Raw genomic sequence first — 57,671 nt, forward strand, 5'->3', positions numbered from 1 at the left:
TGCTTTTAGCTATCGAACTCAATTCGAAAGTCAAGTTGCTGTAGATTTAGCAGATCAACTTGTCAATATAACTGAAGGTGACTTGGATAAAGTTTTCTTTGTTGGTAGTGGTTCAGAAGCTGTCGAAAGCGCAATAAAGCTAGCAGTACAGTATTTTGTCGCTAGTAGCCAACCAAAACGCTGCAAGTTTATATCCTTAAGTCCTTCGTATCACGGTAGCACTCTTGGAGCCTTAGGTTTAACTGGGTACGAACCATTAGAGGCACCATATCGCTCAATTTCTATTAGTTCTATAAAAGTGCCCTCTCCAGATTTATACCGCTACAAAGAAGCCAACATTGAAGAACACATCACAACAGTACTGATACAGACTGAGAACGCTATTTTAACAGCAGGTGCAGACACAATAGCTGGCATTGTCTTAGAGCCAGTTGGCGGAGCCAGTACTGGTGGACGCATGGTCACCAAACGTTATATGGAAGGGTTGCGTGCTTTGTGTGATCGATATGGTTGTCTATTAATTATGGACGAAGTACTCAGTGGTATGGGACGCACAGGAAAATGGTTTGCTTATCAACATTTCGGCATAGCACCTGATATTTTAACATTGGCCAAAGGCTTAGGTTCTGGTTATTACCCTATAGCGGCTATGATGGCGCGAAAAGAGTTAGTCGATGTTGTAGACCTTAGTGGTGGTTTCATGCATGGTCATACATACGCAGGAAACCCTCTAGCATGCGCCACCGGCCTTGCTGTTATTGATGTAATGAATACTGAACAACTGATCAGTAATTCTTCAAAACAAGGCACCTATCTTCATCAGCAACTTGAACTACTGGCCCTTAAGCATAATTGTATTGGTGATATACGTGGCATTGGCTTGCTTCAAGGTCTAGAACTCGTACAAAACAAGATAACCAAAGAACCTTATCCACCATCGTTTAATGCCTTTGAAAAAATCACAACTCTAGCCAAGAAACGCGGCTTACTTATTTACCCAAGACGTTGTTTAAATGGTTTAGCAGGAGACCATGTATTAATTACACCGCCACTAACCGTAACCAGTGAAGATATTGATGAAATAATTACCTTATTGGACGAAAGTTTTACTGCTTTCGAGCAAATAAAATAGAATAAATAATACTCCATATAAGAGCAGGTATTGATATTAGAAATATTAAAAACGAATAAAAAGAGAGTTAAAAGATAAAATAATAATAAATCAGTATAAAAATTGCGATGCACAATAATGTGCGCCGTCTATCATAATAAACTGAAAAGAAAGGAACAAAATATGAAAAAATTCACAAAAAAAATATCACAAACTTTTATGCTTGCAGCCGTCATCTCTGGTGCTACCGCTATGGTTTCCACGTCAACATACGCACGTGACCTAGATGAAATCCGTGGTGATGTACTTCAAGTGGTCAATTCAGGTGCTTATCCTCCGTTTAGTTTTGTCAATACTCAAGGTGAGTTAGTCGGCTTTGATGTAGATATTGCCGAGGCTCTAGCTGAAAAGATGGGAGTTAAAGTTAATGTTCAGTCATCTCCTTGGAATGGCATTATTGCAGCTCTAGCCGGTGGTCGTTTTGACGCCTGTATTTGTAGTATGAGTGATACCGAAGAACGTAGAAAAGCCGTCGCTTTCACAGACTCTTACTATAGTGCTGGCTTAGCAGTCTGGGTAAAAAGTAATACTAATGATGTGAGTAGTCTTGCAGATTTTTCTGGTAAGCGTGTTGGCTCTACTTTAGGTGAAACAGGTAACCAGTGGGCAGTAGAAAAAGCCGATGGTAAATGGCGTAACCAAACCTTTCAAGGCTTACCTGATATGATGAATGCTCTTAATACAGGCCGCATTGATATAATGATTGCTGATGACGTACCTGTCATGGTGGCCATTAGAGAAAACAAAAGCGATATTAAAATAGTCGATGTAGGTCCTTTACCTCGCTTTCCAGCCGCAATTTCTATTCAAAAAAATAAGCCTCAGTTACTTGCTGCTTTAAATTCTGCTTTAAAAGAGATCAAGTCCGATGGTACTTACCAGGCAATTGTAGATCAATGGATTGGTAAAGGTGCCAATATCCAGTAAAGACCATGGGAAAGATCATCGCATTTAATGCGCTGATCTTTTTTCACGCTAATACTTCTCATTAAGAAGTTACATTGTACGTAGCAGCTTAATAACGAAAAACAAAGGTAAGCTCATGGATTTCAATTTGATGATCGAGGTTACTCCGTTGCTAGTCAAAGCAGCGTGGATCACGATCGATATTTCTATCCGCTCATTATTTTTTGGCTTCTTTATTGCGTGCGGACTGGTTTTTTTACAGTCTTTTCAATTTGCACCTATACGCTGGTTTGCTCGTGGCTATATTAGTGTCATCCGAGGAACGCCATATTTCGTGCAGCTATTATTAGTGTTTTATGGTGGACCAAGTATTGGCTTAAGGCTTGACCCCATTACGTGCGGAGTTGTCGTCGGTGCATTCAATATTGCGGCCTATATGAGCGAAGCTATTAGGGGCTCTATTGAGTCTGTTGATAGCGGCCAAGTAGAAGCCTCAAGGTCTCTAGGTTTTGGGAAAGTTCAAACTTTAGTATCTATTATACTACCGCAATCAGCTGCACTGATGATCCGCTCTATCGGGATATTAGCCATCGTGTTGATCAAAAACTCTTCATTGGTTTCTATAATATCGGTGGTTGAATTAACTTATCAAGCACAACGTTTGATTGGTTCTACCTATAAACCCTTAGAGATATTTACGCTTAGTGCGTTTATGTATGTCATCATAATTTATGCGGTAATGGGAATTATTGAATTAGCCTATCGTCGTGCAATGCGTTATACAACCCTATAGGAGGTTCCAGAAATGGAATTTGATTTCACTCCGGTAATAACTTATTTTCCTACCTTATTAAAAGGGGTTGGAGTGGGTTCTCTTGTTGCTGTTATCGTTGCTTTTATGTCAATTGTAGGTGGTTTATTAGTAGCGGTGATATCTATTTATATTAATAAAATAGTGAGTTGGCCCCTACGCTTTTTTATCTGGCTATTCATGACAACGCCCTTATTACTCCAGCTCTATTTTTTATATTTTGGTCTTGGCGAATGGATTCTGATTCCCGCCATATTAGTTGGCATACTCGGACTAGGTTTTCATTATATGGCATATAATGCTGACATCTTCGTAGCGACTATAAAGTCAGTATCAAATGGACAATATGAAGCATCACGATCTCTCGGATTCGGACATGCAGCTACTATTTTTTATATTATCGTCCCACAAGCTTTTATTCGCTCTATCCCTCAATTAGGAAACAATATGATCTTGATGGTAAAAGACACGTCGGTTTTATCAGCAATTGGGGTTGCTGAATTAGTGTATGCCTCTCAGTATGCAATAAGTGTGTCTTTCAGACCATTTGAATTCTTTATTGTCATCGCTGCAATGTATTATCTAATCAATATATTTATGGAACTAGGACAAGTTTGGCTTGAACGTGAAACAGCGTATCGTCGTTAAAACTTCACCAATTTTATAATTAAGGTAGAACGGAAATGAATACAGAACGAAATAAAGACGAACCGATGATTGAAATTCGTGATGTTCACAAAAGTTTTGGCGACTTGGAAGTTCTAAAAGGCATCAACTTAACGGTTAATAGAGGAAAAATAGTCTCTATTATTGGCCCTTCTGGATCTGGTAAAAGTACATTATTGCGCTCTGTGAATCACCTTGAAGTAATTGATCAAGGTAATATTCTTCTTGATGGAGTGCAAGTTAATCGGCCCGATATGAAAGGTTTGCAATTTGAGCGGCATATTAACCATATACGCCAGAATATGGGTATGGTTTTCCAACACTTTAACCTTTTCCCCCATTTATCTACAATTGATAACATCACTTTAGCACCTAGAAAACTTAAAAAAATGCCCCCAAAAATAGCTAGAGAACTTGGTATGGAGTTGCTTAATAGAGTAGGTCTTGCCAGTAAAGCTGATGTATTTCCAAATTGGTTATCAGGTGGTCAAAAGCAACGAGTCGCTATTGCTCGAGCTTTAGCAATGGAGCCTAAAGTAATGCTATTTGATGAAGCGACTTCTGCTTTAGACCCAGAGCTTGTTGAAGAAGTTAATCAGGTAATGCAAAGCCTAGCTGAAGAGCAAATGACCATGTTGATCGTGACACACGAAATGGGATTTGCACGTGATGTTTCAGATTGGGCTATGTTCATGGATGGTGGTGTCGTTGTTGAAGAATGCGCTCCTCAGAAGTTATTTAGTAACCCTGATCAGGAACGGACTCAAAATTTTCTGCGTAAGCATCTTAACTCCTGATTATCCTAAAACATTTTTTAAAATTTTTATTAATAAAAAACCGTATAAAAAATACGGTTTTCTATTTTATTAGATATGCAAAGGATATGAAAACATGAGAACTAAAAAAATATGGCGCAGATCAAATTTAGAGAAACCTTAGAGGCTTATTGTTTTTCGACTGATTTTTTCTGTCATGATGGCCATGTGAGTATCACATTAGGTGTTACACTTAGTTTAACATAAAGACCTAAAATTCGCATAAAGACCTAAAATGGCCGTGCCATTTTGTTATTTTAATCGGCAGGAAAAACAGGTTTTGGTGCTGAATTACTGTTAGAAATAATTGATTAAACACTTGTTCATCATATTGAATAGCAAAGCTTTTAAATAATGTCATCTGCCCTATTATCAATAATAAACTTTATGGAGAAATACTCTGAAAGCCTTCTATCATAAAAACCAAAAAAAACACAGCCCTAAATTTTATATTAAACATGGCAAACCAACACCTGCAAAAGAAATCCCAGAGCGAGAAGACGTTTTTATAAAGGTAATAAATGAGCTTAATATCCCCTTGGAAGAAGCTAATGATTTTGGCATGTCATTTATCTCTGCAGTTCATACACCAAATTATTTATTTTTTTTAAAAACTATCTATCCTAAATGGGCTTTATTATCTGAGCCTAGCTCCGAGATTTTTCCTGAAAGTCACCCAGTAAAACACACTCCTTCATATCCCAAAGATACTATTGGTCAAATCGGATGGCATATTATGGATTTATCTTGTCCAATTGGGGAAGAAAGCTGGTTGGGAGCTTACGCATCAGCACAAACAGCCATTAGTGCTGCAGACTGCATAGCAACAGGAAAATCCAGTACTGCGTATGCTGCTTGCCGCCCACCTGGCCATCATGCCCATTCGGATGGTGCCGCAGGTTTTTGCATATTAAACAATTCTGCTATTGCCGCTGAAAGATTATTAAAAGACTTTGATAGAGTTGCCATTTTAGATGTGGATCTACATCACGGAAATGGAACCCAGGCAATATTTTGGAATCGTCGCGATGTTATGACAATCTCAATACATGCTGACCCTGCTATTTGCTATCCACATTATTGGGGATATGAGCATGAAAAGGGTGAAGGCCAAGGTTATGGTTTCAATATCAACTTTCCGATTCCAGAGGGTACATCAGATAATGATTATATGTCTGTCCTTGAAAAAGCAATTGACCAACTTAAAACCTACTCTCCAGATGTCATCATCCTAGCCTTAGGCCTCGATGCCTCTGAACAAGATCCAATTGACATGTTAGGTTTAACAACCGCAGGCTTTTCAGAAATTGGACAGCGCGTGAAAGCACTTAATCTACCAACATTAATCGTACAAGAAGGTGGTTATATTTCTCCAATTCTAGGAGATAATTTAGCGGCTTTATTGAAGGCTTTTATTAATGAATAATTTAATCTGAACAATAAGTATAGGCACCTATTTGGTGCCTGACTCTAACGGTAGTAAATGTCTGGAAAAACATGCTGCATTGCCCAATAAAACTACCTTCCTAACGTTTCGAAAAATAAGAGAGTTTTAAGAAGCAGTATAAAAATTTTATACTTTACAGATCGTTTTAAATCACAAAAAGCCCCGACTCTTTGAATGATTACTAACAGTAAAGGCTTTTTATTGTTACTTTGGATAAGTAAAAAATATCGACTATTTTTAATCATATCCCCCCTAACTAAATAATCCAACTTTATGATTACTTACTAAGAAACGACATGTATTTTTCATTAGATATGACTTCTATCTGAGAGTTATTCAGCCATGTTTCAATTTCAATTGAATTAAGCGCCTTAGAAAACAAAAAACCTTGTGCAATACCGTAGCCTAGCTCTTTTAAAATGCTGCATTGCTCTTGACTTTCAACACCTTCAGCCACGACATCTAACTTTAAGCTATGCCCTATATGCAGCACTGCCAGGCTTAAGGCTCGACTAATATCATCTGTTTCAAGTTCAGAAACAAAACTCTTGTCTAATTTTAACTCTTTAAAAGGAATTTTTCTTAAGTAGCTGAGACTAGAGTATCCTGTTCCAAAATCATCAATTGAAAGACTAATGCCTTTATTATGAATATCATTTAGAACTTGGATTGTTCTTGGATTTGTATCAAGTAAGACACTTTCTGTTATCTCTAGAGTAAGATCTAATACTTTTAGGTTATGATATTCCAATTCACTTATTATTAAATTGCAAAGATCAACGTCATGAAAGTTAAGTGGGGATAAATTCACAGAGATAGTAGGAATAAATATACCTTTTTTTCGCCAAACTGACATTTGACGGCATGCCTCTCTCAATACCCAACGACTAAGATCAGTAATCAATCCGCATTCTTCTGCAATTTTTATAAAACGTGTAGGTGGAACAGCACCAAACTTAGGATGATTCCATCTAGCCAGCGCTTCAACTCCATACAAACTGCCTGTATTCATTTTAATTTGAGGCTGATAATTTAGCTCTAACTGGTTATTTGATATTGCTTTTTGAAGTTCAACTTCGAGCTCTTGCCTTTCGATTGCCAATTGATTTAATTCATGACTAAAAAAAGAAAATCGTCCTTTCCCCTGTTTTTTAGCTTGATACATTGCCATATCTGCACGATGAATTAGAGTACTAATATCATGACCATCTTCAGGAAAAATGCTTATACCGATGCTAGCAGAGGGTATGATTTTAGAACCATTAATCTCTATTGGATGAGAAAATGACAACCTTAAATCTTCAATAAAATAATTTAGATCACTGGAGCTTTTCCCCAAAACAACTAATAAAAATTCATCTCCTGCTAAACGTCCACAAATATCTGAGTTTAAACATTTTTTATTTATTCTTGCAGCGATCTCAATAAGTAATTTATCGCCTACATGATGCCCAAAAGAATCATTAACTAACTTAAAACGATCTAAATCTATAAAGAGCACAGCAAGAACATCATTATTTTTTTCAACATTCTTTAGAGCCTGTTCTGCACGAGCATGCAAAACACTTCTATTTGGCAACTTTGTTAAACTATCATAATAGGCAAGATGTCTTATATTTTCACGCTGTTTCTCCCTATCGAAAGCTAAAGAACATAACGGAGCAAGTACCTTTACTAGTTGCCGTTCAAATAATGATGGAGGATGATTGTCTTTTCTATAAAAAGCAATTACACCTACAGATTCATCTTGACTACCTATAATGGGAGAGGACCAACAACCTTTATAACCGCAAGGTAAGGGTAAGATAGGTCCCCTAAAATTATCCCATAATGGAGCGCTTTCACTATCAGTAACAAGTACTGGCAGACTGAGATATGCCTCAGTGCCTGAAGAAGCAACATCACTACCCAATGGAGTTTTTTGTAAAAACTTCTTGTATTCACTCGGTAATTTTGGAGAGGATAAAAGTTGCAGATAATTACCATTGACTAATAAAATTGCAGGAGTAATGTCGTCGACTAACCGACTAATTTCATGACAAACAGATTCCATAATCATCTCTAAAGGCTCATCTCTAGCTAGAGAGCCAACAATTTTGGAGTGCAATACTTCATGAATTTTTGTTTGAGTAATATCGGATAAAATTGCGACAATGTTAGTGAGCTCTCCAGCTTCATTAAAAGCAGGATCAATCATCACAGAACACCAGATTTTTTTTCCACATTTACTCTTAATAAGTTCATCAATCTTAACCTCAACGCCGTTTACCAATGTCTCTCTTAATTCTATAATTCGGTCTTCACTAAAGTGCGGAGCAATAACAGAAGTGGGCGTATGACCCAAAAGATCGTCATTTTCATATCCTAAAAGAGTCGAAAAGCCCTCATTAATGTAAACAACTTTCCAAGAAGCGTCAGTAATCAATATTGCGTTACCAGTTTTATCCGTTACTAAAGAAAGCATTTCAACACGCTTACGTTCAATAACAGAAGATGTTACATCTTGAATAAAAGCAGTGTACAAAAAAACACCGTCAACATTAACTTTTGATATGGACATTGATCCCCATTTTTTCGAACCATCTTTGCAAACTATCTCAACATCTCGGTTGGTACCGACAATTTTATTCGCACCGGCATTTCGATTAGCATTAACATAATTATCATGATTAGGTTTAATGCTATCAGGGACAAGAATTTTTACATTTTTTCCGATGACTTCTTTTCTTTTGTACCCCCAAAATTTTTCTGCTGAATAATTGTAAAAAACGATATCATTTTCAGGATTAATTACAACCACACTATCTATTGCTTGCTCAAGTGTTTCTACAAACAAATCAGATAACAAATTTTTAGCCGGCATCAAAAAATCCTTAAAAACTATAAATTTAAATAATATATAGACTTACAATCATCTATAAATACTTCAAAATAAATATTGTTTAACATTAAAACAATAAAATATAAATAATAAACCGAAATTTCAGAATAATTACATAAATACACCATAAAAATACATAAACACACAATTATAAATAGATTTTATATTTAATAAATAATTAAATATAAACATTAAAACTTACATTTAAAACACATACAAATTTATAAATATAATTTATTTTTTTAACACCTTTCTTAATATAAAAAAACACATATTCAACTCTATTTAAATCATCTCAACCGGAAATTTAAGACTAATTAAAAAAACTGACTTACATGGTGATATTACCTATAAAAATTATAATTTTGTTAAAACCCTTGGCTAAAAAAATATAATTTAATGGGTCAAAATAACAATCTTATTTGAATTTTAGATATAAAAAAACAGGCGTTTGATAATTTATTGTAAAAGAAAAAATATGGAAAACTTTGAAGAGGAATGGTCAAAAAATGTAAGGGGGGTTCATTTTATTTGGTTGATTTCTACATAACTCTAATTTTTTATCACAGTGGAAAAATGATTGAGCACTAATCCGTTTATAGCTTACCTTAGGTCGAATAAAAAACGAAAAAGACCACAATGCGAGCTAAAAAACCATTAGTTTCGCGAGAAAATCTTCTTTTTATTCCAATAGATTTTTACAGCTCGAATCTAGCAAGTGACGGAGTATTTAAAACCTGTCTGACATTTAGTATGGTTAGTATTATTTAAGCAAAGGCATGCTCATCACCTTTAAGAAAGCTAATAATAGAAAATAATTCAAAATCTAGATATTTAATTTCAACTTATCTTTTAACAGGAAGGAATGATGAGTTGGGTAAAATAGATACGATGTTAACTAGTCAACAAGCTGAAGTGCAAGCAATTATAGCGAGGTTAGATAACACTTGCCTTTATATAAGGGGAGCTAAAAATCGCTCTAATTCTTGTGTTAGCGATGCAAATTTAGCGGTGTAACGTCAAAGTAGAAACGTCACTAACAGTGAAAAAATGACTGATACCCAGTAAACTCTGGGAGAATCCACGCAGCGTTTACTTCATATATATTTTCAGAGATCTTTACGAATTCAATTCGATCACCAAGCTCAAAATACAAATCATTTCGTACACTGTCATGAATTACAGTTTAGTGTTTAAACAACACTTTCCTCCTAGCCTTGCGAAGACAAAAGCATGGTACGATGTCTCATATAAACACTTTGAGTAATGGACAACTATAACTAACATTTCATCGCAAGCAATAAAACCGCATTTGGATGATATTATGAAAAAAGCCGAAGGTTTTTCGGTCTGATATCTTTGGCCACTCTCCAATGAATGAAGAGTATAAGCACCAACCGAGAGAACATTGACTAAGGCTTAGAAGTGTCTAGAAAAGTCCAGTTAAGTCACTACATTCGAACTTACCCAAAATTCGATCCAAAATGGAATAGAGGTCTATAGAGTAAATATATGACTAATAAATCAACAAACCCACGCCGACTTACTCCATCTATGCCTTGGCTATTAGCTTTTGAATCTGCAGCAAGAAATCTTAGCTTTACATTAGCAGCTAAAGAGCTTTCTCTCACACAAAGCGTTATAAGCAGACACATACAATCTTTGGAAGACTTACTGGAAGTTGAACTCTTTCACCGAAATGGCAAGCAGTTACAATTGAACGAAGCTGGCGCGATGTACATGAGAGAAGTAAGCAGCGGACTTCAACGAATACGTAATGCATCACAAAATTTAAACACATATAAATCCACAGCAACATCAATTAACCTCGCCTGCTTACCAACTTTCGCAGCAAAATGGTTAATGCCGCGTTTGGCAGATTTCTATGTTAAACATCCCAACATTCTTGTACACATACATGCAAAAATCCGCCAATTTAATATGGAATTAGAGGGAATGGACTGCGCTATAAGTGGTGGTGGACGAGCTTGGCCTGGAATGGCATCCTATCCTCTAGTCAAGGGCTATCTAGTTCCAGTAATTAGCCCAGCATTGCATGAAAGAGTTCCTTTCAACACGCCATCTGATGCCGGATTACATACGCTTTTACAAGTATCTACAAGGCCTGACGATTGGTTCCAATGGTTTTCTGTCCATGATCTTTCAACAACTAATATACGTCTTGGCCCTCAATTCGAAATGACTTCTCATGTACTCCAAGCCGCTATCGCTGGAATTGGAATTGCATTGGTGCCTTCTTGTCTCGTTGAAGATGAACTTACAAACGGATCATTAATTATGCCTTTCAGTCCGTCAAAAGTAGATGCACTGAAATATGACTACTCTCTACACATCACTCCTCATCAAGACCAATCTCCTACTGTTTCGGCTTTACGGGAGTGGCTTCTAGAACTGTCAACCCAATAATTAATCCCATCAGTTGTACTGGCCAACAAAATTAAAAGCGCCTCCGAGAATCGGTCCGAATTTATGCATCGATGCTCCAAAATTGCGGGAGCGAAACAGTTCATCATAAGCCCAACTAGACTTAAATTTGTCACTGAAGCTATTCAGTACAGAGCCGCTTTCATTCCCCTCAGCGATTGCTTCAAACATAGCTTCACCAGCCAACATGCCCGATTTCATGGCTGTGTGAGTCTCTTTAATCTTACTGAAATTGAGAATGCCGGCGTTGCAACCGATCAATACCCCACCAGGAAATGTCATCTTTGGCAGAGAATTAAACCCATCCCTAGTAATAGCTCGAGCACCGTATGCCACATTTGATCCTAAAGCGTGTGATTAGAAATTCTGACGGCAGTTTTAGAGCTTTGCTTCCAGTTCAGGTAGAATCTCAAACAAATCACCTACCAAGCCATAATCAGCCACTTGGAAAATTGGCGCTTCTCCATCCTTATTGATAGCTACAATCACTTTAGATTCTTTCATTCCAGCTAAATGCTGAATCGCACCAGAAATCCCCACTGCAATATATAACTCTGGTGCCACAATTTTTCCGGTCTGACCAACTTGCAGATCATTGCTTACAAAACCCGCATCCACCGCTGCACGGGATGCACCGACCGCGGCTCCTAGTTTGTCAGCAACCTTTTCAAGCAAGCTAAAGTTCTCAGCAGAGCCCAGCCCCCTTCCACCGGAAATTACTGCACTTGCTGCGGTCAACTCTGGGCGGCCTGATTTAACCAACTCTTCACTAACGAAACGCGAGCCCCCTATATCGAAGACAACATCTACAACCTCAGTATTTGCATTTCCACCTTCCGCCTTAGCCTTCTCAAAAGCTGAAGCCCGAACGGTTATAACCTTGACCGCATCTAGAGATTGCACTGTTGCGATAGCATTACCAGCGTAAATCGGGCGCTTAAATGTATCTGCAGATTCCACAGCAACAATCTCTGAGAGCTGACCAACATCAAGTAGGGCTGCAACGCGTGGCATCGTATCCTTAATGGTACTGCTCGCTGCTGCAATAATATGGTTATAGTCAGCCGCCAGCTCAACAATCAAGACACTTAGATTTTCAGCTAGCCCCTTCTCATAACAAGCATTATCAGCCAACAAAACCTTACTAATACCCATAACTTTTGCAGCTTCATCAGCAACACTCTGGCAACCGCTACCTGCGACCAGTATTGAAATATCACAGCCAAGCTGACTCGCGGCCGTCACAGCACTAAGAGTTGCTGGATTGAGTGTGCTATTATCGTGTTCAGCAATAAGTAAAATACTCATCCCATTCTCCTTAAATGACTTTGGCTTCGTTTTTCAACTTGTCGATCAACGCGTCTACACTGTCCAGCATAATACCTGCTTGTCGCTGAGCTGGCGTTTCCACTTTTAATTGTGAAATATGCTGCTTGAGCTCCACACCATAATCGGCTGGAGTCTTTAATTCTAGAGGCTTTCGCTTAGCTTTCATGATGTCTGGTAATTTGGCATAACGTGGTTCATTCAGACGCAGGTCTGTCGTAACAATCGCTGGTAGTGTCAATGATAAGGTACGTAAACCACCATCAACTTCTCGAGTAACCAGAACATCGCCTCCTTCAACCGTTACTTTCGAGGCAAAAGTGCCCTGAGGACGACGAGTTAAAGCGGCAAGCATCTGGCCAACTTGATTATTATCGGAATCGATCGATTGCTTGCCTAGTATCACCAATCCTGGCGCCTCAACTTCCATTACTTTGGCAAGCAGCTTAGCGACATTTAATGGCTCAGGTTGGCTGTCAGTTTCGATATGAATAGCGCGATCCGCACCAAGCGCCATGGCAGTACGTAGCTGTTCCTGAACGGCATTAGGACCAATTGAAACCACCACTATTTCAGAAGCTATGCCAGCTTCTTTTAGACGTATTGCCTCTTCAACGGCAATTTCACAAAAGGGATTAAGAGCCATTTTTACATTGCTCAAATCTACGTCTGAATTATCAGACTTCACGCGTACTTTTACGTTGTAATCAATAACACGCTTGACGCTAACAATTATTTTCATAAATAGGTCTCGATATTATTTATTAAGTAATTTAGTTTTTATTCGGCAAAACTTTTCCACGATTCAATAAACCTTTTGGGTCCATCGCTTCTTTTAGCCTCATCATTAGTGCTAATTCACCAGGGTTTCTAGATATGCTTAGGTGATCTTTTTTCTTTAATCCTATTCCATGTTCAGCTGAAATGGATCCACCTATTTCCTGCAGTGGCTTATAAACTAAACTCTCAATTTTAATACGCGTTTCTTCATTGGAATCCCCTGTCGAAATTGAGACATGCAAATTACCATCACCTAAATGCCCAAATACAACGACTTTGGCATCTGGCCAGATTTCTCTCACTGACACCTCTAGTTCATTAACATAAGTATCCATGTCTACAATCGGTAGGCTAATATCAAAAACAAAGCGTGGAGCAATTAATTCAGAAAGCCCTTCGATATCCTCCCGAATAGCCCAAAGACGGTCACGTTGTGTATCGGAGTTTGCAACTACGGCGTCGCTTAAAAGCTCTTTTTCAAAAGCCAATGTAATAGCCTGCTCAAATCGTTGAGCTGTCTCAGATTGGTCATTCCCCAAACTCTCTATCAACACATAAAAAGGCGCATCCGTATCTAGAGGGGCATTATGACGACCGCTTTCTTTCGTCAATAATGCATAATAACTGCGCCACATCACTTCAAATGCACCGAGCTCTCCTCCTAATGTTTGTCTCATGTGCTGCAGTAACCCAACAAGACTTTCAAAGCTGTCGCAAGCGACTAGCGCCGTTTGTGACGCAGACTGCTGTGGTTGCAATTTGAGAACCGCACGGGTAACAATTCCAAGTGTTCCCTCACTTCCGATGAACATATGTTTTAAGTCATAACCAGCGTTATTCTTCAGCATGTTGTTCATTGAACTGACCACTGAACCGTCAGCCAGTACCACTTCAAGACCTAGCACTTGATCACGCATCATGCCGTAACGAATAACTCTTATACCACCTGCATTCGTCGCAATATTGCCACCGATAGTACAAGACCCTCGTGCCCCTAAATCCAAAGCAAATTGCATCCCGATTTGCTCCGCAGCCTCTTGAACGATTTGAAGTGGCACCCCAGCCTGAACGGTCAAAGTGCCGCCCACAGGGTCGACCGATTCAATTTCAGTCATACGCTCAAGCGAGATAACTAACTCATTCGATGCAGCTACAGCACCGCGCACCAACCCAGTCAAACCACCATGTGTTACAACTGGCTGATCCGCTTCGTAACACAAAGCCATTACTTGCGATAACTGCTCAGCATTAGCGGGTCTAACAAGCGCTAACGCCAAACACGGCTCTTTTGTAATCCAATCTGCAGGTCGAGCACGGACATCCTCACCACGAAGGATATTTTTTGCTCCCACCACTTTTTCTATGAAATCCAACAAAGTATCCATACGAACCCTCAACCTTATAATAAGTTTGAATATAAAAATCTTTATAAACAGGCAGGGTTAACCCTTACCTAAAAAAGGAAATAAATAATTTTTCAATTTAGAATTAAGTCTTTAAATAAGAATAATGGCTTTCTATTTATTCCTATAAGCAAGCCATCGTTTAAAAGAAAAGAAAATTGACCCAAGTGTCAGCACGATAAAGAACCATGTAATCGGTCCTCTAAAGAAAATAGACATATCATAGTTACCAATTAACAATGATCTCCTAAGGTTATCTTCGAACATGGGGCCTAATATGAATCCAATTAAAAAAGGTGCAGAAGCAATCCCTGTTTTATTGAATATATAACCTAGAACACCAAAGCCCATCATTAACCAAATATCAAACGTATTGTTATTGACGGCATAAGCACCATAGACACAAAACATCACAATGATTGGGAATAATATTTCCTTTGGAACATCTGCGATTTTTGAGAAATATTTTATAGCGCCAAGCCCAACTACTAATAAAAATAAGGAACTGACCATGATTCCTATGAAGAGCGCGTAGATGAGCGAGAGATTATCTTGGAACATTAAAGGACCCGGCGTCAGTCCATGAATCATGAATGCCCCCAGAATAATAGCCGTCACCACATCGCCAGGAATACCAAGAGAAAGCAAAGGAATCATAGTCGCCCCTGCTACACCGTTGTTTCCAGCTTCGGCTGCTGCAACGCCCTCTATTTCACCTTTACCAAAATTTTCTCTATTAGGAGATTTTCTTCTCGCCTCACTGTAAGAAATAAAGGCTGCTGCGGTCGCACCACTACCTGGAATAGCACCAATGATGACGCCAATGAAACTGCCTCGAACAATCGTTTTAAGACATCTTTTGAACTCACTCCAAGAAACCTCTTTGCCATTTGCATTGATAACAATTTTTGATGCGACTTTTCGTTGGTAAAAACCAATCACCTCAGGGATAGCGAAAAGGCCAATTAGCAAGGGAATAAACGAAATCCCATCCATCAAATTGTAGTCATCAAAAGTAAGTCGTTGAGATCCATAAACAGGGTCTAAACCTACTAAGGAAATCATGAGCCCTAATGCAGCCGCTAAAAAGCCTTTGAGAACGGAAGCCCCTGATAAAGACACGATGATGGTCAGGGAGAAACAGATAAGCCAAAAGAATTCCGGAGCACCAAAATTTAAAGCTATTTTCGCAAGGTACGCAGCAAAAAATATCAGTGAAATATTAGATATGATATCGGCTATCACTGAAGAATATAGGGACATTTTTAGTGCTTTCTTCGCCTCGCCATTTTGCGCCATAGGATAGCCATCCAATAGCGTACAAGCTGAAGCAGGTGTGCCTGGTGTACGGATCAATATTGCTGTTATCGACCCACCATACATACCACCTTTATATATCCCCACTAGTAGAAGTATCGCTGAGACAGGCTCCATAGAGAATGTAAAAGGCAATGCTAACGCCACAGCCATGGTTGTTGTAAGCCCAGGAATAGCACCAATTACAACACCTAAAAAGACACCGATAGCAATTGCAATGAAGTTATCCCACACAAAAAAGAGCGATAAAACTTCTGAAAAATTTTCCATAAAACAATCCTAAATATACTCAAGAATCTTATTTAATAAGGCATTACAGGTAATGGCACACCTAGAACCTTGGTAAACAATAAAGTGATAACAACAGGAATAATAAATGCGAGGCTATATACCCATTTTTTTCGAATTGGGTGAGCAGCAAAGAGTATAAGAGTGGCTAGGACGCCACTAAATATGGCGCCAATTAACTCAAAAAAAGACAAATAGACTACCAACGCCAGAGCCATTAACAAAAACCGTAAAACGGGGCCTCGTTCAGAACCAGCGGATTCCTTATTGTCTTTATCATTACGGAATAAACCTTGGATAATGAGCAAAATCGCTATTAGAAAAATCAACCACCCCATATAACGAGGTAGCCAGCTTGGAGACATCATAGGATTCTGAACCAGTGCAGGCTCAGTCACATATTGAGGGATAAGATAAAACAATAACAGGCAAGCGAAGGCCAGCATCACACCGCCAACCAAGACTGTCGAAATATCAGCAGATGATTGCTTAAAACCTTTGAACATTTTAGGTACCTTATTAAGCTTACTAGTATTGAGAGAGGTAAGAAAAAACCTACCTCTCTCGCTCGGTAACCACATTAGTTCTGACGAACACCAGCTTCTTCAGCAACCATTTTCCAACGCTCAACTTCTGAGGCAATAAACGACTTAAAGTCCTCACCAGAAACAGAGCTCTTCTCAGCGCCCATTTTGTCGATGAATTCAGTAAACTCTTTTCTTTCTTTCACACGTTGCAATGCTGCTTGTAATACCTCAACGCCTTCATCCGGGAAGCCATTTCCTGCAATTACGCCATTCCACACGGTTGTCACAAATCCACCCAAATCATAACCTTCAGTTTCTATAACCGTTGGCACATTAGGTAATGCCTTGAAACGAGTTTTTGAAGTGACGGCAAGAGCTTTCAACCCACCAGACTGAATATGAGGAAGAACGGTAGAAGCGTTTTCAAATGAAACATCAACATCACCACTTAAAAGAGCAGGAAGTGCTGCACCACTACCAGGGAATGGAACAGCAGTGAGTTTTGTTTTAGTCAGTGTTTTAAATAACTCCCCAGACATATGTATGGAGCTGCCAACGCCTGGATGACTGAAGGTCATAGGCTTAGATTTAGCCGCTGTAATAAATTCAGCAACGGTGTTGTACGGACTACTAGAAGGCACAACCATAATATTTGGAGCATCAAGCAGCTTTTCTATAAATTTAAAATCGTTTACAGCGTCATAAGGAAGGTTAGGATAGATGGAGGCTCCAATTACATGCCCAGGTGATGCCATCAAAATAGTGTGATCAGCATCGCGACCACCACGAGCAAGTCGCCCCGTCGCTACTGTTGAACCGGCACCAGGTCGGTTCTCTACTATGATGTTTACGTCCAGTTCTTTTTGCAGTAAATCCGCCACTTGACGCGACAGTACATCCGTATTGCCGCCCGCAGAATACGGCACTACTAAGTGGATGTCCTTGGTTGGCCAATCAGCATAAGCAGAACTTGCCCCCAATCCCATCACAACACTTGAAGTAACAAGAGAAATCGCGATAACTGCATTTTTAATCTTCATTTTTTGCCTCTTTTATTTTTATTTCGGCTTTGGGTTTTTATTTGTATGTTCAATACGCATACACATACTCTTAAAAAGAAAAGCACAAGACAACATCAAAATATGAACACCTTTCATTCATTTTATGAATGCATAATTTTTTATGCTTTACTCTCCTCTAAAAAAATACATTTAGAAAAATTAAAAAAAACCAACCAAAACAAAAACCTCATCAAAAAATCCCCTTCCCAAACCTTAAACAACTTCAGGATCAATGCCCTTATCGTGCTAAAAAATTTTGAACTCCAAGTCTTCCATTCAAATTTGGAATGATGTTATGCATATAAATCGCTTTATGTTTTAAGCTAACCTAAACCAAACTGATTCGTGTTAAAGGTATAAATGAGCGTACTAGTCCGCAGATTAAAAAAATCCAATTAAATAATTCCAAAAGGTTTTTAACCATGCAGCCAAAGAATGAGAATTTTGTTAACCCATCTGAAATCCGCGCGCAGTTTTCTAAGCACATGTCTGATATGTATCGAGAAGAAGTACCTCTTTATGGTGACCTACTCTCTTTGGTGGAGGACATCAATCAAGAAGTACTAGAAAAATCACCAAATACTAAAGCTCATTTAGAACGAACTGGCGAGTTGAAACGCCTATCCATGGAACGTCATGGAGCTATTCGTGTAGGCACACCATCTGAGCTTTCAACGATTCGTCGTCTTTTTGCCGTCATGGGAATGGAACCAGTTGGATACTACGATTTAACACCAGCGGGTGTACCAGTGCACTCCACAGCGTTTCGCGCAGTACATGAGGAAGACTTACAAATCAGTCCTTTTCGAGTTTTCACATCGTTACTTAGACTCGAATTGATAGATAACGGAGAGACACAGCAACTCGCAGCAAACACGCTGGCTAAACGACAAATATTCACTTCGAGAGTATTAGAACTAATCGAGCAGTGTGAACTCAACGGTGGACTGAGCCAAGTTGATTCTGAGACTTTCATTAATGAAGCGTTAGAGACGTTTCGCTGGCACAAGACTGCAACCGTCACAAGTGACGAATATAAAAAGCTACATGATCAGCACAGATTAATTGCGGATGTGGTTGCCTTCAAGGGACCTCACATCAACCACCTGACTCCCCGCACACTAGATATCGACCAAGTTCAAACTCAAATGCCAACTCGAAACATTACGCCAAAAGCCGTTGTTGAAGGCCCACCACGTCGTAATTGTCCTATTTTACTACGTCAAACTAGCTTCAAAGCCTTACAAGAAAAAGTGGCGTTCAGCGATCAAGACAGTGAAGCAGGCAGTCACACTGCTCGTTTCGGTGAGATTGAACAACGCGGTGCGGCTTTAACTCCAAAGGGTAGAACACTATATGATGAATTGCTGAATGCTAGTCGGTCTGAATTGAAAGAGTTTCCTAATGAGGAAAACGCACAACGCTACACAGAAATACTAGAAAAACACTTCTCTCAGTTCCCCGATAATCATAAGGAAATGCACGATCAGAACCTCGCCTACTTCCGCTATTTTGTAACGGATAAAGGCTATGAAGCATTAAACAATACGACTATTCCAACTAACTTAAAGGACTTAATTGATGCCGGCTACATCGAGTATGAACCGTTAGTATATGAAGACTTCTTACCAGTTAGTGCTGCCGGAATCTTCCAGTCAAATCTCGGAGATAACGCTCAAACAGACTACAAAATTTCATCCAATCAGACAGAATTTCAAAATTTTCTTGGAGCAGAAGTACTTAACGAGCTAGCTCTTTACGCTAATACGCAAAAGCGATCAATAATCAAATGTGGCGAAGCACTCAATATTGCACAGCTTAAAGCTTAATATCAAATAGTGAAGCCAACTCCAAACAAGCTGTTTGCAATGCGCTTGTGAACATTGCAAACAGTCTAACGGCATGTAAGTACACCACTAACTAAGTGATATATTTCGCTCATTGGCGATAAAAATTGGCTAGAAAATCTGACTAAAAAAGTATCTTTAGGATTAATCGCAACTCAGCACTAATCGACGAAGAAGAGAGCTAACTGCTCTCTTTTTTATGCCTGTACGAAAATGACAGCAATATAGGCAACTTTTCAATTACACCAAACAAGCCAAACAGCCCGTAAACACCAAGAAAAAACAGAGATGTTTGGAAAATTTAAGGAAAATAGACCTCTACCATGTCAAGGTTACTCTGAACATTCCCTTACATGACAATGAACTACTTTATATAACGTATTCAACGCCTTAGTAAACACACATCCTTTGAATCAAAGCAATATAAGGCAATAAAGCTCTATATCAGGGGATTTTGGCCCATTTTGGCTCATGACCTCTACCCTTCGAATCAAAGCATCTCAAATTACCCCATACTTTAAAGGCAAAAATACCCATAAATGCATGGTTTAAATTGCTTTGAATCAAAGCATAATTTTGGACATATTTGTTACTTTGATTCGTAATAAAATTGAATTTCAGTGGGATTAAAGCCTTCTCAGCACTATAAAAGGTCTACAAAAAATAACCTATAACGTATTATTTTGTAGACCAATTCATAAAATAATTTGCTCAAGACCACCCTGCTTTCACGCTCAATTTTCCTCTATAGCAACTTTCACCAACTTAGTCTTCATAAAGGTGATGATGAGATTATCCGCAATATTCAAATCACACCATGATTTGAATAGGTAGGCTATTTGAATTATCAACGGCTATCTCTATGCCACTTACACTAATCATTAAGCCCGAAAAAAGAAACTCTTTAGTTGCCTTAAACCAAAATAGCAACTAATATGTTTCTATACATTAAAAAGCAACTTATTAGTTTCCTTATGATAAATCTACTACAGCAAATCAAAAATCGCCGTTTAGCACTGAAACTCAAGCAGAATGACATGCTAATGCGTATTGGTATTTCTAGGCAGCAATACCAGCGGCTTGAAGCAAAAGGCAACCCAAGACTCGATACGCTTGAACTGATTGCCCAAGGTCTAAATAGCGACGTCATGCTGATTCCAAAAGAAAAGCTCACAGCCGTTTTAACCGTACTTGAAAGTGATGACCACAACGCATCTTTACCAAATAAACAGCCAACTCATGCTGACGAACAAAAAAAACTATCGGATGATCCATGGAAAGGACTATTAGAAGATGGAGACGAATATGACAACGGAAATTAGTGTTCTTAAGTTGACGTTACATGGCCATCTAGTGGGATATTTGGCGGGGGCAAAAAATGGACGTAATCTTCTTTATTTTGCTGAAAGCTATCAATCAAGCACAACACGCCCTACTTTTAGCTTAACCACCCATCCAAATTTTCCACGTGCCAACAAAATGCTATCTGAGCCATGGGCGACAAACCAACGCCTGCACCCTATTTTGTCTAATCTATTGCCTGAAGGCTCATTACGAGAACTGATCGCTCAAGGGCTCAAAACTCATGTTGATAATGAGTTCCATATTTTGTCTTATCTGGGTATGGATTTACCGGGTGCATTAGTCGCTGAACCGATGGAGCCTGAAGATGTTCCTGTCCATTTATTCTCATCTCATGGTCAAGTAAAAGCGGTTAAATTCGACAAACTCAGCCAAGAGAACAAGTTCTCCTTGGCAGGCGTTCAGATGAAGTTTTCCATGAAAGAAAAAGACGGTCGATATAATCTTTCGAAAGACAATGTGCTTGGCGATTGGATTGTGAAAACACCCTCTACTAAACACAAAGAAGTGCCCGCAAACGAGTTCACAGCCATGACTCTCGCCTCTCTCATTGGCGTTGATATTCCTGAAATAAAATTGGTCGAGATAGACCAATTAGACAACCTTCCTCAAATCAATCTTCCTGATGAAAAATTAGCTTTCGCCATAAAACGATTTGATCGACGTGACGATCAACGCATTCATATGGAAGACTTTGCTCAAGTTCTTGTGAAGTACCCACATGAAAAATACAGTTCAGGCAACTACGAACAAATAGCAAAAATCTTGTATCAGTTTTCTGGTGATGGTCTAAATGACGCCCAACAACTTGCCCGTCGTTTACTCGCCAACATCCTATTAGCAAACGGCGACGCCCATTTGAAAAACTGGAGCTTACTGTATTTAGATCAAGTAACTCCCAGACTCTCGCCTGCTTACGACATAGTCACCACCAGTGTTTATATTGAAAACGAACAACACTTCGCTCTTAACCTTGCAAAGACGAAGGCTTGGTATGATGTCTCATATAAACACTTTGAACATTGGGCAATTAAATCAGATATTCCATGGCGAGCGATCAAACCACATTTAGACGATACGATGGAAAAAGCCAGAAGCCTTTGGCCTGAGGCTTTAAAAAACCTACCGATGAATGAAGAGCATAAAAAACGACTGAAAGAACATTTGCAGAGACTTCATGAGGATTTTCGAGTTTGATGGTGTCTAGTAAAGTCTGATAAGTCCATTACTCTTAGGTTAGTTGATCTCTGATAGCTTCTCAACCACTTCAGCAACCTCTTCATAGCTACTTACAACCCAATGGGCTCCAGCCTCAATAAGTCGTTGTTTGTGATTTGGATGCTTTGCATGAGAGCCAGCAGTCAGGCCTATACAAAGCATCCCGGCACGTCGAGCGGCTTCGACACCAGCAGGACTGTCTTCAATAACTAGAGCACAGTCCGCAGGAACAGACATATTTTTTGCTGCAAATAAAAACAAATCCGGTGCTGGCTTGCCACTTTGAACCATAGTGGAAGAGAAAATATTGCCAGCAAAATACGACTTAAGCTTTGTAGCAGTTAGACTCACATCAATTCGTTCTGGATGAGAGGATGAAGCAACGCAAACAGGCAAATCGAGTGATTCAATGAAGCTCCTTACACCTTGAACGGGCTGTAGCTCTTCTTTAAAACACGTAAACAACTGTTTGTTCATTTCATCCAACGATTCCTGCGATAGCATTACGCCTTGTTTAGCAAACAATTCATCCCGTGCCGATTTCATACTGCGACCTTGGAATTGTTGAATTACCTCTTCTTCACTCAGTATTCCACCTTGTTTAAGAATCACATCATGCAAAGCCGCAATAGACAAATTTTCACTGTCAACTAACACGCCATCGCAATCAAAGATAATTAACTTGAGCTTTCCAAGTTCAGATGCCACTGCTATTTCAGTATCGAATGTCACGGTTACAACTCCCTAGCAACAGATTGAAGTCTACAAAACGCTAAGAATCGAGCATCATGCTGTTTGCAGATATCAGTCTCGGCCGGTAAATACTTTTTCCCAAAAGAAGACATGGCTTTCATCGCACTTTCTAAGTTGGAATATCTGCCAGCAGCAACCGCGGCTAGCATAGCGGTTCCAAGCATGACGGGTTCATCCGAGCTTGGCGCAATAACCTCTTTACCAGTTGCGTCAGAAATGAGCTGACGCACCAATGGGTCTTGTCCAGCACCGCCACTGATAATAACCCTTGAGATGGTCAACCCTTGTTCTGCCTGAGCTTCGATAATTTGTCGCAACCCATAAGCAAGTCCGCAAATACCAGCGATATAAAGTGTTACTAGGCTATCAATAGATTTATCCATATTTAGCCCCGCTATGATTGCTCTGGCTTTTGGATCAGCAAAAGGTGCCCTATTACCCAAAAACTCAGGGACAACGTGAACACCCTTGGCTAGATTGATCGCTTCACTCAAATTATGAATGTTTGATTTAGCACGATTAGACAGCCATACACTCAAAGGAAGTTTGGCTTCCTTTGCTAACTGCTGCGCTTCGGCCGAAGAAGGATGCATCATTACCAAGTGATCAATTGCTGCCCCTGCCGCAGACTGGCCAGCTTCGTTAAGCCACATTTCTGGGAGCATTGCTGAGAAATAAGGCCCCCAAACACCGGGAACTTTTATCTCAATTGATGAGGTCGTTAAGGTACAAGCCGAGGTGCCAAAAACATAAGCCATACATTCAGAGGGCGCAGAAATTCCGTCTTCTGTTAGCGCTCCAACAGATCCAATAGCGCCAGCATGAGCGTCAATTAACCCAGCCGCCACAGCGGTTCCTGCGTTTAACCCAAGTTGCATTGCAGCACTATCCGTTAAGCCTTGAGCTAACGATATTCCTGGAGAAACAACCTCAGAGCCGATTTTTGAAAACTGAGTATGAGATAAATCTTCTAACCCAATGGCTTCGAAATAAGAGGCGTCCCAACGGCTTTCATGGGCAAGATAAGTCCATTTGCACACAAGCGTACAAATAGACCGTGCCAATGAACCTGAAGCCCTAAAGGTAAGGTAATCCGTTAGATCAAAGAAATGCGCAGCTTTGTGATAAGTCTCTGGCAAGTATTTTTTAAGCCACAATAATTTCGGTGTTTGCATCTCTGGTGAGATGCGATTCCCAACGTAGTTTAAAACACTATGACCGAGTGCATTAATATCATGAGCTTGGTCCGTTGCTCGTTGATCCATCCAAACAATAACATTGCGTTCCGCAATGTTATGCTCGCCAACGGGTAAAGGGGCAAAGCTCTCATCTACGACCACTAAAGAGCAGGTGGCGTCGAATGATAAGCCAACAATAGCATCAGCAGACAATTTCGATGCACTGACGACGGACTTCACACAGGCACAGATGACTTGCCAAATATTGTCGGACGATTGTTCGTATCGAGCATCGACATCTTGAAACGTTGTGATCTCATGCTTCGCAACATGTAGCATATTACCTTGTAGATCAAATAAGCCAGCTCTAGCGCTTCCTGTTCCAACATCGACCCCAATCACATAAGACTTGGAGGTTTTATTCATTAAGCTGTTCATTTATAAATCCACACTATTGGGTAAAATCACGAGGTCACGAATCGTAATATTGGCAGGTCTTGTGAGCATAAAGACAACACCATCAGCGACTGCCTCTGGTTGCATTAAGCTACCATTAGCAAGCGCCTCTTCCATTTTGGCTTTTGGCCAATCGTCTAATAAAGCAGTTACTACAGGGCCTGGAGCGATAGCGCCAACACGAATGGAATGCACGCTTAGCTGGCGACGTAGTGTGTGAACAAACGCCTGAATCGCATGCTTAGATGCAGTATAAATTGGCTCCCAAACCACAGGAACAATCCCCGCGATAGAGCTAGTAACAATAATGTCGCCACTTTTTTGAGCGATCATATGTGGCAAGACAGCATGAACGGACCTAAAGACAGAATTAATGTTTAAATTCAGCATACGGTCCCACTCATTAGGGTTCCCTTCAGCAAAAACACCACCGACATAGCCCCCCGCGTTTGCATGGAAAGCATCTAAACGACCATCTGTTAAAGACAAAATACCTTCTAACATATGATCCACTTCTTCGTTTTTCAAAAGATCGATAACTAAAGGCAGCGCTTTACTGCCAAGCTCCTTACACGCTTTTTCTAGTGCGGTTGCGGAACGGTCAATTAACACAACGCTAGCACCTTGTTCTATAAAGGCTTTTGTACACGCCAAACCAATACCGGATGCCGCGCCAGTTATCGCAATTACTTTTCCATTTAAATTTGTAGTCATACACTTTACTCCTTAACGATAGCGTTACGCTTTACCATGAGAAACACGACTTTGACGGGCTAAACTGTCTACAATTACGGCAATGGCTAATACTGCGCCAGTAATCATGTAACGATGAGAAGAAGACAGGTTTAGAAGAGTTAATCCATTTGCAATGGACTGGATAACAATAATTCCTAACAGTGCAGACCACGCGGAACCTCGGCCACCGAATAGACTTGTACCACCAATAACGGCAGCGGCAATTGCATTCAAGTTTACATCGCCTGTGCCTGCTTGCTGACTTGCTGAGGCCAAACGAGAGGCAGCTAATACGCCTCCTAAGGTCGCTAACGAAGAGCACAGTACAAAGGCACTGATATAAATTGCTTTAACATTAATACCGGCACGGCGAGCGGCTTCAGCGTTGCCGCCAACAGCAAACATGGAACGTCCCCATTTAGTTCGAGTTAACGCATAGTCCATACTGATAACCAATAAAACAAACAGGGCAAACATCCATGGCACGCCACGGGATTGATTTAAGTACATTACTACTGCTTCTAGGGCAAAAGTAACGATCAGCGCTTTGAAGACAATACTGTTCACACTCTTGGCAGATAGGTTTACAGCCTGACGTTTAATGCGAACACGCAACCCCATAACCACAATTACAACCCCTGGAATAAAGGCAAAAGTATAGGCCGCCCAAGCAGGCATAATCATCAATTGTCCAAAGTCCACCATTGACGAACCATACGGAAGGTTAATGGAGCCTGTAGAGCCCAATACGAAAAGTTGGAACCCCAGTAGCGCTAACAATCCAGCCAACGTAGAAACAAAGCTTGGCATGCCGAATTTAGTGCGTAGGAAGGCGTACCCAAAGCCCATCATGGCACCCATACAAAGACTTGCACCAATAGCCAAAGGCAGTGGCCATCCTTGATTTATCCACAACATGCCCAACAGCGCAGAACCAACACCACTCATAGAACCAACGGATAAATCAATTTCCCCAAGCATCAAGACGCAGACAATCCCCAGTGCGATAACGCCCACCGTTGAACAATCAAACAGCAGATTTACAAGGTTGTTTGCAGACAAGAAAATAGGATTAATCGCAGTAAAAATACCCCAAATTAGCACAAGCCCGATGACAACAGGCAAAGACCCTAAATCACCTGATTTAACACGATCAATAAAGGCGCTAAGGCCGCCGGAAAAATCATTTGCATGGGTTACTCGTTCATCGCTGCGATCTAGAAGACCTACGTTGTTAATGTTTTCTTTTGTTTGATCACTCATAGTACTTCTCCAACGTTTTTATCCGCTTCAGCTAAACGTTTTGCTCTTCGAGAAACGGCATTGTCTGTTGCTCCAGTGATGGCACCTATTAGCTCTTCGTTGGAGGCATCAGCGCTAAACACTCCGTTATTTTTACCTAATCGTAATACCACCACACGATCAGCAACCGCTCGTACATCTTGCATATTGTGGGAAATCATAATGACGCCAAGACCTTTTGCTTTGACGCGTTCGACTAGGTTCAATACCTCAGCGGTTTGAGCCACACCAAGTGCAGCAGTAGGCTCATCAAGCATGATTATTTTTGGATTGGTTAATAGCGAACGTGCAATCGCCACTGTTTGTCGCTGTCCGCCCGAAAGTGATGCCACAACATCACGAACGCTAGGAATACGGGCAGCAAGCTCGTTTAATAATTTCCAAGACGTCACCTCCATTTGCGTTTCATCAAGGTGCAAAGGGTTTTGTTCTTGCCCAAGGAAAATGTTCGCAACAACATCTAGGTTTTCACACAATGCTAAATCTTGAAAAACTGTGGCAATGCCAAGACTCAAAGCATCGCTTGGCCCATCCATTACCACTTCTTTGCCTTCAAAATGAATCGTTCCAGACGAAGGTGAATGCGCGCCTGCTAAGGTTTTAATGAGTGTTGATTTGCCTGCGCCATTGTCTCCAACTAAAGCAACCACTTCGCCAGGATAGACATCAAGATCGATGTCAGTAAGGGCTGCTACGGCACCGAAATTTTTAGACACTTTGCGCAAACTCAGGATAGGCTGAAGCCCTTCCGAGCGTGCAGAAGTATTGGAAGACATGGTCTGCTCCACTAAATATAAGTTAGGAAAGACGCCACTCAGAGGAGCTGAGTGGCGGAGCGTATAATAATCAATGCTAAATTAGCGCCAGATACCAAGCTCAATACAGCCAGCCAAATATCGGCCAGTACACACATCACCAGCGAAGGTAACGCCACTATCAAAGACAATTTCTTTGATATTTTCACGAGTCACAACCTCTGGAACAAACAACTCAGATGGTGTGTTATACAGCGTTGTTTTTGCCATTGGCTTAACACCATTTAACATTTGCACGGCCACGTTCGCCGCAGCGGCAGCAACGATTTCAGAAGGCTTCGAAATAGTATTATATTGGTCGCCCGCAATAATCAGCTGTAATGCTGCGATAGTGGCATCATTCCCAGTAACAGGAGGAAGAGGGTTCACACCTGCCGCCTTCAATGCGGCAATAGCACCACCGCCAGTACCGTCATTAGCAGCAACAACACCTAAAATATTCGAACCAAATCGTGCGATTTGTCCATTTGCCCATGTTTGAGCCTTTGGTGGCGCCCAATCTGGCGTATCGTATTCTGCTATTGTGGTGTATCCGCTATTATCCAAACCTTCGTCAATACCATCTCGGATCAAACCAGCTGCTGCATCAGTCGGAGAGCCATTAATCTGTAGAATGCCACCTTTATCCTTTGGCACCCCCATCTTCTCTAAATGCTTAACTAGGCTTTCTGCAATGGCTTTGCCTATACCTTTGTTGTCAAAAGACACATAAAAATCAGCAGCTTTACCTGGAATAGGACGGTCATAGGCAATGACTTTCACGCCTTGGCTTTGTGCTAAATTCACTAGAGAAGCAGCTGCACTGGAATCTACTGGGTCCAACACAATAACTTTTGCGCCTTGTGTAATGACTGAGTTAAATTGTTGCTGTTGCAAAGACACGTCACCATTTGCATTTTGATAGATCAATTTACAATCAGCACATAGCTTATTCATTGCGGCCTTAAAGCCCGGGAAGTCATGTTCTTCGTATCGAGTAGATGCCTGATCTGGCATCAAAAACGCTACTGTCGATGCCGCTTGAGATTGCGCTGCAAACGTTCCGAAAGTAACGGCAAGCGTAGTAAAACCGATTATTTTTGTTGCTATAGATTTCATTACTTACACTCCGATCAATAATTTTAGGCGAAAATCACCCACATCAGCCAAATAGTGGCTAATGCTTTGCTCCTCACTCTTACTCTATTGGTTAAACAAACTCAGATGTAATACACTAAACCCGTCTTGCATCACTGCTCCAACAGTCATGTAAGTCGGTTAGACATCGTAATTGATCGCTAACCTTAGCTAAGATGTAGGGTTAATTTGTTTTGGTAAAACGTCAGTATTACCGGCTCTATTTCTCTCAGATTAATTCTGCATCTTGGCCTCCTCATTCAAGTTTCAGTGGTTATATTTAAAATGATCGGAACCCGATCACTCTCTTTCTTTAGATATCTTAAATCTGCTTCATAATGCTTTTTACTGAATGACGCTCAATCAGGGTTGCATCAAGAACAGTAGCATTTGGATCAATGTTTTTTCTGTCCGAATCAATGCGCTCGAGTAATTTACTCCAAGCACTTGCAGCGACTTCTTCTACAGGCTGACGTATTGCCGTAAGGCTAGTGCTTCGTGCAGACATCCAAGCGTAATCATCGAAAGCCACCAACGATATGTCTTGACCTACTTTAATATTGCATTCAGCAAGGGCTGTGAGCGTGCTAAGCGTGGTCACGTTGGTTAATGCAAATATTGCGGTAGGTTGAGGATTATGTTTTAACCAATTGGTAATCTTTACTGCTCCTTCTTCTAATTCAGACCCTAATTCAATCACGTTAGGCTTTGTTAGCTGGGATCTTCCCATTGCTAAAAAAGCGCCTTCGACACGTTCACGGATCGGCGGAAAGGATAAATTGGAAGCAGCAATAAGGATGTTTTCATGTCCAGCATTTGCCAAATGTTGACAAGCTAGATCGCCAGCGGCTCGATTATCAATCGTTACTGTATCGAAAGGCGTGGCATGGACAGAAACACGGTCAATTAATACGGTTGGACAAATATTCTTTAGGTTTAGTAGTGATTCGGACAACTGCCCAGAACATGGAATAGCGATCATGCCAGCAGGCCGCCAGCTCATCAGCGCTTTAATGCGTGATGTTTCTACATCGATACGGTCGTGGGAACTCGCAACAATAACGTCGTAACCATGTTCAAAAGCAAGGTTTTCAAGGTGGGAGACAATGGTAGCAAAAAACGTATCTGTGATATTTGGCACCAAAACCGTTACAACTTTATTTCGTTGTGAACGTAATTGGGAAGCAGCGCGGTCGACTTCATAGCCAAGCTGAGTCGCGGCTAAGCGCACTCTCTTTTTAAGGTCGTCATTAACTGGTTTCTTGCCTGAAAAGACATTAGAAACGGTAGCTGTCGACACTTCAGCTAATTTAGCGACTTCACGGATGGAAGGCTTTCTCATTGCAAACGTACCTTTTTTGTATTTATAGTTAAACGTTTAACAGCAATAAGACTAGCAAAGAAATATAATAATAGGCAAGTATTTTGTTAAACGTTTAACAGTGGAAAATTTTATCCATATTAAACAAGATAAAACCAAGTTTTTACGGGGATTTTTTGTGTTCGAAATACAGTTGAAAATTGCTTTCTGACATTTTTAACAGAAAAATCTCAATGATTAGTTTGCTCTGAGCATACGAGATAAAATTATTCTAACCTGTCGATTGGGGCTAAGCGTGAGACGACTGTTGATAAAAGATGAAGAAAAATATAAAACGCACATTAAAGGCATTAGGGTTTAACGTAGAGGTTACTGCAGTTGCTCTAGATGAGCTATGTAATGGATAAAAGCTATGTTGAAATAGTCAAAACCATTATAGATAAAAGAAATTCTGCGAGTAAGCTTTCTAGTGCTAAGATTGCAGAATGGGCGAAAACATCTAACGTTGAATGCCATGAACACATTCGGGCATAGGGACTACCGAGCGATAAAAAAAGATTGGTTTATCAAACACGTCACCAATAGGTATTGCCAACCTATCTATGAAAGCCTCGACTTAAATAGAAAGTCTAAGCTGTTTAAATAATGATCGAGGTGCATTCTTATGGATCGTAAAGCTCAACAAGATATTTTAGTGGAATTAAAAATGCTAAATTATACAGAAGAAACTGGCAATATATCGAAGACATGTCGTCATTTTGGGATTTGCAGAGAAACCGTTTATACATGGCGAAGAGCGTATATAGTTCTACTTTAAATCCGGTTATCCAAAAAATACATCATGGCACTGGCTGGCCATGCTACCGAAGACATGACAAACCACTACATAGACGGCCACGAACAAAAAGAAGCCCTACAAGTGGCCGCAGGGTTAGATGTGACTAAAATAGACATGACAAACATCAACTGGAAAGACCAACGAATACCGCGAGAACTCGCCAAACTAATCGACGAAGAAGAGAGCTAACCGCTCTCTTTTTTTATGCCTGCACGAAAATGACAGCAATAACGACAACTTTTCAAGCACACAAAACAAGCCAAAAGCCCCATAAAAGCCAAGAAAAAAAGAAAGGTTTAGAAAATTTAAGGAAAATATACGGAAAAAGAATACAAAAAAAGGGCTTACGAATTAACGTAAGCCCTTGATTTTTTTTACTAAATTAGGTGGTAGGACTAAGCAGATTCGAACTGCTGACCTCTACCATGTCAAGGTAGCGCTCTAACCAACTGAGCTATAGTCCTAAAAAGTGTTGGCTATTATACGCAGAGGTTTGCTTTTGACAAGCCCTCGTTGGTATTTTTTGAAGTCTTTGTTTTAAAACTATTATTCACTGACAGGAACAAGCAGTTCGTGGCCAATCACTTCGTCAATTAAGCCATAAGGCACTTTGTATTTTTTGTCTTTAAATCGCACAAGCGCATAGTCGTAGCACATCTCAATTACGGTGCAGTTGACTATGACGCCGTTGTCGATAACGCGGATAATATTGTAATTTCTAAGAGTTATGGCCATTTAAGACTCCTCTGTTATTTTATGATTCGCCAACGTCTTTTAATTTTCGTTGAAGCTGGCGAATCTGATCCCGGTAACCCGCCGCTAATTCGAATTTCAACTCTTCCGAAGCTAGCATCATTTCTTTTTGCAGTTGGATCATAGCTTTACGCACTTGTGCCACGTCTTCCATGCTTTCCACTTGATAATCTTTTGCTGTCTCAGCCACTTTCTTGGTTTTGTTGCCACGTTTACCAGCACCAGGGTTATAAGCACCTTCCATGATGTCTTCCACGGATTTGGTAATACCTACAGGCGTAATGCCATGCTCTTCGTTATGGGCTTTTTGCTTTTCACGGCGACGATCCGTTTCGCTGATCGCCCTCTCCATGGATCCAGTAATACGATCGGCGTACAAAATCGCTTTGCCATTAACGTTACGAGCAGCACGACCAATAGTTTGAATAAGCGATTTTTCCGAGCGCAAGAAGCCTTCTTTATCGGCGTCAAGAATCGCCACAAGGCTAACTTCTGGAATGTCCAAACCTTCTCGCAGCAAGTTGATCCCAACTAACACATCAAACTCACCCAAACGTAAATCTCGAATGATCTCTACTCGTTCGACGGTGTCGATATCAGAATGCAGATAACGCACACGGACACCATGATCACTTAAATAGTCACTTAAATCTTCCGCCATCCGCTTGGTTAAAGTGGTTACCAAAATACGCTCACCAATCGGCGTTCTTAGATTAATTTCAGACAACAAATCGTCCACCTGAGTTGCCACAGGTCGAACTTCTAGAATAGGGTCTATCAAGCCTGTAGGGCGAACAATTTGCTCTACCACCCAGTCTTGATGCTCTGCTTCGTATTTTCCCGGTGTTGCTGACACAAAAATAGTCTGCGGTTTAATCTGTTCCCATTCTTCAAATCTCATAGGACGATTATCAAGAGCAGAAGGCAAACGGAAGCCATACTCGACAAGGTTCTCTTTACGAGACCTATCGCCTTTGTACATGGCGCCGATCTGCGACACTGTAACGTGAGATTCGTCGATAACTAACAAAGCATTGGCTGGCAGGTAATCGAATAAAGTTGGCGGTGGTGAGCCCTCTTCACGACCAGACAAATAACGCGAGTAGTTTTCTATGCCGTTGCAGTAGCCCAGCTCCTGCATCATTTCTAAATCATATCGCGTACGCTGATCAAGGCGTTGCATTTCTACCAACTTATTAAGCGATTTAAGCTGCTCAAGACGCTGATCCAATTCCACTTTAATACGTTCAATTGCTGCTTGTACGGTTTCTTTTGGTGTCACATAGTGAGTTTTCGGATAAATCGTCACACGGGGAACTTTGCGAATGGTTTTGTTAGTTAACGGGTCAATCATCGATAAGGTTTCGACTTCGTCATCAAATAGTTCGATGCGAATCGCGGTGTCTTCAGAGTCCGCAGGAAACACTTCGATAACATCGCCACGAACACGGAAATTACCGCGCTCTAATACCAAATCGTTGCGGCTATATTGCAGCTCAGCCAAACGACGCAACACATCACGCTGATCAATGCGATCACCACGATCAAGGTGCAACATCATTTTTAAATAAGATTGCGGATCGCCCAGACCATATATCGCCGAAACCGTAGCAACAATAATAACGTCTTCACGCTCTAGCAAGGCTTTAGTCGCCGACAGTCGCATTTGCTCTATGTGTTCGTTGACTGATGCGTCTTTCTCAATAAAGGTATCAGACGCAGCCACATACGCTTCTGGCTGGTAATAATCGTAGTAAGAAACAAAATATTCAACGGCGTTATTGGGAAAGAATTCTTTGAATTCGCCGTAAAGCTGTGCCGCCAAGGTCTTGTTGTGAGCCATGACAATGGTTGGGCGTTTCACTTGTGAGATGACATTGGCAATAGTGTACGTTTTACCTGAGCCTGTTACCCCAAGTAATGTTTGGTGAGCCAAGCCCGCTTCGACACCACGAACAAGTTTCTCTATGGCTTTTGGCTGATCGCCTGCGGGTGAATAAGATGAAACAACCTGAAACTCTTGCGACACGGATATTTTCCCTTAGCTTTACAATCGACTTAATAGATTACCAAATTTTGCTAGAGACGTCTGGTATTTCAATCACTCATAACAGTTTGATTCCAGCAATATCTATCTCAAAGAAGAAAACTATCAAGATTAGACTTTACCAATTTCGCCACCATATATAACATAATGAAATATTCTTATAACCTAAACCAATTCATTCAAAAATATTAGCACTAGGGAATTAGGCATGCATTTTTATGTGTCATGATTACAAAGCACTCAACCAAAATATTTTTAAGCGAGTAAAATGACTAAATTGGAAAAATACTTTCCAGCAATGGCTTGGCTTAAAGGCTATTCACGAGAAGACATGCAAACAGATGCGATGGCCAGTTTGATAGCCACCATTTTGTTAATTCCACAAAGCATGGGTTACGCCTTGCTTGCAGGGCTACCCGCCGTGGTTGGCCTCTACGCAGGAATCATTCCTGCTATTTTGTACTCCCTTTTTGGAACTAGCCGCACACTTGCTGTTGGCCCAGTCGCCATTACCTCAATGATGACCGCGACCATCGCAATGCCATTCGCACTACCTGGAAGTGAAAATTATGCAGCTATCGCAATGATGTTGGCGTTTCTATCCGGTGTTTTTTTGATTTTGATGAGCCTGTTAAAAATGGGCTTTCTATCTAACTTATTAAGTCATCCGGTTATTTCCGGTTTTATTAGTGCTTCTGCAATTTTAATTGCTGTTGGCCAGTTCAAGCACTTAATTGGTGTTCAAGCCCATGGCAACAATCTAATCGAGCTAGCGAAAAGTATGATGCTGCATAGCAAAGACATCAATCTACCCACTGTCATTTTAAGTGCGATTTCCATCACTCTTTTAATACTACTAAAACGCTATTTAACACCTGTTCTTAGCAAACTTGGGTTAGCGAAAAATACCGCTAGCATGTTGGGCAAAGCAGGCCCTGTAATCGTTGTCCTTGCAACAACAAGCTGCGTTGCAGTATTTTCTCTAGACTCAATCGGTATCAAAATCGTTGGCGATATAAGCAATAGTTTACCCACGATACCTTTTGAAAATTTTACTTTAGATACCATGATTGATCTGTTACCGGGGGCTTTTCTAATCAGCATTGTGGGCTTCGTTGGGTCTGTTTCTGTTGCTCAATCTTTTGCGGCAAAGCGTAAACAAGATATTAATCCAAACCAAGAGCTGGTCGGATTGGGGTTGGCGAACTTAGCCGCAGCATTTAGTGCCTCTTTCCCAGTAACAGGTGGGTTTTCAAGGTCGGTGGTCAATGTCAGTGCCGGAGCGAAAACCCCAATGACAGGCATATTAACCGGATTATTAATGCTTATAACTTTGCTATTTTTTACACCGCTTTTTTACTATCTTCCAACAGCGGTATTAGCAAGCAGCATTACTATCTCTATTTTGCAGCTTATCGATTTTAAAGACTTCTTAAGACTCTATCGTTTCTCTAAACAAGAAGCACTCGGCTTGTTAGCAACCTTCTTTGTCGTACTATTTATTGGTATGGAAACAGGAATAATCGTTGGGGTTTCGTTATCACTCTTGTTCTTTCTTTGGCACACTAGCCATCCACATATTGCCGTGGTTGGTCGCCTTCCAGGAACAGAACACTTTCGTAATGTGAATCGCTTTGATGTCGAAACAGACCCAGAAATAGTCACCATTCGAATTGATGAAAACCTCTTCTTTGCCAACGCCCGAGTGCTAGAAGATTACGTGTTGACGCTAATATCAAGACATAAAGACACCAAACATCTCATTCTGATGTGCAACGCAGTCAATATGATAGATGCCAGTGCATTAGATAGTTTAGAAACCATTGACGATAGATTGAAATCCGCTGGCGTCATGCTGCATTTTTCAGAAATTAAAGGCCCCGTAATGGATAAGCTAACGGACTCTAGCCTAATAGAAAACCTGAGTGGACAAGTCTTTTTAACCCAACATCAAGCCATTAAAGCCTTAACAATAAAACAAGCGGACGCATAATCCGCTTGTTTTCAGTTATCTAAATAAAGCTAATTTTTCGAATTTTCACCGGTTGCCACGACTTGAAGTAAATCCCTATTGCGGGCCAAAAGCGCATCACCAATACCTTTAACCTGAGCTAATTGATCAACGGAATCAAAGCCGCCATTAGCCTCACGATAAGCAATAATTGCCTCCGCTTTTTTAATCCCAACACCAGACATCACCGCAGAAAACTGGGTAGCAGTTGCGGTATTTATATCCAAAGGGGTTGCAGCGAAAAGCGAGAAAGGCATAAAAGCCAGAGAGATAACAAGAAGTGAGCGAGCAGCACAAACACACAAAATACGTTTGAAATTCGTCATAGAAAAATCCTTTTCAAATTCTTTTAAAAACAGAAGATGGCATCTTGCCAATAAAAAACCACTTACTGCGTCAACAAGAGCTGAAACAAGTAAGTGGTTTTAGAGTAAAAGGTTTTTAACCAGACTTCAAGGCTCAAGGCGAGCAATTTATGTCATCAAGCCCAAATCAGCATTTGCCTGAGTTAATACCGCAATAGGATCATTCGCCTGTGTAATAGGACGCCCCATTACAAGGTAATGACTACCAGCTGCCATTGCTTCAGCTGGTGTCATGATCCGTTTCTGATCGCCTTGATCAGAACCAGCAGGACGAATACCTGGAGTTACTAAAACAAAGTCTTTACCTAGATCTGCTGACAACATACTGGATTCTTGTGCAGAGCAAACCACACCATCCATTCCTGATGATTTTGCTAATGCAGCAAGACGTTTTACATGTTGCTCAGGGGTTGCATCTATACCTATTTCTATAAGGTCGCTTTGATCCATACTGGTCAGTACCGTCACCGCGATCAGCAAGGTTTTATTATCAGGCAGTTGTTGTAACGCATTAGCAGAGGCCTCCATCATTCGGCGACCACCAGAGGCATGTACGTTTACCATCCAAACACCAGCCCTTGCCGCCACACTAACAGCATTGGCAACCGTATTGGGAATATCATGAAATTTAAGATCTAGAAAAATCTCGAATCCTAATTTATGCAGTTCATCCAAAATCACAGGACCAGCTGTTGTAAATAGCTCTTTGCCGACTTTAACTCGACATTGTTCAGGGTCAAGTCGTTTGGCCATCTCAATAGATTGCGCCATGGTTGGATAATCTAGGGCAACCACTATAGGGGATTGGCAGCTCATTCAGTGTCCTCTTTCTTTCAGTTTCTATCGTTTATAAGTGTCACAATGCTCTGGTGGTTTTATTCGCCTTCCAATCCATGAATCGGCTTCACCACACCCCAATTTTTACAACTTGGACACTGCCAATGCAATTGATGGCCTGGAAAGCCGCACTGACGGCATTGATATTTGTGTTTCGCTTGAACCAGCTGATCAATAAGCTCAAATAGAACCACCAGATGTTGCTGGTTGTATCCTTGAGAATCAGCAAGCTGCAAGCTAATTAGCTCTTTGAAGCCTTTAATTGTTGGGTGCTGCCTTAACTGCTCAACCAAAAACATTTCGGCGTAGTCTTTATCGGTTTCCATATAATGCTGAACAAGTGCCATAATTAACGCTGTAGAAGGTTTTTTCTGGTTCTGTTCTTGTAGAAATTTAATATATCCACCACTACCCCATACCTTTTGATAACACTCTTTTAACTTGGGGATAATGATTGAAATGAATTCTGGATCTTGCTCCGCAGCATGCTTTAGCTCTTTAATCGCATCACGATAACGGCCCTGACTATTTAATACATCGGCAGCGCCAATACTCGCTCGAACACAACTAGAATCTACATCTAAAGCATCTTTATAATGCTGGAAGGCCTGCTTCCATTGCTCTTTCTTTTGGAGTTCTTGCGCCATTTCACAATGAAAATGTGCCAAGCGCTTAATCTCTTTTTTGGTTGGCGTTTCTTTTATCAATTCAGAACCGATTTGAATAGCCTTATCCCAGCTTTGCTCAAATTCATAAAGATCCACGAGCAAGGTAAGTATTTTAGGTTGAAACTCACTTTTTCGTGATGTGGACGCCATATTTAATAACAGGCGACCCGCTCTATCCAACAAACCTGCCGACATAAAGTCACTGGCCAATTCCAATTGCACCATACGCATTTCACGCTGGGATATTTCGGGGCGAGCGAGTAAGTTTTGATGGATGTTAATCGCTTTTTGTATTTCGCCTTTTTTACGAAATAAATTGCCTAGTGTGAGATGAATATCAAAAGTATCAGAGTTAACTTCTAAGGAATCAACAAAAGCATCAATAGCCTCTGAGTGTTGATCGTTAAGTAAATGATTGAGGCCACGAAAATAATCCGTCGGAATATTTTTCTTAACCTGCTTATTTTTCTTGGTCGGATTTTTACGCCCCATTGCCCAGCCAACGAAGAGCGCGACAAAAAGAACCAAAAACAACCCAATTTCGGTCAACTCAATTACTCCTTCCCAACAGAAAGCTCTTTAGCAATAGAGGCTTTACGCAAGGCATCCACTTCATCTCGTGCTTTTTCGTATTTACGAGTCAACACCCTAATCTGGCGTTCACTACGCAAATACGCAATAGAGCTGACTAAAAGAGCCACACAAGCTCCTACGGTAAAAGATAAAATGACATAAAGAGCGACGCTTAGTTCGGGACCTTGCCAAAAAACAAGATCAAGGGGAATAAGTTGTGGATTACGGATGGCAAAAAACACACCCACGGCGAGAAAGAAAACAATGAGTACTGTATAAGTAACTCTTTTCAGCCATTTAAGCATAAAACAACCTACCAAAAATAGAATGGCGTTATTATGCCGTGATAGCTCATAGATTTCGAGGCATAAGACGTAAATTAGTTAAGTTCGTTGATCTCATTGTCTTCAGGTAGGTTGACTAACTCTCTCAACTCTTTACCTGGTTTAAAATGAGGTACATATTTCGCGCTTAACTCAACAGACTCCCCAGTTTTAGGGTTTCGGCCTATTCTAGGTGCTCGATAATGTAGAGAAAAACTACCAAAGCCTCGTATCTCAATGCGCTCACCATTTGCCAAAGAATCAGACATATGTTCAAGCATTGCTTTGATTGCTTGCTCAACATCTTTTACTGGTAAATGGGATTGCTGATCGATTAGCAGCTCTATCAGCTCAGATTTTGTCATTACTGTCCTCGCGACTATAATTTGATCACTGTGTAAGACTAGCTAAATTCAGAAAGAAAGCAATAAGTTAACGCATTTTAAGGCTATTTTTACTCATTTAATTCGATCTGAATAGCGAATATTACGAAAGGATGCGTTCCACAACTAGCATAGAAGCTGTCTAGCTTTTATAATATCGCCCATATTTAATACATTGGAAGAAATAATAATGAGCTATAGCAAAATACCTGCCGGCAAAGATGCACCAAACGACATCAACGTTATCATCGAAATTCCAGCACAAGCGAACCCAGTAAAATACGAAGTTGATAAAGACATGGACGCGCTTGTTGTTGACCGCTTCATGACGGCTCCTATGTTTTACCCTGCAAACTACGGTTACGTAAACAACACTTTAGCTGATGACGGTGACCCAGTTGACGTATTGGTTATTACGCCTTACCCAGTTGTACCAGGTTCTGTTATTCGCTGCCGTCCGGTTGGCGTACTGAACATGTCTGACGAAGCGGGTATGGACGCTAAATTGGTTGCCGTTCCTCACGAAAAACTAAGTAAAGAATACGGTCATATCCAAGATGTGAACGACATTCCACAATTGCTACGTGATCAAATCGAACATTTCTTCGAAAACTACAAAACTCTTGAAAAAGGTAAGTGGGTAAAAGTAGAAGGCTGGGCGAACGCAGAAGAAGCGAAAAAAGCCATCGTTGAAGGCATCGAAGCTTACAACGCTCAGTAATTCGTTTAACACGAATTACCATAGGCATAAAAAAACCGATCCTAGAATCGGTTTTTTTTGTTTATGACACTAATTCAACAAAGTTTAAGGCTTATGTACAACGTATTGAACATACCACCTCATTCCTAACTTGCTCACTCTTGAGAATCAAGAAAACGTTCCGCATCCAACGCCGCCATACAACCAGTACCCGCTGATGTGATTGCTTGACGGTAAATATGGTCAGACACATCACCCGCAGCAAAAACACCTTCAACGCTAGTTTGCGTCGCGTTACCGTGCGTACCAGATTGCACTTTTAAGTAGCCATCTTTCATTTCAAGCTGACCTTGGAAGATATCTGTATTTGGCTTATGACCAATCGCAACAAACAAACCAGCAACAGCCAATTCTTTTGTCTCGCCTGTTTGACTATTTTTGATACGAACACCAGTTACACCTGCACTATCGCCTAGCACTTCGTCTAGCTCAGAATGCCATTCGATTTTCACATTGCCGTTTTTCGCTTTTTCCATCAATTTGTCCGCTAGAATTTTTTCAGAGCGGAACTTGTCACGACGGTGAATAACGGTAACCGTTTTTGCAATGTTAGAAAGGTAAAGCGCTTCTTCAACAGCTGTATTACCACCACCGATTACAGCAACATCTTGGTTGCGGTAGAAGAAACCATCACAAGTTGCGCAAGCAGATACGCCTTGGCCCATGAATTTCGTTTCGCTCTCTAGACCCAAGTACTGAGCACTCGCACCAGTTGAAATAATCAACGCATCGCAAGTGTAAACACCACTGTCACCTTCCAAACGAAATGGACGGTTTTTTAAATCTACTTTATTGACATGGTCAAAAATGATTTCTGTTTCAAAACGCTCTGCATGCTTACGCATACGCTCCATCAATTCTGGACCTTGTACGCCTTGATCATCACCTGGCCAGTTATCAACTTCGGTAGTCGTCGTCAACTGACCACCCATTTGCATACCTGTAATCATCACAGGATTAAGGTTCGCACGAGCCGCATAAACAGCCGCGGTATAACCCGCTGGGCCAGAACCTAAAATCATTAATTTAGCGTGTTTAACATCGCTCATGTTATTGCTCCTGTAAATGAATGCTTGCCTGACACAAAAATGGTCGGCGAAAAAGTCTGTGGTGGATTCTAACGAAAATCAGCTGAAATTCTTAGAGAAAAATATTAATTACTAAAATAGGGACTATCTATGAGTTTTCAAGCGTAGGGCTAATTTTAACCATCACACCAGCTTCCTGCGAACAAGCCAAACACTCTGGATCTTGAGTTAAACGCATCTCACGCCACTCCCCTTCAAAACCATCGAACAGCCTTAATACACCATGTTTGACCTTTCCGCAGCCACTTGCCAGCTTTAAGGCTTCAAGTGCCTGATAGACGCCTAACAAGCCAACAACAGGTGCGACAATTCCACTCTCATTACAACTTAACTGCTGATCCGACAAAGACGGATATAAACATTCGTAACAAGGTGCTGAGTGCTGATGATATAAAAAGCTCACCAACTGCCCTTCCCAACGAATTGCTGCCGCACTAACTAATGGTTTTTTTAATGACAAACAAGCTCGGTTGATGGCTTGTCTAGCAGTAAAGTTGTCGGTACAGTCCAACACCACATCCGCTTGCTCTACGGCGTTTAATAGAGAATCGCCGGATAATTTTTGCGCGATAACCTCCACTTTGACAGCTTGATTTTTAAGAGCGATTTGTTTCGCCGCTGCATCAACCTTGTTTAAACCAATCTGACTTTCATCATAAAGCACTTGGCGAGGCAAATTACTGCTTTCTAATTGATCGCCGTCAGCCAAAATCAAATAGCCAACTCCGGAAGTTGCCAAATACGTGGCAGCAATATTTCCCAATCCACCCAAGCCAATGACCAAGACTTTCGCTTGAGCAAGGTTGAGTTGCCCTTGAATATCAAAATTGGTTAATAATAACTGACGACTATAACGATCTAACTCTGATTCGTTCATTTTCACCTTACTTTCTTACAACTCATCCTGCCCGACCGGTCAATTCTTTGCTAAACTCGCTTAATTATTTTACCCACGAGCACCAATATGAAGTTTCCCGGCAGACGCAAACTTAAACATTACTTTCCTGTTTCACAACCAAAGCCCGTTTTGCCGACATCGGAAGTTCGACCCGATAAAGACACCTACATTGTTGGTTTGGATGAAACTATTGTCGACGTAGTCGCTAATGTCTCTGATCAATTTTTAGAGACCTTTAAAATCCAAAAAGGCTTATCTAATCTTGTAGATGCTGATACAGCCTCCGCTATTTACAGCGAATTAACAGCACAAAATAGTATCTCTGATCATTTTGCCGGTGGCACCATTGGCAACACCATTCATAACTATTCTGTATTAGCCGATGACAAATCTGTACTACTTGGTGTTATGTCAGCCAACATCACTTTAGGGTCACCAGCTTACCATTATATCTGCCATACCAGCAGCAAAGTCGATATGAATCACTTACAAGGCGTACCTGGTGATATTGGCCGAGGTATTACCTTGATCACACCGGATGGTGAACGCACTTTTGCTATCGCCCCCGGTGACATGGATGAACTAGACGTCGATCACATACCCGAACATATCATCGCAGGAAGTGCAGCATTGGTAACATGCGCCTATCCATTGCGCCACCAAGGCAAACCGATTAAACAAGCTATGTTAAAAGCCTTGGAATACGCTCGCCTGCACCATGTTCCAACCGTATTAACATTAGGCACCAAGCACCTTGTAGAAGATAATCGCGAAGAGTTACTCGAACTGATTAAAAAATACGTCAACGTACTAGCGATGAATGAACTAGAAGCCGAAGCATTAACGGGCTTCTCAGATCCATTACAAGCCGCCAGTGCAATTCTAGACCATGTAGACATTGTGCTGCTTACCGCTGGCCCTGATGGCATGTATTTATGCGGACATACTGATGATGAACTAAGACGTGAAACCACACACCCAATAAAATCTGGTAGTTTGGCAGATTTTAACCGCTGGGAATTTAGTCGCCCAATGTTGCGCAAAGCGTGCAAACAACCGGTGAAAGTTTTTTCTCATATAGACCCGTATATGGGTGGTCCAGAGAAAATCCGCAACACCAATGGCGCTGGTGATGGCGCGCTATCGGCTTTACTGCATGATATTTCTGCCAATCATTTTCACAAAGAAGTTATTCCAAATTCCAGCAAACACTTAGCGCCATTTCTAGCCTATTCTTCTTTCGCACAGATCTGCAAATATTCAAACCGCGTGAGTTATGAAATACTCGCCCAAAACGCGTCTCGTTTATCCAGAGGGTTACCGGAACGAGAAGACAGCTTAGAGGAAGCTTATTGGGAAAGATAAGCTTCAAGACCACTGCCTATAAAATATAATTTTAGGCATAAAAAAACCATGCTCGGCGGCATGGTTTTTTCTATATTCACTCAATAAAAGAGCAGCTCAAAAAGAATCTGTTGGTTTAATTCATCGCTTCGATGCCAAGTGCATCATTGCGTTCAAACATACGGTTAAGCTCAAGTAAAATAACCAACTCTTCTTCTTTCTGATAAACACCTTGAATGAACTTCAATGCTTCATCATTACCAACGCTAGGACTTTGCTCAATCTCACCCTGGTATAAATAGAATACTTCTTGGACTGCATCAACAAGCAAACCAACTTGCTCGCCATCGTGTTCGATAATAATGATCCGAGTATCATCAGTAATAGTGCACTCTGGCAAACTAAAACGTACTCGAGTATCCACTACCGTCACGACATTACCACGTAAATTAACAATGCCTAATACATAAGAAGGCGCACCTGGAACTGGGGCGATTTCACTATACCGTAGCACTTCTTTAATCTGCATGACGTTAATACCATAGGTCTCGTCAATCAGCTTAAAAGTTAGATACTGTAACAACTCGCCTTTTTTCGATTCAGATAAGGCTTTCCCATTTTCTTTAATAGGCGCTAATTCAGACATGGCTCACATCCATATTCAGTTTAATAAGAGTAATGTAGAACTCATCACAAGCTTTGTCTAGTTTAAACAAATCATGATGAGTCTACGAGCAAAGTTAAGTAACAATTAGTTGTCTTGTTGTATCCCAACTATTGTCCAATTTCCATTTGCATCAGACATATTCTTTTCCAAATGCCAAATTTCATTTGTATCGGAAGTCTGATCACCTTCTTTGATCCAGCCTGAAAACTGCAAAGAGATAGAAGCTATTGAACCAATATATTCACCACGAACAAGCTCAGCCATCAAAGAGATAACTTCGGTACGCGGTTTGTTATCACCATGAGTCGCACGTTCTGCAACCAAAAGGTTGTAAAGCTCAGGGCTAACATAATCAAGAATTTCATCAAAATTATTGTCATCCCACGCTTTTTGCAGCGTGATGTAATGATTTTTTGCTTCGGCAACAAACGCCTGCTCATTAAATCCTGGTGGAAGCTTAATCTCTGGTTGTGCACCAAAGCCACTTATTCCAGACATTGGAGAAGGCTGAACATTATCGCGAGTTGAGTTTGGCACTTCGCGGAACATACCATTCGTACCTGCACCACTGGCTTGAGCCTGAGCAGCACGGCGTTTTGGTGCGATAAAGAACTTGTAGATCAAGAAACCGATCACAGCAAATAGCAAAATATCACCGAAAGAAATGCCATCAAAAGCACCACTTCCTAGCAAGGCAGCAAAAATACCACCAGCTAACAAACCACCTAACAAACCGCCGCCTAAACCACCCAAAAATCCAGGTTTTTTAGCGCCAGCTGCAGCGTTCGTCGTACTGCTTGTATTAGCTGCAGTGCTTTTAGGTTTAGAAACAGAAAAGCTTTTACCAAAACTTTTACCACCACCAAACTTTTTAGCCTGAACATCCGCACTATAACCGCCAGCGCCGATTGCCAAAACAAACGCCATTAACATGGCAAATACTGTTGTTTTCACAAAACTCTCCTTTATTTAAAGTTGACCAAACCAACGGCATTGCGTAAGTCTGAAATCATTCCACGTGCACGAGCTCGCGCTTTCTCTGCCCCTGCTTGTAACACTTCTTCTACATGAGCAGGATTGGCAATTAACTCAAGGTACTTTTCACGCGGCTCAGATAGTTGACCATTAACCAAAGTAAAAAGTTCCTTCTTCGCTTCGCCCCATGCAATACCTTCTGCATAATTCTGACGCATTTGTGCTGTTTGCTCAGGTGTTGCGAACGCTTTATAAATATCAAACACGGTAGAGTCTTCAGGGTCTTTAGCTTCACCTGGCTCTAACAAATTTGTTTTAATTTTATTGATACCTTTTTGTAGCTTTTTCTCAGTATCAAATAATGGAATCGTATTATTGTAGCTCTTACTCATCTTACGACCGTCTAGGCCTTTAAGTATTGAACCCTCTTCGCCAACAACGGCTTCAGGTAATACAAAATGCTCACCAAATAAATGATTAAAACGACCTGCAATGTCTCGCGCCATTTCTATATGCTGTATTTGGTCACGACCAACAGGCACTTTATGCGCGTTAAACGCCAAAATATCTGCAGCCATCAACACTGGATAGCAGAACAAGCCCATGGTAATACCAAAATCTGGGTCTTGGCCGTTCGCAAGATTTTCATCGACAGCGCCTTTATAAGCATGCGCGCGGTTCATCAAACCTTTAGCGGTCACACAAGTCAGTAGCCAATTCAATTCGGCAATTTCAGGAATATCAGACTGACGGTAAAAAGTTGCTTTATCAGTATCTAAGCCACACGCTAGCCAGGTCGCCGCGATTTCTAAACGAGACTGTTTCACGCGCTCTGGATCCTGACATTTGATCAACGCATGATAGTCTGCAAGGAAGAAGTAAGATTCCGTGTTTTCTTGACGGCTCGCTTCGATCGCAGGACGAATTGCACCCACATAGTTGCCTAGGTGTGGAGTGCCTGTGGTGGTAACACCGGTTAAAACAATTTCTTTTGCCATTGTTGCTACTCTTTCCTACTTTACATAATGTCGAAATTTTAAATTTTTACAGTGTTGAAATGCCGCTTACCCTAACATAAAAAAATCACATCAAGAATCGCGTAACAAGATTATTTAGCTTGAGCTTTTATTCGCTTTTTAAAGGTTTTAAGAATAATGGAGTCGAATACCTCAATATCAATGCCAAAGCTCGCCAATAAGTCCAGAATAACGCTGAATACGAGTAGTGGTCGCTGCCCGAATCAATCCGTCTGATCCCCACAAAGCAAACACCTTCTTTGCACGAGTGATGCCCGTATAAAGCAATTCTTTAGTTAACACTGGGGAAGGTGTCATAGGCAATAACAAGGCAACCTGATCGAATTCAGAGCCTTGGGATTTATGTACCGTCATCGCAAAGACCACTTCAAACTCACTCAAACGACTCGGTAACAAGCCGGTAAAGGAGCCATCCGGCTGCATAAACCACACGCGAAGACGCTGAAACTCATCTGGCATACAAAGGCCAATATCACCGTTAAACAAGCCCAATGCTGCATCATTTCGGGTTAGCATTACGGCTTTTCCGGGATACCAAACATGGGGGTCTTTTACTCGTCCTCGCTGATAAAAATACTGTTCCAGCTGGGCATTCACCTTCTCGACACCAAACTCACCTTGGCGAACCGCTGTCAAAATTTGATAACGTGAAAACACTTCGTACAACTTGGCAATATCTAGATTCTGACGCACCGCTTCCCAATAATCGTCATAACCTTTAGCCAATGTCGCGATATCGGCTTTGGTTTGCCCTTCTTCTGGTGCTCGCCACTCAACATCAGCGTAATTAGACTGCAGACAACGCAAAACAGCCTGACTGTCGCCTGCGTTCATGGCTTTTGCCAAGTGTCCGATGCCACTATTAGCGTCAAAGCGATAACTGGTGCGTAACAAAGTAAGCGCTCGGCTAATTGGCGGAGCCGATGGATTACCAAACGGAGCAAGATTTTCCCCAGTAAGATTACCAAGGCGTTCAGCCCATTCTGGTTGGAAGTAAACCTCTTCGATGCCATAGGAAAAATCTCCTAACACACTGCCCGCTTCTACCGAGGCAAGCTGGTCTTTGTCTCCAAGTAAGATCAATCGCGCATGGGTTGGCATCGCATCGATCAATTTCGCCATCATTGGCAAATCCACCATGGACACTTCGTCCACCAGCAACACATCCAAATGCAGAGGGTTTTCTTTATTGTGCTTAAAACGGCTGCGTCCAAATTCGCTGCCTAATAAACGATGCAAGGTACTGGCTTGTTCTGGAATAGCAAGTTTAACCTCATCACTTAATGGCAAATCTGCTTTGGCTTTTGAAATAGACTCTGTCAAACGTGCTGCAGCCTTACCTGTTGGTGCAGCCAACTCAATACGCAACAACTTACCTTCAGCAAGCGACTGAGCCACCAGCAACGCCAACAAGCGTGTCACAGTTGTTGTCTTTCCAGTTCCGGGGCCACCGCTAATAACAGAGAAAGGCAAACTAGCCGCATTGGCAACCGCCACTTTTTGCCAATCTACAACGTCCGCTTTGTTAGGAAAAAGTTGCGCTAATAAACCCGCATTCACAGTAAAAGGCGCAACAGAAAATTGCCCTTTGAGATAGTTAAGTACCTGTTGCTCATATTGGAAATAACGATACAAATACAAACGCGTGCCTGCCAATACCATCGGACGTTCAGTGACACTCTCTGCTAACGAAACCAAACGACTCGCCTGCAATGCTTCACACCAAGCAGCAACACTATTCACGCCGCTACTTCCTAACGCCGTTCGTAACTCGTCTAGGTCAATGCCTTCTGGCGGCATTTGCCAAATGGCCGCCAGATCAATACAAATATGACCTGCACCAAGATAAGCGCTGCACAAAGCACCGGCGATATGAACAGCATTATTACCTTGGTCTGGATTGCCTTCGTTGGCGTGTTGAGCCAATTGTTCAATCCACTGACAATCAATCGCTCGCAATATGCCTTTGGCCTGCCAATCCAACAAACTGAATGATGTTACTACCTGAGAATTTTCCTCAAGCGTTTTTTCATTAAGAGAGTCAAGCAAACCTAGCTGGTTAGAAAAGTCCATATTGCACGGCTCCTTCATTTGATGAGTCATTCTGCGCTTTATCTAAGTTGTCGCCGCTAAACAAGGCATCCAGTGCATTAACATGCTCAAGTGTTAAACGACTTTGGAAAATACCCGTTTGCTGTTCTGGCTGCATACCGCGGAGGAATAAATACACCACGCCGCCAACATGTTTGTCGTAATCATAATTTGGCAAACGCTGCTTCAATAAGCGATGCAGAGCCAAGGTATAAAGTTGATATTGCAAGTCGTATCTGTGCTCGGCGATGGCATGAACCAGCTTGTCTGGCTCGTAATCGGCAAAGTCGTCACCCAAATAATTAGACTTATAATCCAACACGTAATAACGACCTTGATATTCGAACAGTAAATCGATAAAACCTTTTAACATGCCTTTTAAGGGGCGATCCTGAATCATCGGTGCGACTCGCGACACGTCATCGTACTCACGAGAAATCCGATCCAGCTGCAAGGCGTTCATGCCAGTCACAGGAATAAAAAACTCCATTTCTTTGCGACAGGCCGATGGCGCCAAACTCCCCAGACTCATTCCCGCAATTAACTCGGTATTAACGATATCGGGCAGCCATTCGCTCAATACATCTTGCCATTCATCAAAACCCTGACGTTCGTAAAAATCAGCCATCAGCTTATGGTGACTGGTTTTTAATAAGTCTTTAAAGCTCGGATTAGCTGACACATCATGCAATGCTTTACCTTCCAGCGTGTCATGCAAGAACGTTCCAGGCTTTGCGCCTTTGGGAAAGGTAAAACGATTCTTTTCCGGTTCCTTTTGCTGTAGCTCCAATGGCGACTCAGGCACTTCCATATTGTCCAGCAAAGGATCGACGAAACGCGTCATTTCATCCAAACCGGGTACACTTTCATCGTGATACTCTTTATCTTCCACCACCAGCGAGGAATAACTGCCGACCCACCAATCTCGTTCCACACGTCCGGTAAAGTCTCGTGCATGAGGTTCGATCAATTCGTCCTGCACCTTATTAAAAGCCGCCATTTTGAATCGTGGTAAACGCTGTGGTTCTTCAGGCAAATCCAATAACTGCATTTGACCATCTTGATAACGCTCACAAAGGCGTTTAATACTTGGATACAAATCGCCAGCCTCAAGCGACTCGCCTTCACCAATCAAAGCACCAACACCACTAAGATGAACATCCGATACGGCGCCACGCGTCTTATTAGACTTTTTGCCCACTTCCATTGAACCAATAAAACACGCCTCTTTGGAACGAGTTAACGCCACATAAGCCAAACGAATTTCCGCCGCGTACAGTTCCTCTTTGTGCAACTCGGTTTGCGCTTCATCAGGATCAATAGCGATCCACAATTGCTGCTGAGCATCGTGATACAAAGCGGAACTGTCCTGATCGCGATACGGCGTAAGCGCGAAAGGCAAATAGACTATTGGATATTCCAAGCCCTTACTTTTATGAATGGTGACGATTCGAACCAGTTCCGCGTCGGTTTCAAGGCGAATCTTTTGCTCGTCACTGTTGCCGTTTGGATTTTGAATCGCCAATCTGAGATAACGTAAAACACCTTCTTTAGAGTCCAACTCAAGAGACTTCTGCTGGAGCTTTTCGGTCAAATGCAAAAAATCAGTTAAGCGACGTTCGCCACCAGTATGACTGAGCATATTCGCCGCCAAGGCAACGTCCTGCATAAACTCGCGCAACATAGGCAACAAGCCTTGCTTGTCCCAGAGCTCTAAATAATCTCGGAACGCTTGTCCCCATTTCTCATACACCACGTCGTCGTGATTTAACGTGTCCAAGTCTTCCAATGACCAATCAACCAGGCTGGTTGCCAACGCCGAACGCAGTTTGCTTTCTTGCCCATTGGATAAAATCGCCGTCAGCACGATCAATAATTCTCGCGCTTCGACGGTTTCGAACACGGAACCTTTATCGCTCAAATACACACTGGCGATGCCACGCTGGCGCAATGCATCTTTCAAGGCATTGGCCTGGCTAAAGTTGGTTACCAATAAGGCAACATCTTTTGGTCGCACGCCTTTGCCATCAATGAGAGCTTCGCCTTGCTGTCCTTCCAACAACAACTCATGAAGATGCGCTGCGCACGACTCCGCCATAGTTTGACGATATTCTTTGACAGAAACTGGCTCGTCACTGCGTTGATACAAAAATTGCAACGCGGCTTGCGTTTGACCTTGTCGAGAAAAACCACCTACAACGCCCCGATCTTGCACTTCAACAAAGGGAATCCCGGTGACGCGAAAGGGTTCAGCTTGCGTAGTAAAAAGTCCATTCACCGACTGGATCATTGCCGCAGAAGAACGATAATTGGTTGCCAAAGAATACACACTGTCGACACGTTTCTTTGCTGCCAAATAGGTGTAAATGTCCGCGCCACGAAAGGCATAAATTGCCTGTTTTGGATCACCAATCATGATCAAACCAAGCGTATTTTGATCCACTTGCGCTGGCGCATAAATGGTGGAGAAAATTCGATATTGCACCGCATCTGTGTCTTGGAATTCGTCGATCAGAGCAATGGGATAAAGGTGACGAATACGTTCGGCTAATTTGCCCGCTTCGTCTTTCGTTAACGCCACATCGAGAGAGGTTAGCAAATCGGTAAAGGTCAGCGATTGCGTACTGCGCTTCCAGCGTTTCATGCGTTCTTGCGTTTGCTGCCAAAGCTGAGTTAGCAATACGGCTTTTAATCGCCCTGCATCAGGAAAGCTTTCACGCAGCGCTTGCACCAAGCCAAAGAATTCGTGAGCCGGCAGGTCGCCACCTTTGCTCAATCGGCTGGCGTGCTCATTGGTATCAAATTTCTCGAGACTTTTGTCTAGTTCAAAACGCGTCGAGTTCGCCCATTGCGTGATGGCTTGAATGTCTTTCGACGGATCTTTACGCCAAAAGGTACGTTTAATACCGCTGCGCTCAAGGGCGTCAATGATGTCTTGCGATTGATCAAGCCACATAGCACGAACCGTTGTCATGGTTTGTTGAGCCTGACTTAACGCGCTTTCCCAATCGTAATCAGGTACAGCAATTTTGGCGTCAGGCTGGTTATTCAATAAATATAAGTCTTTCAGCAAAGCATCTGGGTTCGACCAAATAGGTTGAATCAAAGCGGCCTTGGTGTCGTCCATCGGATAAAACACACTGCGCCAAACGTCTTTCACCGCCATAGACAATGGCGCGAGCTCGTCGGTCTCAATGGTTTGTTGAAATAGCATGCGACTTTCAAAGGCGTTCTGGCTCAACATGCGCTGACAAAAACCATGAATGGTAAATACTGCAGCTTCGTCCATTTGCTTTTCGGCATACAGTAGCTTTTCAATGGCGCCAGCGCGTTGTTCGTCTGACATTTGCGCTAGCCAATCAGCCAGAAACACATCACTACTTTCGCCTTGCAACAAGGCTTTTCGCGCTGTCCGTATGCGTCCACGAATCCGCGCTTTTAGCTCGGCGGTAGCGACTTCGGTAAAGGTCACCACCAAGATTTGATCCACTGTCAGCGGTTTATCTAAATCTCCGTTATTTCCAGATAAAGACTGCCCAGTCGGCACCAGCAAGCGCAAATACAAGTTGGCTATCGTGTAGGTTTTCCCTGTGCCCGCGCTGGCTTCAATTAAGCGTTTGCCAAATAATGGAAAGGTTAAGGCATCGAGCGGCTCAGGTATCATATTTAAGGTTTCTGCATTGGCTGAAGACTCATTAGCAAAAGCTAGGTCGTTAGAAAGACTCATTCCATCACCTCCAAATGACGATGCATGGGCAACCAAATTTGCTCACACAAGGCGACAAACTGCGCTTTTTGGCGATTTAAATCAGGGAAATAACGCTGCCAATAAGCATCGTCCACTTCACTGCGAGTAAAGGCGCTGCTGTTGTCTTGATACAGTTTCAACGCCTGCTCCCAAGCGATATCCGCGTCTTCTTGCGTTTTACTCGAACAATAGCTTTTGCACCATGCATCGGCGCTTTTGGCTGGCAAAGCAATCGGCTGACATAAGCCTTGCTGCAACAAAGCCAGCATATTATTCAAATGTTCTTGGGCATCGTTTGGCGGAATGATAATAAAACTGTGCTGAAGCAACTTGCCGGTTTTGGTCAGATTAATAAGATGATGCTGTTTTGGCGTTCCTTGGGCGCATAAGGCCAAATGCTCGATCCACGCCTGCATTTTTTGATGAGCGGATAAATCACCGATGCGATAAGACAAACGCGTGGTCGCCGTCGGTAAATCCAACCACGCTTGCAGTACAATACTGCCAAGCGCCAAATTGACTTCAATCGGTTCACACTCTTCCAACGCATAACCTTGCAATACAGACAACAACTGACGGCATTGTCCACGGCTCTGCTGCAAAGACAAACGCCCTAACGCGCCATAAGGCAATGCGCCCATCAAAGACAAACGCTCGACGAATTGATCTTCATCGCCTTTTAGCATGGCTTGCAGCAAGCCTTCGCGTAATTGATAGCCCGTTAAACCATCCAAAGCGAACGGCTCGTCTTCTTTTTCTTCCTCTTCTTGCAGGCTCAAATAGGCTTTTAATCGACGCTGAGTAAAGTAACGCGTCGGATGCCCAATAAAGCGCGACAGCTCGTCAAGAGCAAGGTCTAATCTTGGTTGCTCTAAGCCATCGAGTGGAGAAAAATCTTGGAACTCATCTTCAACGGGTACACTAAGCAAGGCTGGCAGCCATTGCTCGTCATAACTGTATAAGCGTTTATCGAACCGAGCTGCCTGTTCGTGCGACGAGCCTTGCGGTTGAAAGTAATAGGCCGCGTTAAAAGGCTGCAACGGATGCTCGAGAATCAGTCGCTCTAACAAGGCTTTCAGCGCTTCGTCTGGCGCTAATGCTTGATCGCCTTCAAACACGCAACTCTGGCCGATATATTCCAACAACTCGCTTACTAATATCGACGGATTCTTTTCGCTGTTGTCTTGAATGCTGCGACCAACATAACTGATATAGAAACAATCTCGGGCTGACATTAAGGCTTCAAGGAACAAATATTTATCGTCTTCACGTCGGCTTCGGTCGCCGCTGCGATATTGTCCGACCATCAGGTCAAAACCCATCGGTGCAACGCTACGTGGATAATCGCCCTCGTTTAAACCCAACACACAAATAACTTTAAAAGGCACCGAGCGCATTGGCATCAAGGTACAAAAGTTCACTCGTCCTGCAAGGAATCGTTGACCGCCTTGGGATTCTTGCAATAACGGCGACAGCAACTGACGTAACACTTGCTGATCCAATGGTGCATCAAAATGCGCTTGCTGCCATTGCAGCGTTAACGCGTCTAGCTGCTTACTCAACAAGGCAGGAAACGCATCGTCTTCGTCGACCAAAAAAAATCGTTCCGCCAAATAATACAAGGTTGAAATCCATTCTTTCGGGGCGAGAGATTCCATCAATTTCGCTTGAGTATCATTAATGGCGACCAAAAACTCAGCGAGTTTACCGGCCACAGACGCTTCTAAACCTTCCACATCGCCGTAACTTAACGTGCCTTCCCAAATATGGTCATGTCCCATGGCGTAACCCAATAACATGCGGCGCACGCCATTCAGCCAAGTATGAGACTCTTGCATCGGTAAATCGTGCTGTTGAGCGGTTTTGCCATCCAACCCCCAGCGAATACCCACTTCTGTTGACCACTGGCGAATACGTTCTAATTCATCGGCGGTTAACTCAAAACGCGCCAACACGGCGGGAACTTCTAATACGCTGATCAATTCTGACAAGGTAAAACGGCTTTCACCCAAACCAAGCAAATACAAATAGGCATCAACAATTGGGTTTTCCATGCCACCAGATTGGTCAATCAAAGCAAATGGAATGTGTTTTCTGCCCTGTGCGCCACCTTTAATATTACCGAAGACGGCTTTAACAAACGGGCTGTAGGTGTTTACGTCGGGCAACATGACGATAACGTCTTTTGGCGTCAAGCTCGGATCGCTCTCGAACATTTGCAAAAGTTGGTCGTGTAACACTTCCACTTCCCGCAATGGACTATGACAGAGGTGTACACGAATACTTTGATCATCAACAGCAATGGGATGTCGATAATCGGCATTGGCGATGCTGGCGTCTCTTTCTTGTTTAGAGCCGTGATTTTCTAAAGTCAGTACATCTTGCTGAATCCATTGCAACAAGCCACTTGAATGCTCACTCAGATAGTCTTCAAAGACTTCTAACTCGTTGTCAGCCATCTCTTGCAGCTGAGCAATATAATCTCGACCTAAGCGCCCCCAGCTTGCCAACAGAGGATTAGCATCAAGATGCAAGGTATCGGTACTCAATCCAGGCTTTAGGGTTTGGCGTTTTATCTCACGACCTAAGTAATGTTTATCAACCACATCACCCCAATAAAAACGACAAGGATTCTGTAAAAACAAGTGCACATCAATCCAGCCAGAAGCGGCCAATACACGAAGAGATTCGAGAGTATTTGGCGGCAAGGAAGACACGCCAAAAATAAAGATTCGTTCAGGCACACCAATAGGTCGCATAGAGGATTGAGTCTTGTCATGCAAGGCTTCAATAAGATTGCTGCGATGATAAAGCGACGTGCCCTGCTGGCTGACATCAGCGACCAGATCTCGCCACAAAATGGCTTGCCAAGGTTGCTGCTCAAAGATAGCTTTCAACTTGGGGTCTTGTGCTTCGCCACCTTCCCAAGATTTGATCCAATCAGGGCGATACACCAGATATTGGTCATAAATATCGGCAATGCTACTACATAACTGGAAGCGGCGGATTTGGGTATCGTCTTCTTCAAGATACCAACTCAACGCCTGAAATTCTGGGTCACCAAGACGAGAGTTCAGCAAACGCATTAAGCGCCATACTAAGAAAGGCTTGTTAAATTCACTTTGCGCCGGAATATCGTCTAGGCTTTGCGCAAAAGTTTGCCAAACAAAGGTAGAAGGCAAAGGAAACACCAAACCCGCGGCAATAGAATGAGACTCGGCCAGAAACATCTTCAGCCATTGCGCCATACCGGGGTTCTGCACCAAGATAGATTCATCATCAAACGGATTTTCTGGCGGTGAAATAGCCAAAATCTTCGCAAGCAACACGGCCAAATCCTCTAGACGGTTACTTGTGTAAAGTTGAAACATGCACGAATCCTAGGCTTCAGAAAAAGAATCAATAAAGTTAAAAGACAAAGTGAAATAAACCTCAACCAATAGTTTAAGCTGTGAATAAGCCTAACCTTGGAAGCGACAAAAAAGAAGGACTGAATGCTTTAAATGAAACAGAAGTTGAGTGATTAAATTGGTGGAGCTAAGCGGGATCGAACCGCTGACCTCTTGCATGCCATGCAAGCGCTCTCCCAGCTGAGCTATAGCCCCACAAAACGCTTAGCGTAAGTGGACAGAATATCCTAGGAATGTTGTTTTCCAATTACTAATGAGTTAACGGTAATTGGTGGAGCTATGCGGGATCGAACCGCAGACCTCTTGCATGCCATGCAAGCGCTCTCCCAGCTGAGCTATAGCCCCAAAAACAGGCGTGAATTTTATGGGCGCTTCTACATGCTGTCAACCTTTTTGCAAAGCACTAGCAGAATATTTAAGTAGTAAAAACAACAAAACCTAACACGTAGAACATTGTTATGATCAACATACTTATGTTCTGATAGGCCTTTATTTTATCAATATTAAAAAAGCCTTATTAAATAAGAGAAGCTCAATGATCGAATTTCCAACGGTATTAGATGATCTAATGATGGCTCAGCAACCAATACTCAAAAAGACAAAAGAGATTTTTGGTTATGAACTTTTATTCCGTGGAAAAGATTCCTTGAACGCTAACATTGCAGATGGTGAAACTGCCACCAGCCAAGTATTAGTTAATTTATGCATTGGCATTACCAAGCTAGAATCCCAATTAAGAAAACCTTTTTTTATTAATATGACAACCGACCTTATGTTGTCAGATGCTTTTTTTCCCATTGATCCAGACACTGTCTATATCGAAATTCTCGAAAAGCAAAAGCTGACGCCGGAGTTTTTTGCTGCATTAAAAAAATGGCGTTCCGCTGGTTACCGATTTGCCCTAGACGATTATCAATTTGATATCGATTACCAAGCCCTTTTACCTTGGGTATCTATCGTGAAAATAGATGTTCTGGCGACACCACCAGAACAACATCTAGCACAAATAGCAGAACTTAAGTCTAGAGGCTTGATCTTACTCGCAGAAAAAGTCGAAGACTTAGCCATGTTTGAGCTATGCAAAAAACTCGGCTTCGATTTATTTCAAGGCTATTTTTTGCAGCGCCCCGAACTCATCAAGGGCAAAAGAATCGACTCAGCAATACATGGCGCCATTGAACTAGTTAATGCTTTGCAGAATAAAGACATTAGTATTGAAGCAATCGCGGACTTAGTGACCAAAAACCCTAAACTTTCTTATCAATTACTACGAATACTAAATAGTCCAATATGCGGAGTTTATAAAACCGTTGTATCTATCAAAGAAGCAGTCATCTTTTTGGGATTGGTACAATTAAAGAAATGGGCGTTACTCATCACCCTCACTTCATCAACAAACCAACCTAAAGCACTACTTAAAGTGCTATTGACTCGTGCACGCTGTTGTCAACTACTTGCCGAGAGCAAAAAATCGCCTCTCGCAGACTCTGCATTTATGGTTGGACTGATGTCTGGCATAGATGCAGTTTTCAATGTCGAAAAGACAGTCGCATTAGAACAAATTGCTCTAGATAAAAATGCCTTAGACGCCATTATGAACCAGACAGGGGAACTTGGATCTTACCTAACGCAAACATTAAGCTGTGAAGAGCAGGACTGGGATAATATTCATTCCTTGAGTCCTGCGGAAAGAACGATTCTAAATAGAGCATTTTTAGACGCTATGTTGTGGTCTGAAGAGGTCATGCAGTCGATTAATTAAATTAAATGTATTTTTTTTCGTTAAACGATTGACACCTATACAAAAAAATATAGAATGCGTTTCACCTTTTTCAAGGCCAGTGTGGTGGAATTGGTAGACACGACGGATTCAAAATCCGTTGCCTTCGGGTGTGGCGGTTCGAGTCCGCCTACTGGTACCAACAATAAAAAAGCGCTTACTTCGGTAAGCGCTTTTTTTTGCTCTCAACTTTTAGCCAACGGATTACATTTAGTCAATCAAGTACCTTCAATCAATTAAGGTAACTCATTCCGAACTAAACCAATGCTCACTAAAAATCTATTTTTAATAAGCACAGGCAAGTCGAGCAATGGAACGACGATCAATGATCGTCAAAACCATGCAATACATAATCTGGTAAATCTTCTTCTTTAGGTATTGGCGTCGACGATCCTGATTCATCAATCGCAACAAACTTAAACATACCTTCTGTTACTTTTTCGCGCTGACCAATACGGCCACGACGAACCCAGGCTTCCACTAGAATATTCATTGAAGTACGGCCAACCGACTCAACCCTAGTATAAACACCTAAAATATCACCGACTTTTACTGGTCGAATAAAACTCATGCCATCCAAAGCAACCGTCACCACACGAGATTGAGCACGCTGACCCGCACATATACCAGCCGCGATGTCCATTTGCGATACAACCCAACCACCAAAAATATCGCCTGCTGGATTAGTATCTCCCGGCATAGCAACCGTCCTAGTCGTAAGACGACCTTTTGCCTTTTCTTCAAACTCTGACATAACTTTCTCTCAATCAATTTGCTCTGTTCACTAAGAGCAAGTGTATCTGTTTATATAGACTGAGAGTAACAACAAAATACTATCTCAAGCATTTAAAAAAATTATAACAACACTTTTAAACAAGAGACTTATTTCACCGAGTCAGTCTCATAAAAAATAGCCGTTCCTTTCGCTTCTGTTGTCGGGAACGAGAAGCTCGAACCAATAGACGTTCCTATCCCGCCACCGCTACCAGCACTAATACCAACGCCGGTTCCTAAACGTCTAAAAGACAGCTGCGTGACTTCATCTAAAATCACCCCATTCGCACCTATTTTAGCCGCCTGTTCTTTTAACTCTTGAGTGGCCTTCTCTTTTCTAGAATCTTCCGTAAA

Annotated in this window: 47 protein-coding genes, 4 tRNA genes and 1 pseudogene (2 of these 52 running past the window's edge); 17 read left to right on the forward strand and 35 right to left on the reverse strand. The window is 41.8% G+C overall.

Annotation, left to right across the window (positions count from 1 at the left end):
- The 6 genes from TY87_RS10255 to TY87_RS10280 all read left to right on the forward strand — a co-directional run.
- Positions 1 to 1,132, forward strand: the 3' portion of a protein-coding gene (locus tag TY87_RS10255) for an aminotransferase family protein (protein WP_100187016.1). Its footprint begins 188 nt before the window's first position; the window shows 1,132 of its 1,320 coding nt (coding positions 189-1,320); its start codon lies beyond the left edge, outside the window; it ends in the stop codon at positions 1,130 to 1,132.
- A gap of 162 nt (positions 1,133 to 1,294) precedes the next feature.
- Positions 1,295 to 2,098 carry a transporter substrate-binding domain-containing protein gene (locus TY87_RS10260; RefSeq protein WP_072838366.1) on the forward strand — a complete coding sequence of 268 codons (804 nt, stop codon included), beginning with the start codon at positions 1,295 to 1,297 and terminating at the stop codon, positions 2,096 to 2,098.
- Positions 2,099 to 2,228: 130 nt separating this feature from the next.
- Complete coding sequence (locus TY87_RS10265) at positions 2,229 to 2,870, forward strand: amino acid ABC transporter permease (RefSeq protein WP_232617105.1); 642 nt, start codon at positions 2,229 to 2,231, stop codon at positions 2,868 to 2,870.
- Between the two features lie 12 nt (positions 2,871 to 2,882).
- On the forward strand, positions 2,883 to 3,536 hold the full coding sequence (locus TY87_RS10270) for an amino acid ABC transporter permease (RefSeq protein WP_100187017.1): 654 nt from the start codon (positions 2,883 to 2,885) through the stop codon (positions 3,534 to 3,536).
- 35 nt (positions 3,537 to 3,571) lie between these two features.
- Positions 3,572 to 4,351, forward strand: coding sequence for an amino acid ABC transporter ATP-binding protein (locus TY87_RS10275; protein WP_072838369.1), 780 nt, complete (start codon positions 3,572 to 3,574; stop codon positions 4,349 to 4,351).
- A gap of 556 nt (positions 4,352 to 4,907) precedes the next feature.
- Entirely contained in the window at positions 4,908 to 5,795 is an 888-nt protein-coding gene (locus tag TY87_RS10280) for a histone deacetylase family protein (protein WP_100187018.1), read from the forward strand.
- Positions 5,796 to 6,093: 298 nt separating this feature from the next.
- On the opposite strand, the gene TY87_RS10285 is transcribed toward TY87_RS10280, so the two are convergent.
- Entirely contained in the window at positions 6,094 to 8,679 is a 2,586-nt protein-coding gene (locus TY87_RS10285) for an EAL domain-containing protein (protein ID WP_100187019.1), read from the reverse strand.
- Positions 8,680 to 10,209: 1,530 nt separating this feature from the next.
- On the opposite strand from TY87_RS10285, the gene TY87_RS10290 reads away from it, so the two are divergent.
- Positions 10,210 to 11,124, forward strand: coding sequence for a LysR substrate-binding domain-containing protein (locus TY87_RS10290; RefSeq protein WP_100187020.1), 915 nt, complete (start codon positions 10,210 to 10,212; stop codon positions 11,122 to 11,124).
- Positions 11,125 to 11,142: 18 nt separating this feature from the next.
- Here TY87_RS10290 and TY87_RS10295 read toward each other — a convergent pair.
- From TY87_RS10295 to TY87_RS10325, 7 genes and pseudogenes are all read right to left on the reverse strand, one after another.
- Positions 11,143 to 11,487: pseudogene (locus tag TY87_RS10295) on the reverse strand (NAD(P)/FAD-dependent oxidoreductase); the annotation flags it as partial.
- 33 nt (positions 11,488 to 11,520) lie between these two features.
- Positions 11,521 to 12,450, reverse strand: a complete 930-nt coding sequence (locus tag TY87_RS10300) for an electron transfer flavoprotein subunit alpha/FixB family protein (RefSeq protein ID WP_100187021.1) — start codon at positions 12,448 to 12,450, stop codon at positions 11,521 to 11,523.
- 10 nt (positions 12,451 to 12,460) lie between these two features.
- Complete coding sequence (locus TY87_RS10305; RefSeq protein WP_100187022.1) at positions 12,461 to 13,210, reverse strand: electron transfer flavoprotein subunit beta/FixA family protein; 750 nt, start codon at positions 13,208 to 13,210, stop codon at positions 12,461 to 12,463.
- Positions 13,211 to 13,241: 31 nt separating this feature from the next.
- Complete coding sequence (locus TY87_RS10310) at positions 13,242 to 14,633, reverse strand: FAD-binding oxidoreductase (protein WP_100187023.1); 1,392 nt, start codon at positions 14,631 to 14,633, stop codon at positions 13,242 to 13,244.
- 132 nt (positions 14,634 to 14,765) lie between these two features.
- A complete protein-coding gene (locus TY87_RS10315; protein WP_100187024.1) occupies positions 14,766 to 16,238 on the reverse strand; it encodes a tripartite tricarboxylate transporter permease in 1,473 nt (490 codons plus the stop codon).
- Positions 16,239 to 16,270: 32 nt separating this feature from the next.
- A complete protein-coding gene (locus TY87_RS10320) occupies positions 16,271 to 16,762 on the reverse strand; it encodes a tripartite tricarboxylate transporter TctB family protein (RefSeq protein ID WP_100187025.1) in 492 nt (163 codons plus the stop codon).
- Between the two features lie 74 nt (positions 16,763 to 16,836).
- Positions 16,837 to 17,823 carry a Bug family tripartite tricarboxylate transporter substrate binding protein gene (locus TY87_RS10325; protein WP_012070843.1) on the reverse strand — a complete coding sequence of 329 codons (987 nt, stop codon included), beginning with the start codon at positions 17,821 to 17,823 and terminating at the stop codon, positions 16,837 to 16,839.
- A 443-nt stretch (positions 17,824 to 18,266) separates the two neighbouring features.
- Between TY87_RS10325 and hglS the strand changes: the two genes are divergently transcribed.
- From hglS to TY87_RS10340, 3 genes are all read left to right on the forward strand, one after another.
- A complete protein-coding gene (gene hglS / locus TY87_RS10330) occupies positions 18,267 to 19,673 on the forward strand; it encodes a 2-oxoadipate dioxygenase/decarboxylase HglS (RefSeq protein WP_100187026.1) in 1,407 nt (468 codons plus the stop codon).
- A 992-nt stretch (positions 19,674 to 20,665) separates the two neighbouring features.
- The gene (locus tag TY87_RS10335) at positions 20,666 to 21,013 is read left to right on the forward strand and encodes a helix-turn-helix domain-containing protein (protein ID WP_100187065.1); all 348 of its coding nucleotides are present in this window, start codon (positions 20,666 to 20,668) and stop codon (positions 21,011 to 21,013) included.
- Positions 20,997 to 22,250 (forward strand): type II toxin-antitoxin system HipA family toxin, encoded by a 1,254-nt coding sequence (locus TY87_RS10340; protein WP_100187027.1) that lies wholly within the window; start codon positions 20,997 to 20,999, stop codon positions 22,248 to 22,250. Before TY87_RS10335 ends, TY87_RS10340 begins: the two co-directional genes overlap by 17 nt.
- A 39-nt stretch (positions 22,251 to 22,289) precedes the next feature.
- On the opposite strand, the gene TY87_RS10345 is transcribed toward TY87_RS10340, so the two are convergent.
- The 7 genes from TY87_RS10345 to TY87_RS10375 all read right to left on the reverse strand — a co-directional run bounded on the left by TY87_RS10345 (position 22,290) and on the right by TY87_RS10375 (position 29,968).
- Positions 22,290 to 23,003, reverse strand: coding sequence for an HAD family hydrolase (locus TY87_RS10345; protein ID WP_100187028.1), 714 nt, complete (start codon positions 23,001 to 23,003; stop codon positions 22,290 to 22,292).
- Between the two features lie 2 nt (positions 23,004 to 23,005).
- Positions 23,006 to 24,640, reverse strand: a complete 1,635-nt coding sequence (locus TY87_RS10350) for an FGGY-family carbohydrate kinase (RefSeq protein ID WP_198515354.1) — start codon at positions 24,638 to 24,640, stop codon at positions 23,006 to 23,008.
- Positions 24,641 to 25,372, reverse strand: coding sequence for an SDR family oxidoreductase (locus TY87_RS10355; protein WP_100187029.1), 732 nt, complete (start codon positions 25,370 to 25,372; stop codon positions 24,641 to 24,643). It lies immediately after the preceding gene.
- A gap of 24 nt (positions 25,373 to 25,396) precedes the next feature.
- Positions 25,397 to 26,656: a sugar ABC transporter permease gene (locus TY87_RS10360; RefSeq protein ID WP_100187030.1), complete on the reverse strand. Its 1,260-nt coding sequence runs from the start codon at positions 26,654 to 26,656 to the stop codon at positions 25,397 to 25,399.
- The gene (locus tag TY87_RS10365) at positions 26,653 to 27,471 is read right to left on the reverse strand and encodes an ATP-binding cassette domain-containing protein (RefSeq protein WP_100187031.1); all 819 of its coding nucleotides are present in this window, start codon (positions 27,469 to 27,471) and stop codon (positions 26,653 to 26,655) included. The genes TY87_RS10360 and TY87_RS10365 overlap by 4 nt, the downstream gene beginning before the upstream one ends.
- 81 nt (positions 27,472 to 27,552) lie before the next feature.
- Positions 27,553 to 28,608, reverse strand: coding sequence for an ABC transporter substrate-binding protein (locus TY87_RS10370; RefSeq protein WP_100187032.1), 1,056 nt, complete (start codon positions 28,606 to 28,608; stop codon positions 27,553 to 27,555).
- A 340-nt stretch (positions 28,609 to 28,948) separates the two neighbouring features.
- The gene (locus tag TY87_RS10375; RefSeq protein WP_100187033.1) at positions 28,949 to 29,968 is read right to left on the reverse strand and encodes a LacI family DNA-binding transcriptional regulator; all 1,020 of its coding nucleotides are present in this window, start codon (positions 29,966 to 29,968) and stop codon (positions 28,949 to 28,951) included.
- Between the two features lie 685 nt (positions 29,969 to 30,653).
- Between TY87_RS10375 and TY87_RS23000 the strand changes: the two genes are divergently transcribed.
- Together TY87_RS23000 and TY87_RS10385 are read left to right on the forward strand one after the other, a co-directional pair.
- Positions 30,654 to 30,764 carry a helix-turn-helix domain-containing protein gene (locus tag TY87_RS23000; RefSeq protein WP_442919209.1) on the forward strand — a complete coding sequence of 37 codons (111 nt, stop codon included), beginning with the start codon at positions 30,654 to 30,656 and terminating at the stop codon, positions 30,762 to 30,764.
- 24 nt (positions 30,765 to 30,788) lie between these two features.
- Positions 30,789 to 30,974, forward strand: a complete 186-nt coding sequence (locus TY87_RS10385) for a hypothetical protein (RefSeq protein WP_100187035.1) — start codon at positions 30,789 to 30,791, stop codon at positions 30,972 to 30,974.
- A 198-nt stretch (positions 30,975 to 31,172) separates the two neighbouring features.
- Here the strand turns inward: TY87_RS10385 and TY87_RS10390 are convergent.
- From TY87_RS10390 to uvrB, 3 genes are all read right to left on the reverse strand, one after another.
- Positions 31,173 to 31,249 (reverse strand) — tRNA-Val (locus tag TY87_RS10390).
- A gap of 82 nt (positions 31,250 to 31,331) precedes the next feature.
- Entirely contained in the window at positions 31,332 to 31,520 is a 189-nt protein-coding gene (locus TY87_RS10395) for a hypothetical protein (RefSeq protein WP_072841210.1), read from the reverse strand.
- A 19-nt stretch (positions 31,521 to 31,539) separates the two neighbouring features.
- On the reverse strand, positions 31,540 to 33,567 hold the full coding sequence (gene uvrB / locus TY87_RS10400) for an excinuclease ABC subunit UvrB (protein WP_072841209.1): 2,028 nt from the start codon (positions 33,565 to 33,567) through the stop codon (positions 31,540 to 31,542).
- A gap of 286 nt (positions 33,568 to 33,853) precedes the next feature.
- Here uvrB and TY87_RS10405 point away from each other — a divergent pair, with 286 nt between their 5' ends.
- Positions 33,854 to 35,578 (forward strand): SulP family inorganic anion transporter, encoded by a 1,725-nt coding sequence (locus TY87_RS10405; protein ID WP_100187036.1) that lies wholly within the window; start codon positions 33,854 to 33,856, stop codon positions 35,576 to 35,578.
- A 29-nt stretch (positions 35,579 to 35,607) separates the two neighbouring features.
- Here TY87_RS10405 and TY87_RS10410 read toward each other — a convergent pair whose 3' ends face one another.
- The 5 genes from TY87_RS10410 to ihfB form a co-directional block, all read right to left on the reverse strand.
- A complete protein-coding gene (locus TY87_RS10410) occupies positions 35,608 to 35,922 on the reverse strand; it encodes a ComEA family DNA-binding protein (protein WP_100187037.1) in 315 nt (104 codons plus the stop codon).
- Between the two features lie 147 nt (positions 35,923 to 36,069).
- Positions 36,070 to 36,777 (reverse strand): orotidine-5'-phosphate decarboxylase, encoded by a 708-nt coding sequence (pyrF, locus tag TY87_RS10415; RefSeq protein WP_100187038.1) that lies wholly within the window; start codon positions 36,775 to 36,777, stop codon positions 36,070 to 36,072.
- A 59-nt stretch (positions 36,778 to 36,836) separates the two neighbouring features.
- Entirely contained in the window at positions 36,837 to 38,015 is a 1,179-nt protein-coding gene (lapB, locus tag TY87_RS10420) for a lipopolysaccharide assembly protein LapB (protein ID WP_072841205.1), read from the reverse strand.
- A 5-nt stretch (positions 38,016 to 38,020) separates the two neighbouring features.
- Positions 38,021 to 38,344, reverse strand: a complete 324-nt coding sequence (locus TY87_RS10425) for a lipopolysaccharide assembly protein LapA domain-containing protein (RefSeq protein ID WP_072841204.1) — start codon at positions 38,342 to 38,344, stop codon at positions 38,021 to 38,023.
- A gap of 74 nt (positions 38,345 to 38,418) precedes the next feature.
- Positions 38,419 to 38,727: an integration host factor subunit beta gene (gene ihfB / locus TY87_RS10430; RefSeq protein ID WP_072841203.1), complete on the reverse strand. Its 309-nt coding sequence runs from the start codon at positions 38,725 to 38,727 to the stop codon at positions 38,419 to 38,421.
- Positions 38,728 to 38,935: 208 nt separating this feature from the next.
- Between ihfB and ppa the strand changes: the two genes are divergently transcribed.
- Positions 38,936 to 39,466, forward strand: a complete 531-nt coding sequence (gene ppa / locus TY87_RS10435) for an inorganic diphosphatase (protein ID WP_072841202.1) — start codon at positions 38,936 to 38,938, stop codon at positions 39,464 to 39,466.
- Between the two features lie 134 nt (positions 39,467 to 39,600).
- Here ppa and trxB read toward each other — a convergent pair whose 3' ends face one another.
- A complete protein-coding gene (gene trxB, locus TY87_RS10440; protein ID WP_072841201.1) occupies positions 39,601 to 40,554 on the reverse strand; it encodes a thioredoxin-disulfide reductase in 954 nt (317 codons plus the stop codon).
- 127 nt (positions 40,555 to 40,681) lie between these two features.
- A complete protein-coding gene (locus tag TY87_RS10445) occupies positions 40,682 to 41,470 on the reverse strand; it encodes a HesA/MoeB/ThiF family protein (RefSeq protein WP_100187039.1) in 789 nt (262 codons plus the stop codon).
- Positions 41,471 to 41,557: 87 nt separating this feature from the next.
- Between TY87_RS10445 and TY87_RS10450 the strand changes: the two genes are divergently transcribed.
- Complete coding sequence (locus TY87_RS10450) at positions 41,558 to 42,856, forward strand: inosine/guanosine kinase (RefSeq protein WP_100187040.1); 1,299 nt, start codon at positions 41,558 to 41,560, stop codon at positions 42,854 to 42,856.
- A gap of 115 nt (positions 42,857 to 42,971) precedes the next feature.
- On the opposite strand, the gene TY87_RS10455 is transcribed toward TY87_RS10450, so the two are convergent.
- The 8 genes from TY87_RS10455 to TY87_RS10490 form a co-directional block, all read right to left on the reverse strand.
- Positions 42,972 to 43,481, reverse strand: coding sequence for a chemotaxis protein CheW (locus TY87_RS10455; RefSeq protein WP_012070905.1), 510 nt, complete (start codon positions 43,479 to 43,481; stop codon positions 42,972 to 42,974).
- A gap of 105 nt (positions 43,482 to 43,586) precedes the next feature.
- A complete protein-coding gene (locus TY87_RS10460; RefSeq protein WP_072841198.1) occupies positions 43,587 to 44,456 on the reverse strand; it encodes a Tim44 domain-containing protein in 870 nt (289 codons plus the stop codon).
- An 11-nt stretch (positions 44,457 to 44,467) separates the two neighbouring features.
- Complete coding sequence (locus tag TY87_RS10465) at positions 44,468 to 45,475, reverse strand: tryptophan--tRNA ligase (RefSeq protein ID WP_072841197.1); 1,008 nt, start codon at positions 45,473 to 45,475, stop codon at positions 44,468 to 44,470.
- Between the two features lie 177 nt (positions 45,476 to 45,652).
- Complete coding sequence (gene recD, locus TY87_RS10470) at positions 45,653 to 47,587, reverse strand: exodeoxyribonuclease V subunit alpha (protein ID WP_100187041.1); 1,935 nt, start codon at positions 47,585 to 47,587, stop codon at positions 45,653 to 45,655.
- Positions 47,574 to 51,332 (reverse strand): exodeoxyribonuclease V subunit beta, encoded by a 3,759-nt coding sequence (recB, locus tag TY87_RS10475; RefSeq protein WP_100187042.1) that lies wholly within the window; start codon positions 51,330 to 51,332, stop codon positions 47,574 to 47,576. The genes recD and recB overlap by 14 nt, the downstream gene beginning before the upstream one ends.
- Positions 51,329 to 54,724, reverse strand: coding sequence for an exodeoxyribonuclease V subunit gamma (recC, locus tag TY87_RS10480; RefSeq protein ID WP_100187043.1), 3,396 nt, complete (start codon positions 54,722 to 54,724; stop codon positions 51,329 to 51,331). Before recC ends, recB begins: the two co-directional genes overlap by 4 nt.
- Positions 54,725 to 54,882: 158 nt before the next feature.
- A tRNA-Ala gene (locus TY87_RS10485) sits at positions 54,883 to 54,958 on the reverse strand.
- Between the two features lie 74 nt (positions 54,959 to 55,032).
- Positions 55,033 to 55,108, reverse strand: a tRNA-Ala gene (locus TY87_RS10490).
- 190 nt (positions 55,109 to 55,298) lie between these two features.
- On the opposite strand from TY87_RS10490, the gene TY87_RS10495 reads away from it, so the two are divergent.
- Both TY87_RS10495 and TY87_RS10500 read left to right on the forward strand, forming a co-directional pair.
- Positions 55,299 to 56,525 (forward strand): EAL and HDOD domain-containing protein, encoded by a 1,227-nt coding sequence (locus TY87_RS10495; RefSeq protein WP_072841192.1) that lies wholly within the window; start codon positions 55,299 to 55,301, stop codon positions 56,523 to 56,525.
- A 75-nt stretch (positions 56,526 to 56,600) separates the two neighbouring features.
- Positions 56,601 to 56,685: transfer RNA gene (locus tag TY87_RS10500), tRNA-Leu, on the forward strand.
- A gap of 180 nt (positions 56,686 to 56,865) precedes the next feature.
- Here TY87_RS10500 and TY87_RS10505 read toward each other — a convergent pair.
- Both TY87_RS10505 and TY87_RS10510 read right to left on the reverse strand, forming a co-directional pair.
- Positions 56,866 to 57,297 (reverse strand): acyl-CoA thioesterase, encoded by a 432-nt coding sequence (locus tag TY87_RS10505; RefSeq protein WP_072841191.1) that lies wholly within the window; start codon positions 57,295 to 57,297, stop codon positions 56,866 to 56,868.
- Positions 57,298 to 57,425: 128 nt separating this feature from the next.
- Positions 57,426 to 57,671, reverse strand: partial view of a DUF4156 domain-containing protein gene (locus TY87_RS10510; RefSeq protein ID WP_100187044.1) — the 3' portion only. 192 nt of this gene lie beyond the right edge of the window; only the last 246 of its 438 coding nucleotides appear in the window; the start codon falls outside the window, past its right edge; it ends in the stop codon at positions 57,426 to 57,428.

Origin of the sequence: Marinomonas sp. BSi20584, assembly GCF_002792415.1 — a bacterium.
GTDB lineage: Bacteria > Pseudomonadota > Gammaproteobacteria > Pseudomonadales > Marinomonadaceae > Marinomonas > Marinomonas polaris.

What these genes read in the sequence shown, in the direction of transcription:
- TY87_RS10370 (WP_100187032.1), bottom strand. Translation starts at nt 28,608, where the DNA reads ATGAAATCTATAGCAACAAAAATAATCGGTTTTACTACGCTTGCCGTT.
- TY87_RS10425 (WP_072841204.1), bottom strand. Translation starts at nt 38,344, where the DNA reads ATGCTTAAATGGCTGAAAAGAGTTACTTATACAGTACTCATTGTTTTC.
- TY87_RS10315 (WP_100187024.1), bottom strand. Translation starts at nt 16,238, where the DNA reads ATGGAAAATTTTTCAGAAGTTTTATCGCTCTTTTTTGTGTGGGATAAC.
- TY87_RS10335 (WP_100187065.1), top strand. Translation starts at nt 20,666, where the DNA reads ATGATAAATCTACTACAGCAAATCAAAAATCGCCGTTTAGCACTGAAA.
- recD (WP_100187041.1), bottom strand. Translation starts at nt 47,587, where the DNA reads ATGGACTTTTCTAACCAGCTAGGTTTGCTTGACTCTCTTAATGAAAAA.
- TY87_RS10360 (WP_100187030.1), bottom strand. Translation starts at nt 26,656, where the DNA reads ATGAGTGATCAAACAAAAGAAAACATTAACAACGTAGGTCTTCTAGAT.
- TY87_RS10385 (WP_100187035.1), top strand. Translation starts at nt 30,789, where the DNA reads ATGGCACTGGCTGGCCATGCTACCGAAGACATGACAAACCACTACATA.
- TY87_RS23000 (WP_442919209.1), top strand. Translation starts at nt 30,654, where the DNA reads ATGCTAAATTATACAGAAGAAACTGGCAATATATCGAAGACATGTCGT.
- TY87_RS10365 (WP_100187031.1), bottom strand. Translation starts at nt 27,471, where the DNA reads ATGTCTTCCAATACTTCTGCACGCTCGGAAGGGCTTCAGCCTATCCTG.
- hglS (WP_100187026.1), top strand. Translation starts at nt 18,267, where the DNA reads ATGCAGCCAAAGAATGAGAATTTTGTTAACCCATCTGAAATCCGCGCG.
- TY87_RS10445 (WP_100187039.1), bottom strand. Translation starts at nt 41,470, where the DNA reads ATGAACGAATCAGAGTTAGATCGTTATAGTCGTCAGTTATTATTAACC.
- TY87_RS10465 (WP_072841197.1), bottom strand. Translation starts at nt 45,475, where the DNA reads ATGGCAAAAGAAATTGTTTTAACCGGTGTTACCACCACAGGCACTCCA.
- TY87_RS10340 (WP_100187027.1), top strand. Translation starts at nt 20,997, where the DNA reads ATGACAACGGAAATTAGTGTTCTTAAGTTGACGTTACATGGCCATCTA.
- ppa (WP_072841202.1), top strand. Translation starts at nt 38,936, where the DNA reads ATGAGCTATAGCAAAATACCTGCCGGCAAAGATGCACCAAACGACATC.
- TY87_RS10270 (WP_100187017.1), top strand. Translation starts at nt 2,883, where the DNA reads ATGGAATTTGATTTCACTCCGGTAATAACTTATTTTCCTACCTTATTA.
- TY87_RS10305 (WP_100187022.1), bottom strand. Translation starts at nt 13,210, where the DNA reads ATGAAAATAATTGTTAGCGTCAAGCGTGTTATTGATTACAACGTAAAA.
- TY87_RS10320 (WP_100187025.1), bottom strand. Translation starts at nt 16,762, where the DNA reads ATGTTCAAAGGTTTTAAGCAATCATCTGCTGATATTTCGACAGTCTTG.
- recC (WP_100187043.1), bottom strand. Translation starts at nt 54,724, where the DNA reads ATGTTTCAACTTTACACAAGTAACCGTCTAGAGGATTTGGCCGTGTTG.
- TY87_RS10265 (WP_232617105.1), top strand. Translation starts at nt 2,229, where the DNA reads ATGATCGAGGTTACTCCGTTGCTAGTCAAAGCAGCGTGGATCACGATC.
- pyrF (WP_100187038.1), bottom strand. Translation starts at nt 36,777, where the DNA reads ATGAGCTGCCAATCCCCTATAGTGGTTGCCCTAGATTATCCAACCATG.
- TY87_RS10325 (WP_012070843.1), bottom strand. Translation starts at nt 17,823, where the DNA reads ATGAAGATTAAAAATGCAGTTATCGCGATTTCTCTTGTTACTTCAAGT.
- TY87_RS10505 (WP_072841191.1), bottom strand. Translation starts at nt 57,297, where the DNA reads ATGTCAGAGTTTGAAGAAAAGGCAAAAGGTCGTCTTACGACTAGGACG.
- TY87_RS10260 (WP_072838366.1), top strand. Translation starts at nt 1,295, where the DNA reads ATGAAAAAATTCACAAAAAAAATATCACAAACTTTTATGCTTGCAGCC.
- TY87_RS10300 (WP_100187021.1), bottom strand. Translation starts at nt 12,450, where the DNA reads ATGAGTATTTTACTTATTGCTGAACACGATAATAGCACACTCAATCCA.
- TY87_RS10310 (WP_100187023.1), bottom strand. Translation starts at nt 14,633, where the DNA reads ATGGATACTTTGTTGGATTTCATAGAAAAAGTGGTGGGAGCAAAAAAT.
- TY87_RS10350 (WP_198515354.1), bottom strand. Translation starts at nt 24,640, where the DNA reads ATGAACAGCTTAATGAATAAAACCTCCAAGTCTTATGTGATTGGGGTC.
- TY87_RS10395 (WP_072841210.1), bottom strand. Translation starts at nt 31,520, where the DNA reads ATGGCCATAACTCTTAGAAATTACAATATTATCCGCGTTATCGACAAC.
- TY87_RS10455 (WP_012070905.1), bottom strand. Translation starts at nt 43,481, where the DNA reads ATGTCTGAATTAGCGCCTATTAAAGAAAATGGGAAAGCCTTATCTGAA.
- TY87_RS10355 (WP_100187029.1), bottom strand. Translation starts at nt 25,372, where the DNA reads ATGACTACAAATTTAAATGGAAAAGTAATTGCGATAACTGGCGCGGCA.
- TY87_RS10495 (WP_072841192.1), top strand. Translation starts at nt 55,299, where the DNA reads ATGATCGAATTTCCAACGGTATTAGATGATCTAATGATGGCTCAGCAA.
- ihfB (WP_072841203.1), bottom strand. Translation starts at nt 38,727, where the DNA reads ATGACAAAATCTGAGCTGATAGAGCTGCTAATCGATCAGCAATCCCAT.
- TY87_RS10410 (WP_100187037.1), bottom strand. Translation starts at nt 35,922, where the DNA reads ATGACGAATTTCAAACGTATTTTGTGTGTTTGTGCTGCTCGCTCACTT.
- TY87_RS10450 (WP_100187040.1), top strand. Translation starts at nt 41,558, where the DNA reads ATGAAGTTTCCCGGCAGACGCAAACTTAAACATTACTTTCCTGTTTCA.
- TY87_RS10405 (WP_100187036.1), top strand. Translation starts at nt 33,854, where the DNA reads ATGACTAAATTGGAAAAATACTTTCCAGCAATGGCTTGGCTTAAAGGC.
- TY87_RS10290 (WP_100187020.1), top strand. Translation starts at nt 10,210, where the DNA reads ATGACTAATAAATCAACAAACCCACGCCGACTTACTCCATCTATGCCT.
- recB (WP_100187042.1), bottom strand. Translation starts at nt 51,332, where the DNA reads ATGAGTCTTTCTAACGACCTAGCTTTTGCTAATGAGTCTTCAGCCAAT.
- trxB (WP_072841201.1), bottom strand. Translation starts at nt 40,554, where the DNA reads ATGAGCGATGTTAAACACGCTAAATTAATGATTTTAGGTTCTGGCCCA.
- TY87_RS10285 (WP_100187019.1), bottom strand. Translation starts at nt 8,679, where the DNA reads ATGCCGGCTAAAAATTTGTTATCTGATTTGTTTGTAGAAACACTTGAG.
- TY87_RS10375 (WP_100187033.1), bottom strand. Translation starts at nt 29,968, where the DNA reads ATGAGAAAGCCTTCCATCCGTGAAGTCGCTAAATTAGCTGAAGTGTCG.
- TY87_RS10275 (WP_072838369.1), top strand. Translation starts at nt 3,572, where the DNA reads ATGAATACAGAACGAAATAAAGACGAACCGATGATTGAAATTCGTGAT.